Raw genomic sequence first — 57,671 nt, 5'->3', positions numbered from 1 at the left:
TCCAGGTGCCGCTGTGCGAGGGCCTCGGCGACGGCCTGCGAGGCGTGCGTGCAGAACGCCTCGCCGGTGTCGATGGGCGCCCACGTGACCAGGCGCCACAAGGCGGTCTCCTGGCGGACCTTGATGTAGTCCAGGCCTCTGAGGCGGATCGGGCCGCCCGTGTACGGACGGATGACGATCTTGAACACATCGTGCGAATGGCTCAGGTTGATGTGGACGGACACCTTGGCGGCCTCGACGGAGGCGATCTCGTACCAGGCGTAGCGCAGCGTGCGGCGCCCGGGACGGCACAGTTCGAAGCCGTGCTCGTACTCGCGGATCCGGATGCGGGTGTGCCGGACCGTGACGGCGAGGCACACCACGGCCGCCCCGGGGATCGCCCAGAAGGCAAGGCGGAACGAGGAATCCGTGTCGTAGTACTCACCGGCGATGGTGCACATCACGACGAACACGATGACGAGCAGGAAGAACATGGTGAGGGGCCGCCTCGGCATGGCCCCCTGGTAGGTCCACACCCGCTCCCCCAGCCGCCCGGCCCGCTCCCGCTCTGCCTCCGTGCCTGCCGACAACGCACACCTCACATGATCGTCCGATACCGCGTCGTCGAGTCTCGGGTGGCCGCGCGCGCGGGGAAACGGGAGAACTACTCAATTCCTTTACGGCCGCGGTGCGTTGCTGTGGTTGCGCGTCCGTAAGATGGCCGCTCATGGAAACGGGGGCAGCAGCGGGGGCGTTCGTCGGCCTCGGCGGCGAACTGACGTCGTTGATCGGACGGCGGGCGGAGACGGCGCGGATCGCACGGCTGCTCTCCGGCGCGCGCCTGGTCACGCTCACCGGGGTCGGCGGCGTGGGCAAGACCCGGCTGGCGCTGCGCGCGGCGGCGGACGCGGCGCGCTCCGCCTTCCCCGACGGCGTGTACGTCGCCGAACTCGCCGACCTGCGGGACCCCGAGCTGCTCGCACCGAGCGTCCTGGGCACCCTCGACGTGGCGAACCCGGGCCGCCCCGGCGCCGATGCGACGGCCGCCCTCGCCGCCCGACTGCGCGAGCGCCGCGTCCTGTTGGTCCTGGACAACTGTGAGCACCTGATCGACGCGTGCGCCCGCCTCACCGACGCGCTGCTGCGGGCCGCACCCGGACTGCGTGTCCTGGCGACCAGTCGGCAGCCGCTCGGTATCGCGGGCGAACACGTCTTCTCCGTCGAGCCGTTGCCGGTGCCGGACGCGGACGCGGGGCACGGCGCGCGTGCGCTGAGCCGCAATCCGGCCGTCGCTCTGTTCGCCGACCGGGCCGCCGCCGTGCTGCCCGGCTTCGCCGTGACCGACTCCGACGCCGCGGCCGTCGCCGAACTCGTACGCCGCCTGGACGGGCTGCCGTTCGCGATCGAGCTGGCCGCGGCCCGGATCCGTACTCTGACCCCGCAGGAGATCCTGGAGCGGCTCTCGGACCGGTTCGCGCTGCTGACCGGGGGCAGTCGCGTCGCCGCCGACCGGCAGCGCACCCTGCGCGCGCTGATCGACTGGAGCCATGAACTGTGCACGGAGCGCGAGCGGTTGCTGTGGGCGCGGGCCTCGGTGTTCCGCGGTGGCTTCGACCTGGAGAGTCTCGAACAGGTCTGCGCGGACGCCGAGTTGCCGCCCGCCGCCCTGCTCGACACCCTCGACGCGCTCGTGGCCAGGTCGATCGTCAACTGCCGTCAGGAACACGGGCGTTCGCGCTATCACCTGCTGGAGACGGTACGCGAGTACGGGCATGAGCGGCTGGCCGCGTCCGGCTCGCTCGACACGTTCCGCGGTCGGCACCGGAACCGGTACGCCGAACTGACCGCACGGGTCGGGCAGGAGTGGTTCGGGCACCGTCAGGTCGACTGGTTCACGCGGCTGCGCCTGGACCACCCGAACCTGCGCGCGGCCCTGGAGTTCTGCCTGGAGCGGCCCGGACAGGCGCGCGCCGGGCTGGCCTTGGCCGTGTCGCCCCGGCACTACTGGATCACCGCGGGCCTGCTGTCCGAGGGCCGCCACTGGCTGTCGCACCTGCTCGCCGCCGACCAGGCGCGGGATGGCGACGACGCGGCCGGCCCGGATGCCGCCGTCCGCGTACAGGCCCAGGTCACCGACACGTATCTGGGCATCCTTCAGGGCGACTCGGAAGCCGATGTGCGGCGCGCGCTGGCCGCGTGCGAGGCGGCGGCCCGGCGCGGCGGGCACCGGCGGGAGGAGGCGTGGGTGTGGCACCACCACGGGATCCTCGCCGTGTGGCGCGAGGACTTCGCGGGTGCCGCCGAACTGTTCGCGCGGGCGCGCGCCGAGTTCCGCGCGCAGGGCTGCCTCGACGCGGCCCTCGAATGCCGGGTCAAGTTCGCCCTCGTGCACGCCTACGCGGGTGAGGTCGCCGCGGCCGACGAGGCGTGCGGTGAGGTCGAGCGGGCCGCCCGCGCGCACGACGAGTCATGGCTGCACGGCATGGCCCTGCTCGCGCGCGCCCTGCTGGCCCGGCGCGCGGACGCGCCCGCCGACGCGATCGCGCACGCCAGGGCGGGCATCGCCCGGCTGCGCCCGTTCCAGGACTGGTGGGACGTGGCCATGTGTGTGGAGGTCATCGCGTGGAGCACCCAGGACGACCGGCGGCGCGCGGCCCGACTCCTGGGTGTGCTGCGCATGTTGTGGGAGTCGGTGGGCGGGCGGCTCGGCTCGGCGCCGTTCATGCGCGCGCAGCATCTGCGCTTCGAGACCGCCGTACGGGAGGCGCTGCCTGTCGCCGTCTTCGACCGGGAGTTCCGCCGCGGTGCGCGCGTCACCGTGGACGAGGCGATGGCCTACGTACTGGACGACGCGGCCGGGGCGGTGGGGCCGGGGCGGCGGCCGGGGCTGACGCGGCGCGAGAGCCAGGTCGCGGAGCTGGTCGCCGAGGGGCTCAGCAACAAGGACATCGCGGTGCGCCTGACGATCGCCCAGCGCACCGCGGAGAACCACGTCGAACGCATCCTGCGCAGACTGGGGTTCACCTCGCGCACGCAACTGGCGGTGTGGGCGTACGAGCAGCGCGAGACACCCGCCGGAAGCTGACGGCGGTCCCAGGGCCCCGCGCGGTCACCGTGGCGATGTCGGCCACCGGGCTGGCCATGGCCTGCCCGGTGCATGTCGCACCTGCCGCACGGCAGTCAGGATGTGTTCAGGTTCCGGCTGGCACCGTCGGGCCCCATGACATACGAGACGCCAGAGACCGCCGAGGTCTCACCCGCCCGCTCGTCCGCTGCCACCGCTGCTGTGTCCGGCCACCGGTCGCGCTGGAACAAGGTCCCCGAAGTCACCGTGTACTTCTGGGTGATCAAGGTGCTGTGCACCACGGTCGGGGAGACCGCGGCCGACCTGTTGAACGAGAACCTCGGCCTGGGCCTGACCGGCGTGTCCCTGCTGATGAGCGTGCTCCTGGCAGCCGCGCTCGTCCTCCAGTTCCGTACCACCGCCTACCGGCCCGGTGTGTACTGGCTGTCGGTGGCGCTGATCAGCGTCGTCGGCACCCTCATCAGCGACAACCTGACCGATGACATGGGTGTGCCGCTGACCACGAGCACGACGGTGTTCGCCCTGGTCCTCGCGGTCGTCTTCGCCGTCTGGTACCGGCGTGAGCGCACCCTGTCCATCCACCACATCGACACCACCGGCCGCGAGGCGTACTACTGGCTCGCGGTGCTGTTCACGTTCGCGCTCGGCACGGCCGCCGGTGACCTGCTCGCCGAGCGGATGGACCTGGGCTACTGGCTGTCCGCCGTCCTGTTCGCCCTGGCCATCGCCGCCGTCGCCCTGGCGCACTTCACGCTCGGCCTGAATGCCGTGTGGAGCTTCTGGATCGCCTACGTGCTGACCCGGCCGCTGGGCGCCTCGCTGGGCGACTATCTCTCCCAGCCGACCGGTGACGGCGGGCTCGGCTTCGGCACCGTGGTCACCAGCGTGCTGTTCCTCGCGGTGATCCTGGGCCTGGTGGTGTATCTGACGGTGACGCGCAGGGATGTGACCGCGGAGGAACGGCGGGCCGCACAGGCGAAGTGAGCGAGCGGAGGCGGCCGTTCCGCGGCTTCGCACGGCGGCACGGGACGCGCACGGGTGCGGTCAGCAGGGCGGCAGCGTGACGACGAACCGCGCTCCGGGCGCGTGATCGGCGTCGAACCGGACATCTCCGCCGGCGGAGCGGGCCAGGCGTCGCGCCAGTGGCAGGCCGAGGCCCGCTCCGCCGTGGCCGTCCTCGGGATCGGCGCGATGTCCGGGCTGGAACAGCTTGCCGACCGACTGCCTCGGTACGCCGGGGCCGTCGTCGGTGATGGCGATACGGACATGGTCCTGCTCCCGTCGGCTGCTGACGACGACACGGGTACGGGCGTAGCGCACCGCGTTGGAGAGCAGCGGGCTGACGACACGTTCCAGCAACGCCGGGGGGACGCCGACCCGCTGTCCGGGCTCGTCCGCCTCGACCGACACCGTCATCTTCCCCGGCAGGTCGATGCGTCGGAGCGCGTTCTCCAGGACGGTCACGGTGTCGGAGGTGCCCGTGGTGGGCGAGCGGGCGTCGTCGCGGGCCTCGTCGACGAGGGTGTCGCAGATGATGTGCATGGACCGCGCGGCATCATCGATCACCGCGTGCCCGGCGGCGACCTGGTCCGCCGAACGGGGGCGGGAGCCCAGCCAGTCCAGTTCGGCGACGATCCGGCTGAGCGGGGTGCGCAGCTCGTGCGAGAGCTCACCGGTCAGCCGCCGCTCGTGGCGCAGCAGTGCGCGGATGCGGTCCAGGAGGGCGTCCAACGAGCCGCCGAGCCGGGCGAGTTCGGCGGGCAGGGCGGCATCGCAGAAGCGTTCGTCGGAGGCTGCCGCACTCCACTGGGTGGCCTGCTCGGTCATGGTGTGCACCGGGCGCAGGGCGCGCTCGACGGCCAGCCGTGTGAGGACGTATGTGCACGCGAGCATGACCCCGTCGAGGGTGAGTGCCCCGTACAGCAGGGTGTCGGCGGAGTTGCGGTAGGGCGACAGGTCCAGGGCTGTGACGACGGTGGCCGAGCCGCCGGTGTGCGGCACGGGCCGCGCGCACAGCCGGACGGTGCCGGGCTGCCCGACGGTGACACAGCGCGGCGCGCCTGCCCCGGCGAGAGACGCGGCCGTCAGCGTCAACTCCTTCGTGGCGGACGGAGGTTGTTCCAGCGGGCGGGCGTCGTCGTAGATCCATACGTTCGCGTCGAGGACCTGGTCGTCCGGTGTCTCCAGGACACGTACGGGCCTGCGGCTCGTGTCGAGGGTCGCGGTGACGGCGGCGGCCCGGGTGCGTAGTTCGTCGTCGGCTTGGTGCTGAAGACGCTCGCGTGCCACGGCGTCGAAGGCGATGGTCAGCAGGGTCATCACCAGTGCGGCCGTGGTCAGCGCCACCAGGGAGAGCCGCCCGCGCAGCGTGCGCGGCACGGGCCAAGAGCGTGGGCTCATGACAGTCGGTGGCCGACCCCGCGGGCCGTGCCGATCGTCAACTCGCTGCCCGTGGCGCGCAGTTTGCGGCGCAGCCGGGTCAGATACTGGTCGAGCGTGTTGTCACTGACCTGCGCGCCCTCGGGCCACGCGGCCCGGATCAGCTCACGCCGGGGCACCAGGTCGCCGGATGCCGCCAGTAGCGTGGCCAGGAGCCGGAACTCCGTCGGGGTGAGGTCGACGGGGTGGTCGTCCACCGTGCACCGGTGCCGCGTCGGGTCCAGGACCAGAGCCCCGGCGCTCCACGTCGGGTCCGCCTCGGCGGCCGGTCCGGTACGACGGATCACGGCGCGCAGCCTGGCCGCGAGTTCGGCGAGGTGGATCGGCTTGGAGAGATAGTCGTCGCCGCCCGCGGAGAACCCCGCGAGCCGGTCCGGGAGTCGGTGATGGGCGGTCAGGAAGACGACGGGCGCGTGGAATCCGTTCGCGCGCATCGCCTGGCACACATCACGCCCGTCCGCGTCGGGCAGTCCGACGTCGAGCACGACCGCCGCGATGTCATCGGTGGACAGCCGCAGGGCGGTGGCCCCGTCGGACGCGGGCACGACGTCGTAGCCCTCCTCGCGCAGACCGCGCCTGAGGACGTCACGCAGCGCGTGATCGTCCTCCACGATCAGGATCCTGTGGCGCATGTTCCTCCGACGAGCGTGCGGGGCGCGGGGTGACGCCCGCGACGAGTGGGTCCGGCAGCCATCGGGCGGCCATGTACAGGCACAGGCCCAGCCAGCCCGCGCTCAGCAGCCAGCCGCCGACCACGTCGGTCAGCCAGTGCACGCCCAGGTAGACGCGGGTCAGACCGACCAGGGCGCCCCAGCAGCCGACCGCGACGACGAGCGGCGTCCGGGCGCGCGGGGCCCGCAGCAGGAGGGCGATGACGAGCACCCCTGCGGTCAGGGCCGCCGTCGTGGAGTGCCCGGACGGGAAGGACCAGCCCGAGGCGTGCGTCTGCCAGTCCACGCGCGGCGGTCGCTGCCGGTCGGCCCATGTCATCAGCCCGTACCGCACGGCCTGCCCCGCCGCCAGAACACCGACGGCGAGCGCGGCACACATCAGGCGATGGCGCAGGGTGCGTCCCGCGATCAGACCCGCGACCACGACGAGCGCGTACGGAACGACGCCCGTGCCGGTCGCGGTCAGCCCGCGGGCCAGCGCCACGGCGAACGGCGGCCGATGGCCGACGGACCAGGACAACAGCCGCTCGTCGATGGACAGCGGACCGTCGGCGCGGCCGACCACGGCCATCCACAGCACACCGAACCCCGCCCAGGTGCCGACGCCCGTGCTCCCGGCGAGATCGGCGATGTCGCCGCGCCGCTTCGGGGACCCCGGCATCGCGTCACGCTCCCAACAGGGGCCGTAGTCGGGTGGTGGACAGCTTCCGGGCCAGCGGCTGCGGCCACCGGCGCACCACGAGCATCAGCAGCGCGCCGATGACGGCGCCGACCAGCAGCCCGGCCACGACGTCGTGCGGATAGTGCGCGCCGACCCACACGCGTGAGGCGGCCATCGCGCACGCCGCCACCGCCGCTGTGGTCCCGAGCCGCCGGGAGACGAACCACAGCGCCATCGCCGCAGCCCCCGCGATCGCCGCGTGATTGCTGGGGAAGGACCAGTCACCGGGCGCCGGGCAGGCCTCCAGTGTGGCCCGGTGCAGGCTCTGGCACGGCCGGTCCTCGCGCACCAGCAGCTTCAGCGCGTCGTTCAGCGCGTAGGCGACGACCACGACGAGCGGCACCGCGAGCGCCGCCACCGCGGCCGTGGCGCTGGTCCGGCGCGCATGCCACCAGGCCGCCACCATCAGGACGGCGAACACCGCGAGCCCGTACGTCGACCAGGCGGACACGGCACTGTCGACCCAGCCGGGCGCGCGCCCGGCCCAGTCCGTCACCTCGCGGTAGGCGGGGCCGTCGATCGACGAGCCGTCGAAGGCGAGCGTCATGGACAGGCTCATCCGCGGGCCTCCTCGGTCCCGGCGGCGACGCGGGCCTTCTCGGTCCTGGCGGCGCGGCGCGTGCGCAGCAGTTCGGCGGCGAGCGGGATCAGGGAGACGGCCACGATCACGGCGACGAGCGGCAGCAGATAGCGGTCCACGTTCGGGACGGAGGAGCCGAGCGCGTACCCGGCGAGCGTGAGGCCGAGGCTCCAGACGAGCCCGCCCGCCACCTGCCACACCGTGAACGTCCGGGCGGGCACACCGAGGGCACCCGCCAGCGGATTCAGCACCGTACGCACCACCGGGACGAAGCGTGCGAGCACGATCGCCTTGGCGTGCCCGTACCGGTCGAGGAGCTCCTCGGCGCGCTGTGCGCCCTCGCTCAGCCGCGCCGACCTGCTGCGCGCGAGCAGCGCACCGCCTGCCCTGCGCCCCAGCAGATATCCGCACTGCGCGCCCGCGAGCGCGCCGACCGCCGCGGCGACGAGCAGCGGCCCGAGGGAGAGATGAACTCCGCTCGCCGAGCCGCCGGTGCACAGCAGTCCCGCGGTGAACAGCAGCGAGTCGCCGGGCAGGAAGAAGCCGATCAGCAGCCCCGTCTCGGCGAACATCACCACCCCGACGCCCAGCACGCCGAACGCGGTCAGCAGTGACTGGGCGTCCAACACGTTCACGGCGAGCTGTGACGACAGGGAATGAGCAAGTGATGCGGTCATCGGCGAGCCCTTCGCCTCGGCGGAGCGGGCACCCTGGCGCAGGGCGCGCCGCTCACGACAGCGGTGACTATAATCCTGTAGACGGTCTACGCGACTGTAGACCGTCTACAGAACTGTAGACGATAGTGGGGTGAGGATCGACCCATGAGCGACGCGATGGACGAACGCAGGCCGGCCGGAGAGCTGGAAGCCGCCGTGATGGCCGCCCTGTGGGCAGCGCAGGAGCCGCTCACCCCGGCCCAGGTGCAGAGCGAACTGGCCTCCGGGCTCGCCCGCACCACCGTGACCACGATCCTGTCCCGGCTCCACGACAAGGGCATCGTCGACCGCGCGCGCCAAGGCCGCGGCTACGCCTACTTCACGGTGCAGGACGCCGCCGGACTGACGGCCCGCCGGATGCACACCGAACTCGACCGGGACGCCGACCGCGAGACCGTCCTGGCCCGCTTCGTCGCCCAGCTCGACCCCGGCGACGAAGCGGTGCTGCGCCGACTCCTGGAAGCCGACGGCCGATGACCGCGCTGTCGCTCGCCCTCGTTCTTGTGTCGCTGCTGCTGCCCTTCGCGGTAGCGCCGCTCGCCCGTCGTGTCCTGGACCGCCTCGCGCCTGCCCACGCGCTGTGGGTCCTGACGGCATCCGCGCTGGTGCTCGCGGCCTCCTGCGTGGCAGGGCTCGGCACCCTGGTCCTGACCGGGCTGCTCAAACTCCCGCTCTTCGCGGCGCTCGGCGAGCTAGTCCGCCCCCTGCGCACCGCCTCGAATCTGCTGGTCCTGCCCGTCGCCGCGGTCGCCGCCGGTGCGCTCACCCTCAGCGTCTGCGCCATCGGCCGCTCCGCACTGCACCAGCTCGGCGCGTTCCGTACCGCCCGCGCACAGGCCGCGAGCCGCCCCGCCGCGGGCGACCTGTGCGTCGTCGAATCCCCGTACCCCGACGCGTACGCGCTGCCCGGCCGACCGCATCGCATCGTCGTCACCACCGCGATGCTGCGCAGCCTCGGTGCCGCCGAACGCGAGGTCCTCTTCGCCCACGAACGCGCCCACATCCGCGCGGGCCACCACTACTTCCTGGCCGTCGCCGAACTCGCCGCCCACTGCCACCCCGCCCTGCGCGCGGTACGGACCGACGTCCGGTTCGCCGCCGAGCGCGCCGCCGACGAGGCCGCCGCCGTCGTCGTCGGAGACCGGCGCCTGACCGCTCGGGCCATCGCCCTGGCCGCCCTCGCAGGACATGACACCGCGTCGGTCCGCCCCGCCTTCGCCCCCGCGGCGACGACCGGCCCCGTACCGCGCCGCGTCAGCGCGCTCCTCACCCCGAGGACGGTCCGCCCCCGGGCGTCCCGCGCCATCGCCCTGGCCCTCGCGCTCGGCTCGCTCCTGTCCGCCGGTACCGCGGCGACCGCCGTGCTCGGCGTGCATCACCAGGTCGAGGTCGCCCAGGGCGAGGAACGCCGCTGACCGGGGCGGGTGAGAGCGGCGCGCCGGTCAGTCGGCCGTCGTACGGGCCAGCGCGTTGTTCCCTATCGAGTTGTGCACGCTGAAGCTGACGGCGTCCGAGCGGTAGCGGTCGTCCGACCACTCCACCGGGCGCCCCTCACGGGTGGTCGTGACCCGGCGGACCCGCAACAAGGGGCTGGTGCGGCGCACACGGAGCAGTTCGGCGTCCCGGGCTCCGGCCGCGACCGCGTCGATGACGTGCTCGCCGTACGCGAAGACCAGGCCCGTGTCCTCGAGGAGCCGCTGGGTGACGGACGGGCAGTCGGGCTCGATGGACTCGACCGCCGGGGAGATCCAGTCGGCGTACACCGTCCGCTCCAGCAGGACCGGTTCTCCGTCCAGCCCGCGCAGCCGCAGCACGTGCAGGACGGGGGTGTGCTCGCGCAGATGGAGCCGCACCGCGTCCTCCTCGGTCGCCGGGCGGACCTCCTGCGCCACCACGCGCCCGGTCGCCTCGCGGCCCATGGCCCTCGCCCATCCGGCGAAGCTGCGCAACTCCGCGAAGCTCTGGCTGCGCCGCCCGGCCAGGACGACCCGGCGGGCACCCTGGCGCGATCCGATGAGCCCCTCGGCGGTCAGGGCCGCGACGGCCTGGCGGACCGTGCCGCGCGCGACGCCGTAGCGGGCCGCGAGATCCGTCTCCGTGGGCAGCAGACCGCCCACGGTGTACTCCTCGCGATAGATGGCCCGCCGCAGTTCGTCGGCGATCTCCTCGTGTCGCGCCGCCATACGTCCCCTCCGAGTCGGCCACTGTGCACAGCGCGACCAGACTAATCGAGACCTGGGCCCGGTCCGCTGCGATCGGGACTGTGCAGGCAATGAGGGTGTGGAGTTGAGACGCCGTTCACCGACAGGACACCGGAGACGGGCGTACTGGGGTCAACTTGTTCAGACAAGTTCCCCACTTCATCTCAGTTGTCATGCGTACTCCTGGAGAGACCGTGCCCGTGTTCCAGCCGAGGACCGCCGTCCTCACCGGTGGCCTCACCCTCGCCGCCGCGCTCGCCCTCAGTGCCTGTGGTGCCGCCCCCGACAACGCGGCGGCCACCGCGGACGGCAAGAGCGCGGCCACCGCGACGTCGGCCGCGGACTTCGGCGGCCTCGACGCCCTCGTGAAGGCGGCCAAGAAGGAGGGCACGCTGCACGCGATCGCCCTGCCCCGCGACTGGGCCAACTACGGCGCCCTGATCGACGGGTTCCAGAAGAAGTACGGCATCAAGGTCCAGGTCGAGAATCCGGACGGCGCCAGCCAGGACGAGATCAACGCCGTCACCTCCCGCAAGGGGCAGGACCGCGCCCCCGACGTCCTCGACCTCGGCGGCTCCTTCGGGCTGAGCGCCGCCCAGCAGGGGCTGCTCGCGCCGTACAAGGTGGCCGCCTTCGCCGACATCCCCGAGGGCCAGAAGGACCCGCAGGCCCGCTGGTACAACGACTACGGCGGCTATGTCTCCATCGGGTGCGACGCCAAGCGGGTCAAGGAGTGCCCGACGACCTTCAAGGACCTCCTCAAGCCGCAGTACAAGGGCCAGGTCGCGCTCAACGGCAATCCCACCAAGTCGGGTTCGGCCTTCGGCGGCGTGTACGCGGCGGCCCTCGCGAACGGCGGCTCGTTCGACGACATCCAGCCCGGCCTGGACTTCTTCGCCAAGCTGAAGGCGAACGGCAACTTCACGCCCGTCGAGTCGACCCCGGCCACCGTCGAGCAGGGTGAGACCCCGATCAGTATCGACTGGGACTACCTGAACGCGGGCTACGCCGACGAGTTCAGGTCCAAGGGCCTGGACTGGAAGGTGGCCGTCCCCGCCGACGGCAAGTTCGCCCAGTACTACTCGCAGGCCATCAACAAGGACGCCCCGCACCCGGCGGCGGCCCGCCTGTGGCAGGAGTACCTCTACAGCGCCGAGGGCCAGAACCTGTGGCTCAAGGGATACTCCCGCCCGGTGCTGATGCCCGCCATGGACAAGGCCGGCACGCTCGACAAGTCCGCCGCGGCCAAGCTGCCCGCGGTCTCCGGTACGCCCGAGTTCCCGACCGAGGCCCAGCAGAACAAGGCCAAGGAAGTGCTCGGGCAGGGCTGGGGGAAGGCCGTCTCCGGATGACGACCGTCCTCACCGAGGCCGAGCCCGAGGCTTCGTCGGCGCCCGCCGCCGCACCGCGACAGCGGCGGCGCCGTGCCTCCGGCGCGCTCGCCGTCCTCCCCCTGCTCGCCTTCACCGCGCTCGCCTTCGGGATCCCCGCCCTGGCCATGCTGAACGGCGCGTTCACCGTCAAGGACCCGGTGACGGGCGCCACTTCGTACAGCACGGCGAACCTGACGTTCTCGCTGCACGGCGCCTACCTCACCGCCCTGATCGGCAGTGTGAAGCTGTCCGCCGTCTGTGCCGCCCTCGCCACCGTGCTCGGGCTGCCGCTCGCCCAGGCCGTGGTGACCTCCCGCTTCCGCGTCCTGCGCGAGGCCGTGCTCACCGCGTCCGGGGTCCTCGCCAACTTCGGCGGCATCCCGCTGGCGTTCGCCTTCGTCGCCACCCTCGGCAACTCCGGAGTGCTGACCCGCAAGCTGGGCCTGACGGACAGCGGCTGGAACCTCTACAGCTTCTGGGGCCTGGTCCTCGTCTACCTGTACTTCCTGATCCCGCTGATGGTCCTCACCATCACCCCGGCCCTGGAGGGCCTCAGGTCCCAGTGGCGCGAGGCGGCCCAGAACAACGGCGCCACCACGCTCCGGTACTGGCTGCACGTCGCCCTGCCGGTGCTGCTGCCCTCGCTGCTCGGCGGACTCGTCCTGCTCTTCGGCAGCGCCTTCGCCGCGTACGCCACCGCCGCGGCCATGGTGGGCAGCGCGGTCCCGCTCGTCACCCTCCAGATCGCCGAAGCCATCTCCGGCAACGTCCTGATCGGCCAGGAGAACGTGGCACTGGCCCTCAGCCTCGACATGGTCCTCGTCGCGGGTCTCGTCATGGCCGTGTACCTGCCCCTGCAACGACGGAGTGCGCGATGGCTCGCCTGAACCCGTGGCGGTGGGCCGTCCTGGCCTGCGCCGGGCTGTACTTCCTGATCCCGCTCACCGCATCGGTGATCTTCACGGTGGACGTGCCCGGCCACGGCGTCACCTTCGACGCCTACCGCCGGATCGTCTCCACCGCAGGCTTCGGCTCCAGCCTGCTGCTCTCGCTGGAACTGGCGGTGGCCACCATCGTCGTGGTCCTGCTGCTGATGGTGCCCGCCATGATCGCGCTGCGGCTCGGCGCGCCCCGGCTGCGGCCCGTCGTCGAGGTCGTCTGCTCACTGCCGCTGGTCGTGCCGCCGATCGCGTTCGTCGCGGGCCTCTCCACGGTCCTCAAGTGGGGCCCCGAGCATCTCTCCCGCACACCGCTGTTCCAGACGTTCGTGGCGATCCAGGACCCGGACTTCCCGGTGGTACTCGTCCTCGCGTACGTCGTGATGGCGCTGCCGTTCGTGTACCGGGCGCTGGACGCGGGGCTGCGCGCCGTCGATGTGCGCACCCTCGTGGAAGCCGCGCGCAACTGCAGGGCCTCCTGGCCGCAGGCCCTGGTCCAGGCGGTGCTGCCCAATCTGCGCGGCGCGCTGCTGAACGCCTCCTTCCTCACACTGGCGCTGGTCCTCGGCGAGTTCACCGTCGCCCAACTCCTGGGCTTCACCCCCTTCGCCGTGTGGATCTACAGCGTCGGCGGGTCGCAGGCCCAACTGTCCGTCGCCGTCTCCGTGCTCAGCCTGCTCGTCACCTGGGCCCTGCTCCTCTCACTCACCGTCTTCGGCGGACGCTCCCGCACCTCCGCCACCAAGGGATGAACCTCATGACGCTCGACAAGGCGCTCCCGCGCGACCATGCGGCGACCGTCGAATTCCAAGGACTGCGCCGCGAGTTCGGTTCGACCGTCGCCCTGGACGGACTCGATCTGACCGTACGGCCCGGTGAACTCCTGGCCCTGCTCGGCCCGTCCGGCTGCGGCAAGACCACCGCGCTGCGCATGCTCGCCGGGTTCGAGCACCCCGACTCCGGTGAGGTGCTCGTCGACGGCGAGGATGTCACCCGCGTCCCGGCGCACCGTCGCGACGCCGGGATGGTCTTCCAGTCCTACAGCCTCTTCCCGCATCTCAGTGCCCTCGACAACGTGGCGTTCGGGCTGCGGATGAGGAAGGTGCGTACGGCCGAACGGCGCGCGCGGGCAGCCGAGTTGCTCGACCTGGTCGGCCTCGGCGACAAGACCGGGCGCTTCCCGCACCAGCTCTCCGGTGGCCAGCAGCAGCGCGTGGCACTGGCCCGCGCCCTCGCGCTGCGCCCTCGTGTCCTGCTGCTCGACGAACCGCTGTCCGCGCTCGACGCCAAGGTACGGCTCACCCTGCGCGAGGAGATCCGCCGTCTCCAGCAGGAGCTCGGCATCACCACCCTGTTCGTCACGCACGACCAGGAGGAGGCGCTGTCCATGGCGGACCGGGTCGCGGTGATGCGCGCCGGAAGGCTCGAACAGTGCGCGGCCCCGGCCGAGTTGTACGGCCGCCCGGCCACCCCCTTCGTCGCGGAGTTCGTCGGCACGATGAACCGGCTCCCGGGGCGCCACACTTCAGGTGCCGTCGAGGTGCTCGGGCAGCGGCTGCCCGTGGACGGGGACGCGCCCGCCACGGCCGAGGTGGACGTACTGGTGCGGCCCGAGGCGGTCCAGGTCGCCGCGGACGGCGAGGAAGACGCGCGAGTGGTCGCGACCGCGTTCCTCGGCGCCACGGTCCGGCTGACCGTACGTCTCGCCGACGGCACCGAGGTGCGGGCGGACCTGCGGGCGCACGAGGCCGCCGGGCTGACCGCCGGAGCCGGTGTGCGCGTGTCGCTGCCACAGCGTCCGGTGCTTGTCGCCGAGCGCATGTGCTGACGCCCCCTTCCGGCGCATGAACCTGTCCGTGCCCGCAGTCGCCGGGCACCTCTGTATGAACCCCCGCACAAGGAATGAGAGAACCGTGACTCGACTCCCGCTCCAGGCTGTCCTGTTCGACATGGACGGCACGCTCGTCGACACCGAGCGGCTGTGGTGGGACGCGGTGGAACGGATCGCGGCGGCGCTCGGCCGGACGCTGGGCGAGAGCGACCAGCCGGAGGTGCTCGGCCGCCCCGTCGAACACACGGCCGACTGGCTGGCCGGGCTCACCGGTGCCCAGGCCGCGGACGTCGCCGCCGAGCTGCACCGGGAGTTCACGGACGGTGTCCGCGACAGCGTCGTGCCCCGCCCCGGGGCCATGGACCTGCTCGATGCCCTCGCCCGCGACGGCGTCCCGGTCGCGCTGGTGACCGCCTCCCCCCGGGCCGTCGCCGACACCGTCATCGAGGCGCTGGGCGCCGGTCGCTTCGCGGCCTCCGTCACCGCCGACGACACCGCGCGCACCAAGCCCGCGGCCGACCCGTACCTCGCCGCGTGCCACGCGCTCGGCGTGGACCCCGCCCGCTGTGTGGCCGTCGAGGACACGCCGACCGGCGTCGCCTCCGCCGAGTCGGCAGGCTGTGTGGTGCTCGCCGTACCGTCGCTCGCGCCGATCGAGGCGGCACCCGGGCGCACGGTCCTGGACAGTCTGGAGCGGGTCACACCCGAGCGGCTGCGGTCCATGGTGAACGGCGAGCTGCGGGTGATGAGTTGGAACCTGTGGCTCGGCGGCAGCAAGGTCGACGACCACCGGGCCAAGCAGATCGAGGTCATCACGGAGACCGGCGCCGACGTGGTGGGCGTGCAGGAGACGGGCAGTACCGCGGCTCAGGAGCTGGCCGAGGCGCTCGGCTGGTACCACCACCGGGCGGGCGAGAACCTCGGTGTCATCAGCCGGTACCCGATCACGGCCCGCTTCGGGGATCCCCGGGTCGGCTTCTACGGCGCCGCGGGCGTACGGGTCCGCATCGGCCGGGGGCGCGAGGTCGACGTCTGGACGGCCCATCTGCACTACACGCCGTACGGGCCCTACGAATCCCTCTTCGACGGGCTCCCGGCGCACGAGCTGATCGCCCATGAGGAGGTGCGGCTCGCGCAGATGCGGGATGCCCTGCGGCGCATGGACGAGGCGTGTGAGGACAGTGTTCCGGTCGTGCTCGTGGGCGACTTCAACTGCCCCTCGCACCTCGACCGGGAGGATGTCGCCTGGCCGGTGACGATGGCCGCCGAGGAGGCGGGGCTGCGCGATTCCTACCGCGAGGCCCACCCGGACCCGGTGCGGCACCCCGGCCACACCTGGTCGCCGATCCACCCCGTGCACGAGGACGGCAGCGGGCGCGACGAGCCACAGGACCGGATCGACTACATCCTGCACCGAGGCCTCACGGTGCTCGACTCCCGCACCGTCGTCACCGGCACCCCGAGCCCCTGGCCCGATGTCGCCGACAACGACTGGCCGTCGGACCACGCGGCGGTGCTCACCACGTTCGCCGTGCCCGAGAAGGACTGATCAGACCGGCTTCTCCCAGGTCAGCGAGTACCGGCACAGCACATGCCGTCGGTAGCGCACGCCAGGCAGCAACCGACGGGCAGCGGCGCGCACTTGCCCGTAGCTCATCTGCGGGTCGACGACCGGCATGCCCTGCGGGCTCCGCGCGTGACGCAGTGCCTTCGTGATCCGCACGATCGGGGCAGCCGCGAGCCACGCCGCCCACTCCGCCGGGCTCGCCTCGCGAGCAAGACCGACCACCACCAACGTGCCGCCGGGCCGCAGCAGTTCGCGCATGCGGACGAGCGCCGCCTGGAAGTCCATGTGATGGATCGTGGTCACCGAGCAGACGAAGTCGTACTCCGCGCGGGGAAGTTCGACGGTGAGGAAGTCGCCCTCGACGAAGGTGAGTTGTGGTCTATCGGCAGCGGACTCGCGGGCGCGGGCGATCATCTCGGGCGACTTGTCGATCCCGGTGACGTGCTTCGCCCGCCCGGCGAGCTTCCGGGCCAGCAGCCCGTCCCCGCACCCGACGTCCAGGGCATCGCCGCACCCCTCGGGAACAGCCCGGAGGATGCCCGGGTGCCGGGCGACGTTGGTGTTCCAGTACGGCTCTTCCGCGGGCTCGCGCATCGGGGCATCGTAGAGGCCGGTCGCGGCTTGCCGCGTGCGCACCGACGGATTCGTCCCCCTCTATATCCTCGCGGACGTGATACGCGAGGGAACGACGGGCATGGATGAGGGCGCTCCGACCACAGCGCGCGTGCGCGAGGTACTGAACCGGGCCGGGCGCGTCGTGATCGCCGAGGGGTCTCCTGACGAGGTGGACTCCGCCGACGTGGCGCGGATCGTGGTGACCGGTGCGGAGATCGCGGAGTTGGCCCGGCTGCTGGCTCTTGTGGACGGTGGTACCGGCGACCGATGCCGCTGCAAGGGCTGGCCGACGATCGTGGTGCACGATGTCAACGGCGGGCTGCTCGCCTGCTGGACGTTGCACCATCAGTCCGGTCTTCGAGGGGTCGGTGACTGCGATGCCGACCTGCGCGACGGTCCGGCACTCACCGAGTGGCTGGCGGAGCGGGGGCTGACCCGCTCTCGGGAGGTTCAGGCGATGCTGGCCGCACAGGAGGCCGAGGCGGACCGGCGTCGGCTGCGCTGGCTCCAGGCCGCGCCCGCCGGGCTGCGCGACGCGGCCATGGCTGTCTCCGACCCGTCGCGGCATGACCCGAAGGCCTCGTCGGATCGGCTTCGCGACGCCGAGGCCCGGCTCGCCGCGCTCGTCCAAGAGCGCTGTCCCGACGGGATCGATCGGATCCGCGTGCTGCTGGCCTGGGCCGGGGTTCCCGCCAGGGAGTCCACCGGCGGCCTGAAGTGGTACGACCTGGCAATTCAGCAGCAGTTGCTCACCGAACAACACGACCTCGTCCTCACCGCACTCGCCACCCGCCCGCCGAGCCCGGCCCAACTCGACGGCGCGGCCGAGCTGTTCAGCTCCCACGAGTGGATCACGGCGCACGGCAAGGAGTTGCCCGAGCCGGTGAGGTCGATGGTGATCGAGCACGTCCAAGCCGTCGGCACCGATCCCATGAGGTTCCGGATGCGCCACGGCTACTTCGGTGCCGAGCGATTCGGCCGGACTCCCGCCGACGGCTGAGCGCACATCAACACACCGGCCGGCACCCCAACAGGGTGCCGGCCGGTATGCGTTGTCGGCGGCTCTCGCCTCGGTCAGAGGGCCGCCTTGGCGAGGTCCGGGGCGGTCAGGCGCAGGGTGGTGGGCAACTCCCTGGCCGTGGGCTCCAGATGGAGGCGTTGCAGGCCCTCCGTGTCCGCCGCCGGGACGGTCGCCCGGCAGTCGCACGACTGGTCGTCGAAGCCCGCGAAGCGGTAGGCGACCTCCATCATGCGGTTGCGGTCGGTGGGCCGGAAGTCGGCGACCAAGTGGACTCCTGCCCGATGGGCCTCGTCCACCAGCCAGTTGAGGAGGGTCGCACCGGCCCCGTAGGACACCACCCGGCAGGAGGTGGCCAGCAGCTTGAGGTGCCACAGGTCGGGGTGGCGCTCCAGCAGCAGGACGCCCACGGCACCGTGCGGGCCGAACCGGTCGGCCATGGTGACGACCAGGACCTCATGCCGCGGGTCGTCGAGCAGGTCGCGCAGTTCGGCGTCGGAGTAGGGCACCCCGGTGGCGTTCATCTGGCTGGTGCGCAGGGTCAGTTCCTCGACCCGGGCGAGTTCCTCCTCGGTGGCGCGGCCGATGCCCATCTCCAGTTCCAGCGTGCGCAGGAACTCCTCGTCCGGGCCGTCGGACCGGGCCCGTTCGGCTTCACGCCGGAAGCTCGCCTGGTACATCTCGCGGCGGCGGCGGGAGTCCACGGTCCGTACAGCCGGGGTGAATTCCGGCCGGGAGAGCAGGCCGGACACGTCCTCGGCCGGGTAGCAGCGGACCTCCGGCAGATGGTGGGCGACCTCGGCGCGCTCGGCGGGCCGGTCGTCGATGAAGGCGATGGCGGACCGGGCGAAGTTCAACCGCTCGGCGATGGCGCGCACCGCGTCCGATTTCGGGCCCCAGTTGATGTGCGGAAGGATGAAGTAGTCGGCGATGCCGAGTTCTTCCAGCCGGGCCCAGGCCAAGTCGTGGTCGTTCTTGCTGGAGACGGCCTGCAGGATGCCCCGCGCGTCCAGCTCGGTCACCACCTGGCGTACCTCGTCGCTGAGCCGGACCTCGGCGTCCTCCGACAGGGTGCCCTGCCACAGGGTGTTGTCCAGGTCCCAGACCAGGCACTTGACGGTCACTGTCATATCGATCCGTTCACCGCGTGCTCGGCCAGCATCAACTGGCACATCTCATGGCTGCCTTCGATGATCTTCATCAGCTTGGCGTCCCGGTAGGCGCGCGCCACCAGGTGCCCGTCCCGGGCCCCGGCCGAGGCGAGTACCTGGAGTGCCGTTTCGGCGCCGCGTGTCGCCTGGTCGGCGCTGACGTGCTTGGCCAGGACGGTCGCCATGACCTGCTCGGGCGAGCCGCTGTCCCAGCACCGGCTGGCGTGTTCGGACACCCGGGTGGCGAGCTGCTCGGCCACCAGCAGCTCGGCGAGGTGGCGGGCGACCAACTGGTGCTCCGCCAGCGGCTTGCCGAACTGCTCGCGGGTGGTGGCGTGTCGGGCTGCGGCGGTCCGGCAGCCGCGCAGGATGCCCACGCAGCCCCAGGCCACCGAGATCCGTCCGTAGGCCAGGGCCGTGGTCACCAGCAGCGGCAGCGACAGGCCGACACCGCCGAGGACGGCGTCGGCAGGCAGCCGTACGGAGTCCAGGGTGATGTTGGCGTGCCCCGCGGCCCGGCAGCCCAGCGGATCGGCGACCCGCTCGACGCGCACCCCGGGGGCGTCGCTGGGGACCACCACGGCGGCGGCCCCGTCCTCGTACCTGCCGAACACCACGAGCAGGTCGGCGTAGTGGGCGGCGGTCACCCAGACCTTCCGCCCGTCGATGACGACCGAGTCGCCGTCGCGGCGGATGCTGGTGGCGATCGCGGACAGGTCGCTGCCCGCGCCCGGCTCGCTGAAGCCCGCGGCCGCCAGTTCACCGCCGGTCAGCCGGGGCAGCCAGGCCGCGCGCTGCTCGGCGGTGCCCAGCCGTTCGATGGTCCAGGCGGCCATGCCCTGGGAGGTCATCACGCTCCGCACGGAGCTGCACAGGCTGCCGACCCCGGCGGTGAACTCGCCGTTCTCCAGACTGCTCAGTCCCCGGCCGCCGTACTCGGCGGGGACCTGGGCGCACAGCCTGCCGTCGGCGCCCAGCTTGCGCAGCAGGTCCACCGGCAGCAGGCCCGCCCGGTCCCAGTCGTCGGCCTGGCCGTCGATGAGCCCGGTGACGGATTCCAGCGCCTGCTCGGTCGCCTCACTCACCGCCGCTCCCGGTGGCCGCGTCCGTGAGGCGGAGCACCAGGGCCGTCATCGCCTGTACGGTACGGAAGTTGTCGAGCCTGAGGTCGGCGCCGCGGATGGCCACGCCGAAGGACTTCTCCAGGTGCACGACCAGCTCCATGGCGAACAGCGAGGACAGGCCGCCGGAGGCGAACAGGTCCTGCTCCGGCTCCCAGGAACGCTTGGTCTTCGTCTCCAGGAAGCGCAGCACCTCCTTCGCCACGGCGTCGGCGTCCGGGGCCGTGGTGCGGTGGGTGGCGTCCATCAGTTCTCCTCCTGGTAGTCGTAGAAGCCCCGGCCGGTCTTGCGGCCGAGTTCGCCGCGCCGGACCTTGTCCAGCAGCAGCTCGCAGGGGCGGCAGCCCTCGTCACCGGTGCGCTCGTAGAGCACCTGGAGCGAGTCGGCCAGGTTGTCGATGCCGATGAGGTCGGCGGTGCGCAGCGGTCCGGTGGGGTGTCCCAGGCAGCCCTCCATGAGGGCGTCGACCGCCTCCACACTGGCGGTGCCTTCCTGTACCACCCGGACCGCGTCGTTGATCATCGGGTGCAGTACGCGGCTGGTGACGAAGCCGGGGGCGTCTCGGACCACCACGGGCTGCCGGTCGAGCGCGGTGAGCAGCGAGCCGATCCGGCTCATGGTCTCCTCGCCGGTCCCGCTGCCCCGGATGACCTCGACCGTGCGGATCAGATACGGGGGGTTCATGAAGTGGGTGCCGACCAGGTCCGCCGGTCGGTCGACGAACTCGGCCAGCTCGTCGACGGGGATGGACGAGGTGTTGGTGATCAGCGGGGTGCCGGGGGCCACCCGTGCCGAGACGTCGGCCAGGGCCTTGGCCTTCAGCTCGGTGTTCTCCGTGATGGCCTCGATGACGACGGTGGCCTCGGCCACGCCCTCGGGCGAGGTCGCGGTCACCAGCTCGCCGAGGATCCGCTCGGCCGGGATCCTGCCCATCAGTTGGGCCATCCGCAGCTCGTTGTCGATCTTGCTGCGGGCCCGGTCGAGCTGGGCGCCGTAGACGTCGATCAGCAGAACGGGCAGGCCCTGCGCGAGGGCCAGGGCGGTGATCCCCACCCCCATCACTCCGGCTCCCAGCACGGCAAGCCGGTGCGCACCTGTGGTCATGCGGCGCTCCTCATGTGTAAGTCGCTCATTCATCACTGGTCTGTGGAAGGCGAGTTGGGGTCGGCGGCGGAACGGCGGCCGAGGACGGTCTCCAGCCAGCCGGAGACCGCTTGCCCGGTGGTGGCCACGTGCTGCTCCATGAGGGAGAAGTGGTCTCCGGGCACATCCACCACCTGCTGTGCCGTGGGCCAGGTGGCGCGCCAGTCGGGGGCGTCCGGGGCGGGTTCACCCAGGGGGGTGGAGGCGCGGACGAGCAGGACGGGGGCCTGGACGGCCGGTGGCTGCCAGTCGTCCAGGAGCCGGAAGTAGCGGCCCATCGCGGTCAGTCGGGTTCCGTCCATGGGCGCGCCCCTGTTCTCGCGGGCGAACATCCCGCCGACGAGGGTGTCGTTGAACTGGGTCATGCCCTTGTTGTCCGAGAGGTAGGTGTCGAGCAGCACCACGGCGGCCGGTCGTACGCCGCGCCGCTCCAGGGTGGCCGCCACCCCGTGGGCCACGGTTCCGCCCGAGGAGGAGCCCATGAGCACCAGCGGGCGGTCGCCCAGTTCGCGCAGCAGGGTCTCGGCCTGGAAGTCGAAGAGCGCGGACAGGTCGGCGGGCACCGGCTCCCCTTCGGCGAAGCCCGGGGCGGCCAGGGCGCTGACCCCGTAGCGGCCCCGGAACTGCGCGGCGAAGCGCGCGTACTGCACGGCCCCGCCCAGGGCGACGATGGAACCGAAGCACACCAACTCCGGCGCGTTGCCCCCCTGTTCGCACAGGCGCAGCAGCCGCGGTCCGGTGCCGGCGGCCAGGAGTCCGGTGCCGGTGTGGAACTCGGGGCGGAGTGCGGCGGCGTTCTTCAGCAGGGCCAGGCCCTCGTCGATCCTGCCCGCCTCGAAGGCCTGACGGAACAGGATGCTGACCGGGTCCTCGGCGGGCGGCTCGGGCTCGGGTGCGTGCCGCGCCGGGGACGCGTCGTCGGCCGGGGCCGACTCCAGTTGTCCGCCCAGGAGTTCGGCGAGACGGGCCGGGGTGCCGCTGTCCAGGACCACGGTGGGCCGCAGGCGCAGTCCGGTGCGGTCGGCGAGCCGGTTGCGCAGTTCGACGGCGGTCAGCGAGTCGAACCCGACCGAGAGGAAGGGGTCTTCGGCACCGATCGCGTCGGTCTCGGTGTGCCCGAGCACCTCGGCGGCCTGGGTGCGGACCAGGTCGAGCAGCAGCCGGGCCCGCTCGGCGGCGTCGCCTTGGGCCAGTCGGGCCCGCAGTGCGCCTTCGGTGGTCGTCGGCCGGGTACGGGCGGCGGGCCGCACCAGGGAGCGCAGCAGGTGGGGCACCGGCTGGTCGCGGTAGGCGGTGAGGTCGAGGTGGACAGGCACCAGCGCCGCCTCCCCGGTGGCCAGTGCCGCGTCGAACAGTGCGGTGCCCTCGTCGGCGGTCAGCCCGCGCACTCCGCTGCGGGCCATGCGCCGCAGGTCGGTGTCGGAGAGTTCCGCGGTCAGTTCGCTGCGCTGCTCCCACAGGCCCCAGGCCAGGGAGGTGGCGGGCAGCCCCGCCCGGCGGCGGGCGGCCATCAGCGCGTCGGTGCAGGCGTTGGCGGCCGCGTAGGCGGACTGGCCGGGGCTGCCGAACACACCGGCGGCGGAGGAGAAGGTGACGAAGGCGGACAGTTCGCTGTCCCGGGTCAGCTCGTGCAGATGCCAGGCGCCGTCCACCTTGGGGCGCAGTACGCCGCTCAGCCGCTGCGGTGTCAACGCCTCCAGCAGGCCGTCGTCGAGGACGCCCGCGGTGTGCACGACGGCGCGCAGCGGGTGCCGTTCGGGAACGGCGGCGAGCACCGTCGCGAGCGCCTGACGGTCAGCCACATCGCAGGCGTGCACGGTGACTTGGGCGCCCGCTGTGGTGAGTTCCGTGACCAGTTCGGGCATCCCCGGCCCGTCGGCTCCGCGCCGCCCGAGCAGTACCAGGTGCCGTACACCGTGCCGGGTGACGAGGTGGCGGGCGAGGATTCCGGCGAGGGTGCCTCCGCCGCCGGTCAGCAGGACCGTGCCGTCCGGGTCGAAGGGGCCTGTCTCCGGGGCGACCGCGTGGGCGCGGGCCAGCCGGGGTGCGTACAGCGCTCCGTCACGTATCGCCAACTGCGGTTCGCCGGAGGCCAGTACGGCGGGCAGGAGCCGGGCGGTGGCCTGTGCGTCGTCGGTGTCCAACAGCAGGAAGCGGCCAGGGTGTTCGAGTTGGGCCGAGCGCAGCAGACCCCATACGGCGGCACCGGCCGGGTCCACCGGTTCGCCGGACGCGTCGGCCGCTCCCCGGGTCAGGACCACCAACGGCGTGGTGTCCCGGCCGGGTTCGGCCAGCCATGTGTGCAGGGCGTCGAGCACCTCGGCGGCGGTGCGGTGCACGGTCTCCGGTCCGTCCGCTCCCCGCGGTGGGCAGGGAAGCAGGACCGCGTCGGCGGGAGCTTCCTCGGGTACGGTCCCGAAGTCCTCCGGCAGCAGTCGGGCGTCGGGTGTGCCGAGCAGCGCCCAACGGCCGCCGGGCAGTGAGGCGTTGGGTTGCGGCGCCGGTGTCCACTCCACCCGGTACAGCGAGCGGGCGGGGGTGCGCAGCGCCGCGAAGGAGGCGGTGCGCAGGGCCAGCGATCCGATGGCGGCGACCTGGCGGCCGTCGGGGTCGCTGATCCGCAGGGAGAGGGCGTCGGGTCCGTCGGGCCGCAGGGTGACCCGCAGGGCGCGTTCGGCTCCGCTGCCGATGGTCACCCGGTGCCAGGAGAACGGCAGCGGTACGCCGTCCGTGGGCCCGCTCTGTTCGAGGCCCGCCCGTTGCAGGCTGACGGTCTGCACGGCCGCGTCGAGCAGTGCGGGGTGCACCGCGAAGGCGTCCGGACGTCCGTCGGACACGCCGTCGGGCAGGGTCACTTCGGCGAACACCTCGGCGTCGCGGCTCCAGGCGCGGCGCAGCCCTCGGAAGGCGGGGCCGTAGAAGATGCCGCCGTCCTCCAGGGTGTCGTAGAGCCGGTCGAGGTCCAGCTCCCGCGCGTCGGCCGGTGGCCAGGGGGCCGGGTCGGGCGCGGGCTGTTCCGGGGCCGTCGCGAGCAGGCCGTCGGCGTTCCGGGTCCAGGGTTCGCCGGGTTCGGCGTCCTGGGGGCGGGAGTGGAACTCCACGGTGCGTCGGCCGTCGTCGTCGGCCGGTCCCACGGTGAGCCGGAGTTGCGTCGCGCCACGGGGCTCGGCGGGCAGGGTCAGGGGCGCGGCGAGGGTCAGCTCCTCGATCATGTCGCTGCCGAGTCGGCGTCCCACGTGGGCGGCCATCTCCAGGTAGGCGACGCCGGGGAGCAGGACGGTGCCGCCCACGGCGTGGTCGGCCAGCCAGGGGTGGTCGGCGACCGACAGCCGCCCGGTGAACACCACGCCACCCGAGTCGGGCAGGTCGACCGCGGCACCGAGCAGAGGGTGCCCGCCGTCGCGCTGTCCGGCCGAGGCGGGGTCGCCGCCGGGCGGGCGGGCGTCGAGCCAGTAGCGCTGCCGCTGGAAGGCATACGTCGGCAAGGGGACCCGGCGGCCCCCGGAGTGCTCGGTGACCCGTGCCCAGTCGACGGGCAGGCCCGCCACATGGGCCTCGCCCAGGGACAGCAGCAGTCGGCGCAGGTCTCCCTCGTCGCGGCGCAGTGTCCCGAGCACCTCGACGTCGTCGGCGTCGGCGTCCGCCGCGGTGTCCTGGATCCCGTAGGCCAGGGTGGGGTGCGGGCTGACCTCGACGAAGGCCCGGTGGCCCGCGTCCAGCAACTGCCGTACGGCGTCGGCGAACCGGACGCCCTGCCGTAGGTTGCGGTACCAGTACTCGGGGGTGAGGGTGTGGGGGCCGACCCAGTCGACGTCCACGGTCGACAGCCAGGGGACGTCGGGGGTACGCGGGGTGATCCCGGCGAGGCCCGCGATCAGGTCGTCGCGTACCGCGTCGACGCCGGCCGAGTGCGAGGCGTAGTCCACCGGCATCGGCCAGGCCATCACGCCCTCTTCGCGGAGGTCGTCGAGGAGGGCGCCGACCGCCTTGGCGTCGCCCGCGACCGCCACCACGCGCGGCCCGTTGACCGCGGCGATGGACAACTCGCCCTCACGTCCGGCCAGTCGGTCGGTGACCTCCTGCGGCGAGAGCATCAGGGTGGCCATCGCGCCCTCGCCGCCGACCGCGCCCAGCGCGCGACCGCGCACCGCCGCGACTTGGGCCGCGTCCTCCAGGGACAGCGCCCCCGACACACAGGCGGCGGCCACCTCGCCCTGGCTGTGCCCGACCACCGCGGCGGGCTCCACACCGTAGGAGCGCCATACGGCGGCCAGCGACACCAGGACGGCGAACAGGACCGGTTGGAGCACTTCGACGGAGTCCAGCGAGGGTGCGCCGGGCTCCCCGCGCAGGACGGCGGTCGGCGACCAGTCCAGATGCGCGGCCAGGGCGCGTTCGCAGTCGGCCATCCGCCGGGCGAACGGCTCGCAGTGGTCGAGGAGTTGGGCGGCCATGCCGGGCCACTGGGCGCCCAGGCCGGGGAAGACGAACACGGCCTTGCGCCCGCCGCGCGGGGCGGTGCCCACGGCGGTGTCGGCGGCCGTCTCACCTCGGGCGAGGGCGGCGAGGGCGGCGAGCAGCTCGGTGGGGTTCTCGCCGACCAGGACGGCGCGGTCGGCGAAGCGGGACCTGCCCAGGGCCAGCGAGCGGCTGATGTCCGCGGGGCGGATCGCCGGGTCGGTGGTCAACCGGGCGTGGAGTGCGGCTGCTTGGCCGCGCAGGGCGGCGGCGCCCTTGGCCGAGAGGGTCCAGGCGACGGGTCCGGCCGGGGCCTCGTCGGGGGTGTCCGCCTGCGGCTGTTCCGGGGCCGATTCCAGGACGAGGTGGGCGTTGGTGCCGCTGGCGCCGAAGGAGGACACCGCGGCCCGCCGCGGCTCGCCGGTGTGCGGCCAGGGGGTCGCCGCGGTGAGGAGGCGGACCGCGCCCTCGGACCAGTCGACCTGGGTGCTGGGCCGGTCGAGGTGGAGCGATCGGGGCAACAGCCCGTGCCGCATGGCCAGTACGGTCTTGATGACGCCGCCCACTCCGGCGGCTGCCTGGGTGTGGGTGAGGTTGGACTTGAGCGAGCCCATCAACAGCGGCCGGTCCGCGGGCCGGTGGCGGCCGTAGACCTCCAGTACCGCCTGGGCCTCGATGGGGTCGCCCAGCACGGTGCCGGTGCCATGGGCCTCCAGCGCGTCGATCTCGGCTGCGGTCAGGTCGGCGTTGTCCAACGCCTGGGCGATCAGGCGTTGTTGGGCCGGTCCGTTGGGTGCGGTCATGCCGTTGCTGGCGCCGTCCTGGTTGACGGCGGAGCCGCGGATCACGGCCAGCACCGGGTGGCCGTTGCGGCGGGCGTCGGAGAGCCGCTCCAGCACGACCACTCCGACGCCCTCACCGAACCCGGTGCCGTCGGCGTCGGCGGAGAAGGACTTGCACCGCCCGTCACGAGCCAGTCCGCGCTGGCGGCTGAAGCCCACGAACAGGCCCGGGGTGGACATGACGGTGACCCCGCCGGCCAGCGCCAGGTCGGCGTCCTCGGCGCGCAGCGCCTGGCACGCCAGGTGGATGGCGACCAGCGAGGACGAACAGGCGGTGTCCAGGGTGACGGCGGGTCCTTCCAGGCCCAGGAGGTAGGCGACCCGGCCGGAGACCACGCTGGGGATGCTGCCCGTGCCCAGGAACCCTTCGAGTTCTTGGGGCACTTGGCCGAGCCGGGAGCCGTAGTCGGTGTTGAGGACGCCGGTGTAGACCCCGGTGCGGCTGCCGCGCAGCGACAGCGGGTCGATGCCCGCGCGCTCGACGGCCTCCCACGAGGTCTCCAGGATCAGCCGCTGCTGGGGGTCCATCGCCAGGGCCTCGCGCGGGGAGATCCCGAAGAAGGCGGCGTCGAACTCGCAGGCGCCGTCGAGGAATCCGCCCTCGGTGGTGTAGGTGGAGCCGGGTGCGTCGGGGTCCTCGTGGTAGAGGCCCTCGCCGTCCCAGCCGCGGTCGGTGGGGAAGGCGCCGACCGCGTCCCGCTCCTTGACCAGCAGCTCCCACAGCTCTTCGGGGGAGCGCACTCCGCCGGGGTAGCGGCAGGCCATGGACACGATGGCCACGGGCTCCCGCATCCGTCCGGTGAGCCGGCGGTTCTCGGCGCGCAGTCGCTGATTGTCGAGCAAGGAGGTGCGCAGCGCCTCGACCACTTGGTCCGCGGGCATGCTCGTCCCTTCTTCCGGTGCGGTGTTGTCAGTCACGCTCGCCGCCCAGCGCCATCCGCACGAGGTCGGTCACGTCCATCTCCCTGATCGCGTCGATCTGTTCCTGTTCCTCCCGCGCCGCCGGGGCCGTCCGCGCGCCTGCCGGTGCGGCGGCCGGTGCCGAGGGCAGCAGCCGCCCGTCGAGGTACGCGGCGACCGCGAGCGGGGTGGGGTGGTCGAAGACCAGCGTCGCGGGCAGCCGGAGTCCGGCCGTCGCGGCGAGCCGGTTGCGCAGTTCCACCGAGGTCAGCGAGTCGAACCCGAGGTCCTTGAAGGGCCGTTCGGGGTCGACGGCGTCGGCGCCGGTGTGGCCGAGGACATCGGCGACCCTGGCGCGCACCAACTCGGCGAGCGTGTCGAGGCGTTCGTCGCCGCCCAGCGCGGCCAGCCTGCGCCGCAGTGAATCGGCCTCGGCGACGTCGGCTCCGGAGGCGGTACGGCGGACGGTGCGCACCAGGCCTCGGAGCAGGGGCGGTACGGTGCCCGGGTCGGCCGCCCGCAGCCGGGCGAGGTCCAGCCGTACGGGGACCAGCAGCGCCTCGGGCGAGCGCAGCGCGGCGTCGAACAGGGCCAGTCCCTCCTGGTCGGAGAGGGCCGCGACACCGCCGCGGGTCATCCGCCGCCGGTCGGTCTCGTCCAGGGAGCCGGTCATCTCGCTGCGCTGTTCCCACAGCCCCCAGGCCAACGACTGAGCCGGGAGCCCGTCGGCCCTGCGGCGGCGGGCCAAGGCGTCCAAGTAGGCGTTGGCAGCGGTGTAGTTGCCCTGGCCCGCGTTCCCGATGGTGGCGGACGCCGAGGAGAAGAGAACGAAGGCGGACAGCGGCAGATCGCGGGTCAGCTCATGCAGGTGCCACGCCGCGTCGGCCTTGGGGCGCAGTACCCGCTCCAGTTGCTCGGGGGTCAGCGATTCGACGGTGGCGTCGTCCAGCACTCCCGCGGCGTGCACCACGGCGGTGAGCGGATGTTCCTCGGGTACCCGCGCCAACAGAGCGGACAGCGCGTCCCGGTCGCTGGTGTCACAAGCGGCGATCTCCGCATCAGCCCCCAGCTCTGCCAACTCATCGACGAGTTGCTTGGCCTGCGGGGCCTGGTCTCCCCGGCGGCTCACCAACAGCAGTCGCCGTACCCCGTGTTCGGCCGCCAGGTGCCGGGCGACCAGTCGGCCCAGCACGCCCGTGGCCCCGGTGATCAGTACGGTGCCGGACGGGTCCAGCGGCGTGGAAGGCACGGCGTCTGCGGCGACCGCGCGGGTCAGCCTGGCGGCCAGCAAGGTGCCCTTGCGTACGGCGAGTTGGGGCTCGTCGGAGGCCAGTACGGCGGGCAGCAGGGCGCGGAGCGCGGCCGGGTCCTCGGCGGGTTCCGCGTCCAACAGGACGATTCGGCCGGGGTGTTCGGACTGGGCGGCACGCATCAGCCCCCGGACGGCCGCGCCCGCCAGGTCGGTGACCGTCTCGTCCTCCGTCGTACTGACGGCGCCCTGGGTGACGAACACCAGCCGGGCGTCGGCGTAACGGTCGTCGGCCAGCCAGTCCTGCAACAGCCGCAGCGCCTCGGCCACCGCCCGGTGCACCGCCGGTGCGTCGTCTCCGCCCGGGTGGCCGGTCACCACGACCGCTTCGGGTACGGCCATGCCGTCGGCCACGGCTGCCGACAGCTCGGCGAGGCCGGGGTAGGACCGGGGCAGCAGGCCGACGGGGCCGAGTTCGGCCCACCGCTCGGTGTCGGGCGCCCGGGAGGCGGCGGGGACAGCCGTCCATTCCACCCGGAACAGGGAGTCGGCGGCCGGATCAGCCGGGGCGCGCAGCGCGTCCAGGGTGACCGGCCGGACCACCAGGGAGTCGACCTTGACCACCGGCCGACCGGCCGGGTCGTCCGCGGTGAGCGACACCGAGCCGTCGGCGTGGAAGGCGAGCCGCACGCGCAGAGCGGTGGCGCCCGACGCGTAGAGGGTGACCCCGGACCAGGAGAACGGCAGCCTGGCGGTGCCCGGCGGCAGGTCCGTTCCGGCGCTGTCCGAGCCGCCCAGCCACAGCCCCTGCAACGCGGCGTCCAGCAGCGCGGGGTGGAGTCCGAACGCACCCGCGTCCGTGGACCGTTGCTGCGGCAGCCGTACCTCGGTGAAGACCTCGCCGTCGCGCCGCCAGGCCGAGCACAGGCCCTGGAACAGCGGGCCATAGCCGTAACCGGCGGCGGCGAAGCGGTCGTAGAGGTCCGCTACGCCGATCGGTTCCGCACCGGCAGGCGGCCAGGCGCCGTCGTGCGCGGGCGGCTCCGGCTCGGTGTCGTCCGTGACCAGCACACCCGTGGCGTGAGCGGTCCAGCTCGGGTCGGTGGCGTCCTGGAGCCGGGAGAACACGTCGAGAGCGCGGCGGCCCGCGTCGTCCGGAGCCCCGACGCGCAACTGGACCTGCACAGCACCGGACTTGGGTAGGACGAGGGGTGCCTGGAGGGTGAGTTCCTCGACGGCGGCGCACCCGGCCTCGTCCGCCGCCCGCAACGCCAGCTCCACGAAGCCCGTGCCGGGCAGCAGGATCACGTCTCCGACGGCGTGTTCGGCCAGCCAGGGGTGGGTACGCACCGACAGGCGGCCGGTGAGCAGCAGTTCGCCCGTGTCGGCGACCTCCACCGCCGCCCCGAGCAACGGATGCCCGGTCGTGCCAAGACCCGCGGACGACACATCCCCGCTGGTGGTGGGCGCGTCCATCCAGTAGCGCTGGTGCTGGAAGGGGTAGGTGGGCAGCTCGACGCGACGGGCGTCGGTGCCTTCGAAGGCGGGGGCCCAGTCGACGTTCACGCCGTGGGTCCATGCCTCGCCCAGGGACAGCAGGAAGCGCTCCATACCCCCGTCACCGCGGCGCAACGTGCCCACCGCCACCGCGTCCGCCTCGGTCTCCCCTACCGCCATCGTGAGTACGGGGTGCGGGCTGGACTCGATGAACACCCGGTAGCCGTCGGCCAGTAGAGCGCGGGTGGCCTGCTCGAACTCCACCGTCTGCCGGAGGTTGCGGTACCAGTAGTCACCGTGCAGACCGGCGGTGTCCAGTAGCCCGCCGGTCACCGTCGAGTAGAACGGCACCTCGGCCGTGCGCGGCGCCACGTCCGCCAACGCCTGCGCCAACTCCACCTGGATCCGCTCTACTTGGGGGCCGTGGGAGGCGTAGTCGACCGGGATCCGGCGCGCACGCACACCCTCCGACGCGCACCACGCCATCAACTCATCGAGCGACTCGGTGTCACCGGAGACCACCACGGAGGACGGGCCGTTGATAGCGGCGACCGAGAGGCCAGCCGTCAGGTGCACTTCGTTGACAGGCAAGGCCACCGACACCATGCCCCCATGGCCCGCAAGAGCACCCAGCACCTGGGACCGCAGAGCCACCACACGCGCGCCGTCCTCCAGCGACAGACCACCCGCCACCACAGCAGCCGCGATCTCACCCTGGCTATGCCCCACCACCGCATCCGGCACCACACCGAACGACCGCCACACCTGCGCCAGCGACACCATCACCGCGAACAGAACCGGCTGCACCACATCTACCCGGTCCAGATCCAGATCTCCGGGATCACCGCGCACCACATCCAGCAACGACCAGTCCACGTGAGGCGCGAGCGCATCGGCGCACTCCCCCATCCGCTCCCGGAACACCTCCGAGGACTCCAGCAACTCCCGCGCCATACCTACCCACTGCGACCCCTGTCCAGGGAACACGAACACCGTCCGCGCATCCCCCACAGCGATGCCCGTGATCGAGTGGGAGGTCGGGACTCCGGCCGTGGCCTGGTCCAGTTCGGCGGGGAGGCGGGTCGGGTCGGTGACGATGACCGTGCGGTGCTCGAAGGCGGTGCGGCCGGTCAGGGACAGGGCGATGTCCGCCGGGTCCGCGCCGTGGTCCGTGGTCAGGTGTGTCCGGAGGCGCCCGGCCTGGTCGCGCAGTGCCGGTGCGGTCCTGGCGGACAGCGGCCAGGGCAGCGCGGGCCGCGGCCCGGACGTCACCGGACGCCTCGCGGGCTCCGGCTCGGGGGCTTGTTCCAGGATCACATGGACGTTGGTGCCGCTCAGTCCGAAGGAGGACACCCCGGCGCGGGGCGGGTGTCCGCCCTCCGGCCAGGGCACCAGGTCGGTGTTGACCGCCACCGCGCCCTGGGTCCAGTCGACATGGGTGGTGGGCCGGTCGACGTGCAGGGTCGGCGGTACCTGCCGGTGGCGCAGGGCCAGCACCATCTTCATCATTCCGGCTACGCCCGAAGTGGCTTGCGTGTGGCCGATGTTGGACTTCAGGGAGCCGATCAGCAGCGGTCGCTCCGCGGGCCGGTCCTGACCGTAGGTGGCCAGCAGCGCCTGGGCCTCGATGGGGTCGCCGAGGGTGGTGCCGGTGCCATGGGCCTCGACCACGTCCACGTCAGCGGCCGACAGCCCGGAGTTGGCCAACGCGGCGCGGATGACCCGCTGTTGGGCGGGGCCGTTGGGGGCGGACAGGCCGTTGCTGGCGCCGTCCTGGTTGATGGCCGAGCCTCGGATCACGGCCAGCACCGGGTGGCCGTGGCGCTGGGCGTCCGCGAGCCGTTCGACGAGGAGCACGCCGACGCCCTCGCCCATGCCCATGCCGTCGGCGGCCTCGGCGAACGTCTTGCAGCGCCCGTCGGCGGCCAGCCCGCGCTGTCGGGAGAAGCTGACGAGGGAGCCGGGGGTGGACATCACCGCGACGCCGCCGGCCAGCGCGAGCGAGCAGTCCCCGGCCCGGAGCGCCTGGGCGGCCAGGTGCAGGGCGACCAGTGAGGAGGAGCAGGCGGTGTCCACGGTGACGGCGGGGCCTTCGAGGCCCAGGGTGTAGGCGACCCGGCCGGAGACCACGCTGGGGGCGCTGCCGGTGAGCAGATGGCCCTCGGCCTCCGCCGATCCGGCCACCGCCGAGGCGTAGTCCCCGTAGTTGACTCCGGTGAACACCCCGGTCCGGCTGCCGCGCAGCGCCTCCGGGTCGAGTCCGGCCCGTTCCAGGGCCTCCCAGGTGGTTTCGAGGAGCAGCCGCTGCTGCGGGTCCATCGCCATCGCTTCGCGCGGTGAGATGCCGAAGAAGTCGGCGTCGAACTCGCCCGCGTTGTGCAGGAAGCCGCCGCCTCGGGTGGTCACGGTACCGGGCCGGTCGGGGTCCGGGTCGTAGAGCGTCTCCAGGTCCCAGCCCCGGTCCGTGGGGAAGTCCGAGACCACGTCGCCGCGTTCGACGAGCAGCCGCCACAGGTGTTCGGGCGTGCTGATGCTGCCGGGGAAGCGGCAGGCCATGGCCACGACGGCGATGGGTTCGCCGGTGTCGGCAACCTGGGCGGGGGGTGGTGTGGTGGCGACTTCCTCGGTGTGGCCGAGGAGTTGGGTGCGGATGTGCTCGGCGAGTACGTGGGCGGAGGGGTAGTCGAAGATCAGGGTGGAGGGCAGCCGGAGTCCGGTGGCGGTGTTGAGCCGGTTGCGCAGTTCCACCGCGGTCAGTGACGCGAAGCCGAGTTCCTGGAAGGCCTTGCCGGGGCGGATGGCCTCGGGCGAGTCATGGCCCAGTACCGCCGCGGCGTGCCGGGTGACCAGGTCAAGTATCAGGCGGGTCTGCTGGGCCGACGGCAACCCGGCGAGGCTGTCGCGCAGTTGGGAGGCCGCGTGGGTCGAATCCGGCGGTGCGGTGTCGGTCTGTTCCAGCGCCTGACGCGCTTGCGGTACGGAGGAGATCAGTGGGCTGGGCCGGGCGGAGGTGAAGACGGGGGCGAACCGCTCCCAGTCGACGTCGGCCACACACACCGCGGTCTCGTCGTCGTCGAGGACCTGTTGCAGGGCGGCCACCGTGAGTTCGGGGTCCATCCTCGGCAGGCCCTGTTCGGCGAGCTTGAAGGGGTCCTCCAGGGTGAGGACGCCGGTGTCGTCCGTGGTGTCCGGGCGCAGCCAGGGGTTGTCGGCCTGCCAGACGCCCCAGTCGATGGTGGTGGCCCGTAGCCCTCGGCCGCGTCGGTGGTGAGCCACCGCGTCCAACAGGGCGTTCGCCGCGGAGTAGGCGCCGTGTGCGCCGCTGCCCCAGAGACCGGCGATGGAGGAGAACAGGACGAACGCGTCCAGTTCGCGGTCGAGCAGGGCGTCCAGGTGCAGGGCGCCGGCCGCCTTGGCCGCGACGATCTGTTCGAACGCCGCCAGGGGCATGGTGTCCAGTGGGGCGAGGGCGATGAAGGCCGCGGCGTGCACCACGGCGGTCACCGGGGTGCCCTGCGTCTCCAACTCGTCCAGCAGCCGCTCCAGTTGGTCGCGGTCGGTGACATCGCAGGACACCAGGGTGAGCCGGGCGCCAAGTGCTTCGATCTCGTCGGTCAGTTCGGCCGCACCGGGGGTGTCCGCGCCACGGCGGCCGGGCAGGACGAGGTGCTCGGCGCCGCCGCAGGCCAGCCAGCGGGCCAGGTGCGGGCCGACCGCGCCGGTGCCGCCGGTGACCAGGACGGTGCCACGGGGCTTCCAGGGCCGGTCGGGGGTGCCGGTGCGCGGGGCGGGTACCAGGCGGCGCGCGTACAGGCCGGACGGGCGGACCGCGAGCTGGTCCTCGTCGGAGGAGCCCGCCGTACGGGACAGTGCCGCGCCCAGCCGCAGCCGGGCGGGGGCGTCGAGCTCCACGGGCAGATCGATCAACCCGCCCCAGCGGTGCGGCTGTTCCAGGGCGGCCACCAGGCCCGTGCCCCAGACGAGTGCCTGCCGGGGGGCGGTGAGCGGGTCGGTGTCCCCGGTGGTCACCGCGCCCGTGGTGGCGCACCAGAGCGGGACGCGGCTGCCGAGGTCGCCCAGGGCCTGGACGAGGGCGAGGGTGAGCGCGCTGCCTGTGGGCAGGGACGGGTGCGCGGGGTGCGGTCGCTCGGCCAGGGCCAGCAGGGACAGCACGCCGGACAGGTCGCCGGACAGGTGGGAGGCGAGGGTGGCGGCCAACCGGGTCCGGTCGGTGTCGGCTTCGGTCAGCGCGATCGGGGTGACGTCCGCGCCCAGTTCGGTCAACGCCTCGATGACGCTGGTGACTTGGGGACTGCTGTGCTGCTCCTCGGGCAGGGCGACCAGCCAGCGGCCGGACAGGGTCACCGTCGGTGGTTCGGCGACCGCCTGCCACTGGACGCGGTAGCGCCAGGCGTCAAGGACCGAGGCCTGTCGGCGCTGTCGGCGCCAGGAGTCGAGGGCGGGCAGTACTTGGGCGAGCGGTTCCGGGTCGACGGCCAGGACACCGGCCGCCTCGGCCGCGTCGCCCCGCTCCACCAGGTCCCAGAACTCGCCGTCCTCGGCGGCCACGGCGTCCGTGTCCCCGGTCGCGTCGAACCAGAAGCGCCGACGCTGGAACGGGTAGGTCGGCAGGTCGATCCGGCGGGCGCCGGAGCCGTCGAACACCGCGCGCCAGTCGACCCGTACGCCCCGGACCCACAGGTGGGCCGCGGCGGTCAGCACCCGGTCCAGGCCGCCCTCGTCGCGGCGCAGGGTGCCGATGACCACGGCGTCCTCGGCGCCCGCGGCCTCGGCGCTGTCCTGGACCGCCATGGTGAGCACCGGATGCGGCGATGCCTCGACGAACACGTCGTGGCCCTGCTCGGCCAGGGCGCCTACGGCGGTGTCGAAGCGCACCGTGTGCCGCAGGTTGCGGTACCAGTACGCGGCGTCCATCGTGGCGGTGTCCAGCCAGTCGCCGGTGACCGTGGAGAACACCGGGACACTGCCGGTCCTGGGCGTGAGGCCGTCCAGGGCGGTCAGCAGTTCCGTCTCGATCCGCTCGACCTGTGCCGAGTGGGAGGCGTAGTCGACGGGCACGGTCCTGGCCCGGATGCCGCGCTCGGCACAGCGGTCCACCAGCTCCTTGAGCGCCTGCGGCTCACCGGAGACCACCACGGCGGCGGGGCCGTTGAGCGCGGCGACGGACAGCCGCTCGCCCCAGGGGGCGATCTCCGTCTCCACCGCCTCGCGGGGCAGCGCCAGTGACACCATGCCGCCCTGACCGGCCAGTGCGCCGAGGGCCCGGCTGCGCAGGGCCACCACCTTGGCCCCGTCGGAGAGCGAGAGTCCCTCCGCGACCACCGCGGCGGCGATCTCCCCCTGGCTGTGTCCGACCACGGCGTCGGGCTCCACGCCCCAGGAGCGCCAGAGCGCGGCCAGCGACACCATCACCGCGAACAGCGCGGGCTGCACCACGTCCACGCGTTCCAGCGAGGGTGCGCCCGGCTCCCCACGCACCACGGACAGCAGCGACCAGTCCACCCAGTCGGCCAGCGCCCGGTCGCAGTCGGCCATGGACCGGGCGAACTCCGGTGCCTGCTCCAGCAGTTCGCGGGCCATTCCCTGCCATTGGGCGCCCTGGCCGGGGAAGACCAGCACGGTCTTGCCCACGGTGGGCTCCGTGCCGCCGGTCACCGTACCGGGGTCGGGTTCGTCGCGCCCCAACGCAGCGAGGGACGCGACCAGTTCGGAGTGGTCACGGGCCATCAGCACGGCACGGTGGTCCAGCGCCGTACGGGTGGTGGCCAGCGCGTGGGCGAGGTCCAGAGGGCGTACGGAGGGGTCCGCCGCCAGGTGGGCGCTCAGCCGCGCGGCCTGTTCCCGCAGGGCGGCGGCGGTGTGCCCGGACACCACGCACGGGACAACGGCCGGTTCCGGGTCGGTGCCCGCGCCCGGCCGCTCGGACGGCTCGGGCTGTCGGGGCGGCGCTTCGAGGGTGTCCTGCTCGATGATGACGTGGGCGTTGGTCCCGCTCATGCCGAACGAGGAGATGCCCGCCCGGCGCGGTCGGTCCGCGTCCGGCCACTCCCTGGCCTCGGTGAGCAGTTCCACCGAGCCCGCCGCCCAGTCGGCGTGCGGCGTCGGCCGGGTCACATGCAAGGTGCGCGGCAGGACGCCCGCACGCAGCGCCAGCACCATCTTGATCACACCGGCCACACCGGCCGCGGCCTGGGTGTGTCCGATGTTGGACTTCAACGACCCCAGCCACAGCGGCCGTTCGGCGTCCCGTTCCCGGCCGTAGGTGGCCAGCAGCGCGTCGGCCTCGATCGGGTCGCCGAGCGTGGTGCCGGTGCCATGGGCCTCCACGACGTCGACGTCCGCCGTGGACAGACCCGCGTCGGCCAGGGCCGCCTGGATGACCCGCTGCTGCGAGGGGCCGTTGGGCGCGGTCAGGCCGTTACTGGCGCCGTCCTGGTTGACGGCAGAGCCACGCAGCACGGCCAGCACCGGGTGGCCGTTGCGGCGGGCGTCGGACAGCCGCTCCAACAGAAGCATGCCGACGCCCTCGCCCCAGCCGGTACCGTCGGCGGAGGCCGAGAAGGGCTTGCACCGGCCGTCGGGGCTCATCGCGCCCTGCCGGCTGAACTCGGTGAACACGGAGGGCTGGGACATCACGGTGACCCCGCCGCTCAGGGCCAGGGAGCACTCCCGGTTGCGCAGCGCCTGGACCGCTTGGTGCAGGGCGACGAGCGAGGAGGAGCAGGCGGTGTCCACGGTGACGGCCGGGCCCTCCAGACCCAGGCTGTAGGACACCCGGCCGGACATCACACTCATCGAGTTGCCGGTCATCAGGAAGCCCCGCACGATCTCCGGTGCGCCGCCCGCGAGTTGGGCGTAGCCCTGGTCGATCGCGGCCGTGAACACCCCGGTCGGCGTGGCGCGCAGCGCGGCCGGGTCGATCCCGGCCCGTTCGATGGCCTCCCAGGCGGTCTCCAGGAGCAGCCGCTGCTGCGGGTCCATGGCCAGCGCCTCGTGCGGGGAGATGGCGAAGAACTCCGGGTCGAAGTCGCCGACCCGGTCGATGAACGCGCCCTGGCAGGGGACGTTGCCCGCGCTCAGCCGGGCCAGGTCCCAGCCCCGGTCGGCGGGGAGGGCGCCCACCGTGTCCCGGCCCGCGGACACCAGCTCCCACAGATCCTCCGGGGTGCGCACCCCGCCGGGGAAGCGACAGCTCATCCCGACGACGGCGATGGGCTCACGGTTCCTGGCCTCGGCCTCCCGCAACTGCCGACGGGTGTTCTGCAGGTCGATGGTGACGCGATTGAGGTAGTCGCGCAGCTTCTGCTCGCTCACCGTGCTCCTCCGCAGGTGTGTGGCGCCGGAACGGTCCTGGAGATCCGCACGGGATTCACGAGATGCCCAGCTTGTCGATGAGGTCGAAGATCTCGTCGTTGGTCGCGGACTCGATGTGGTCGGCCGCGACGGTCTCTTGTCCCGCGTCGTCGGCATCCCCGGTCGCCTCCAGACGGGACAGCGCGCCGCGCAGCCGACGGGACAGCTCCAGCCGCAGCGAGTCGTCCGCGCCACGGTCCGTGGACACGGCCTCCAACAGCGCCTCCAGCTTGCCCATCTCGGTCAGCACGGCCGGTTCGGCCGACCCGCCCTCCGCGACGGTCCGCTCGGCGAGATGGCGGGCCAGCGCCTCGGGAGTGGGGTGGTCGAAGACCAGCGCGGCGGGCAGCCGTACGCCGAGCAGCGCGGCGAGCCGGTTGCGCAGCTCCACCCCGGTGAGCGAGTCGAAGCCCAGCTCCTTGAACGGCCGGTCCGGACGCACCAGTTCGGGCGAGGAGTGACCGAGTACGGCGGCGGCGTTGCCGCAGACCAGGTCGAGCAGGGCCCGCCGCGCCTCGGCCGGGTCCAGCGCGGCCAGTTGCTCGACGTACGAAGGCCCGGCAGCGGACGGCGCGGCAACGGCGGTCGTACGGCGAGGAGTTCGCACCAGTCGGCTCAGCAGCGCCGGGACCTCCGCCGGGCCGGTGCGCAGGGCCGCCGGGTCGAGCTTGGCGGCCAGCGCGTAGGGGTGCTCCAGGCGCAGCGCGGCGTCGAACAGGGCGAGCCCTTCGGCCGACGTGAGCGCCCCCAGCCCGCTCTTGCCGCGGCGGCGCGCGTCGCCCTCGGTGACCTGCGCGGTCATGGCGCTGCGCTGCTCCCACAGACCCCAGCCGATGGACACCGCGGGCAGTCCCTCCGCCCTGCGCCGGGCGGCCAGGGCGTCGAGGACGGCGTTGGCGGCGGCGTAGTTGGCCTGGCCCGCCGCACCGAGCAGACCGGCACCGGAGGAGAACAGGACGAACGCCGCCAGGTCCAAGTCGCGGGTGAGTTCGTGCAGATGGAGCGCGGCCTCGGCCTTGGGGCGCAGCACCCGCTCCAGTCGCTCGGGGGTGAGGGCGTCCACCAGACCGTCGTCCAGGACCCCGGCGGCGTGCACGACCCCGGTGAGCGGGTGCTCCTTCACGACGCTCGCCAGCAGGCCCGACAGGGCGGCGCGGTCTCCCGCGTCGCAGGCCACGACCTGGGCGTCGGCGCCCAACGCCTGGAGTTCGTCGAGGAGTTCGACGGCCTCGGGTGCGTCCGGTCCGCGACGTCCGGTCAACAGCAGGTGGCGTACGCCGTGTTCGGTGACCAGGTGGCGGGCGACCAGCCGCCCCAGGGTGCCGGTGCCGCCGGTGATCAGTACGGTGCCTTCAGGATGCAGCGGGGCGGGCACGGTGAGGACGTTCTTGCCGATGTGCCGCGCCTGGCCGAGATGGCGGAACGCCTCCGGCGCCCGGCGTATGTCCCAGCAGGTGACCGGCAGCGGGGTGAGCACCCCGCGCTCGAACAGGGTGAGCACTTCGGCGAGCATCTCGCCCACCCGCTCCGAGCCCGCTTCCATCAGGTCGAAGGCGCGGTAGTGGACGCCCGGATGGTCGCGGGCCACCTCGTCGGCGTCCCGGATGTCGGTCTTGCCCATCTCCACGAAGCGCCCGCCGCGCGGCAGCAGGGTCAGCGAGGCGTCGACGAACTCCCGGGCCAGACAGTCGAGTACGACATCGACGCCGCGCCCCTGGGTGCGCTCCCGGAACCGGTCGGCGAAGTCCAGTGTCCGTGTGGAGGCGATGTGTTCCTCGTCCAGACCGGCGCTCCGCAGCACGTCCCACTTCCCCGTGCTGGCCGTGCCGTAGACCTCGGCCCCGGCGTGCCGGGCGAGTTGTACCGCGGCCATGCCGACACCGCCTGCGGCGGAGTGCACCAGCACGGACTGGCCGCCGCGCAGTCCGCCCAGGTCGAACAGCCCGTAGTAGGCGGTGAGGAAGACGATGGGCACCGACGCGGCCTGGGCGAAGCTCCAGCCGTCCGGGATCCGCGCGAGGGTGCGCCGGTCAGCGACGGTCATCGGGCCGAACGCTCCGCCGAAGACGCCCATCACCCGGTCGCCGGGGGCCAGGTCATCGACTCCGGGGCCGGTCTCCAGGACGATGCCCGCTCCCTCGCTGCCCAGCACCGGCTGGCTCGGGTCCAGGCCCAGGCAGACGACCACATCGTGGAAGTTCAGCCCGGCGGCCCGTATCGCGACCCGTACCTCTCCCTCGCCCAGCGGGGCCAGGGCGGCGGGCGCGGGCGCCAGGGCCAGCCCGTCCAGGCTGCCCGGTTCCACCAGATCGATCTGCCAGGCGGCCTCGCCGGGCGGTGGCACCAGGGTGCCCTCGCGCCGCGCGCGGGACAGGCGGGGCACCCTCATCTCGCCCTGTCGAACGGCGAGTTGGTGGTCACCATCGGCCAGCACTCCGGGGAGCCCGGCGATCAGCGCGTCCCAGGATTCGGGCCGGTCGTCGAGGTCGGCCAGCACCAGGCGGCCGGGGTGCTCGGCCTGAGCACCACGCACCAGGCCCCAGACACCGGCCGCCACCGGGTCGGTGTTCCAGTCCCCCGGCCCGGTGCATACCGCGCCGCGGGTGAACAGCACCAGCGTCGACTCGGCCAGCCGCTCGTCGGCCAGCCACTCCCGCACCAGGGTCAGACAGGCGGCCGTGGTGGCGGTCAACCGGCTGTCGGGGGCTCCCTCTTCAGCCTGCGGGCAGGGCGCCAGCACCAACTCCGGTAGCCGGACGTCAGGTTGGTCCAGTGCGGTACGCAGTGCATCGAGGTCCGGCCAGGAAGGCCCGGACGCCTCACGGGTGTTGCCGAGCTGACCCCACTCCGCGGGCGCCGTGTCCCTCGCGGAAGCGGGCACCCACTCCAGGTGGAGCAGGCCTTGCCCGTCCCGCGGCGCCGGGGACAGCCCGTCCGCCGACAGGGGGCGCAGCGCCAGGTCGCCCACCGACAGCACTTCCTGCCCGGCCAGGTCGTACACCACGCAAGTCACCGCGTCGGGGCCGGCGGTAGCGAGCCGGGCTCGCAAGGTGGTGGCACCGTGACCGTACGCGCGGACACCGGTCCAACTGAACGGCAGCCGGGCCCCACCGTCCTGTCCGGGCAGCAGCGCCGCGGTCTGTAGAGCCGCGTCCAGCAACGCCGGGTGCACGGTGTACGCGGCGGCGTCCGCGTGCTGGCTCTGCGGCAGCACCAGCTCGGCGAACACCTCGCCCTCGCGCTGCCAGGCGGCACGGATGCCCTGGAAGGCCGGGCCGTAGTGGTACCCCGCCGCGTCGAACCGCTCGTAGAGGTCCGTGACGTCCACCGGGCTCGCCCCGGCGGGCGGCCAACTCAGCAGCGCCGCGCCTCGGGCGCCGCCGTCCGAGGCCGGTGGGACGGTACCGGTGGCGTGCTCGGTCCAGGGCTGCTCGGCGTCGGCGTCTCCCTCGGCTCGGGAGTACACACCCAGGGCACGGCGGCCGGAGTCGTCGGCGACGGCCAGCCGTACCTGGATCCGGACCGCGCCCTCAGCGGGCAGGACGAGGGGTGTCTGGAGGGTGAGTTCCTCGACGACGGCGCACCCGGCCTCGTCCGCCGCGCGCAACGCCAGCTCCACGAAGGCCGTGCCGGGCAGCAGGATGACGTCTCCGACGGCGTGTTCGGCCAGCCAGGGGTGGGTACGCACCGACAGGCGGCCGGTGAGCAGCAGTTCGCCCGTGTCGGCGACCTCCACTGCCGCCCCGAGCAGCGGATGCCCGGTCGTTCCAAGACCTGCCGAGGCCACATCCCAACTGGTGGTCGGCACATCCAGCCAGTAACGCCTGCGCTGGAAGGGGTAGGTGGGCAGCTCGACCCGGCGGGCGTCACTGCCGTCGAAGGCAGGGGCCCAGTCCACGTTCACGCCGTGGGTCCAGGCCTCGCCCAGGGAGCGCAAGTACCGCTCCATGCCGCCCTCGTCGCGGCGCAGTGTGCCCAGGGCGGTCGCGTTCGACTCGGTGGCCTCGATGGACTCCGCCACTGCCATGGTGAGTACGGGGTGCGGGCTCGACTCGATGAACACCCGGAAGCCGTCGGCCAGTAGAGCGCGGGTGGCCTGCTCGAACTCCACCGTCTGACGGAGGTTGCGGTACCAGTAGTCGCCGTCCAGAGCAGCGGTGTCCAGCAGTCCGCCGGTCACCGTCGAGTAGAACGGCAAATCAGCAGCCTGCGGCGTCAGACCGGCCAACGTCTGTGCCAACTCCGACTGAATTCGGTCCACTTGGGGGCCGTGGGAGGCGTAGTCGACCGGGATGCGGCGCGCACGCACACCCTCTCCGGCACACCACGCCATCAACTCGTCCAACGACTCGGTGTCACCGGAGACCACCACCGAGGACGGGCCGTTGATTGCTGCGACCGAGAGGCCAGCCGTCAGGTGTACTTCGTTGACAGGCATGGCCACCGACACCATGCCCCCACGGCCCGCCAGAGCACCCAACACCTGAGACCGCAGAGCCACTACACGAGCGCCGTCCTCCAACGACAGACCACCCGCCACCACAGCAGCCGCGATCTCACCCTGGCTATGCCCCACCACCGCATCCGGCACCACACCGAACGACCGCCACAGCTCCGCCAAAGACACCATCACCGCGAACAGAACCGGCTGCACCACATCCACCCGGTCCACATCCACGTCCGTCGACTCGCCGCGCACCACATCCAGCAACGACCAGTCCACATGAGGCGCGAGCGCATCTGCACAGGCGCGCATCCGGTTCCGGAACACCGCCGAGGACTCCAGCAACTCCCGCGCCATACCCCGCCACTGCGACCCCTGCCCAGGGAACACGAACACCGTCCGCGCATCCCCCACAGCAGCACCCGTCACCCCCGTACCGGACGCCAACGCCTCCAACCCACCCAACAGCTCGGACCCCGTGCCCACCACCACCGCACGGTGGGCATGCCGGGCCCGAGTCACGGCAAGCGAGTACCCCACATCAACTGCACGTGCCCGCTCGACACCCGCATCCAGCAGACGCCGCGCCTGCTCCCGCAACGCATCCGCACTCTTCGCCGACAACAACCACGGCACGGGCGCACCCGGATCACCGGCACGCTCCCCCGCCGACTCCGACCCAGGAGCCTCCTCCAACACCACATGCGCGTTCGTGCCACTCACACCGAACGCCGACACACCCACCCGACGCGGGCTGTCGGTGTTGTCCCAGGGGCGTGGTTCGGTCAGCAGTCGTATGTGGCCCTCGTTCCAGTCCACTTGATGGGTGGGCTGGTCGACGTGGAGGGTCTGCGGCAGCAGGCCGTGGTTCATCGCCAGGACCATCTTGATGACCCCGGCCACGCCCGCCGCGGCCGAGGTGTGGCCGATGTTGGACTTCAACGAGCCCAGCCACAGCGGGCGTTCGACGGGCCTGTCCTGACCGTACGTGGCCAGCAGCGCCTGCGCCTCGATCGGGTCACCGAGCGTGGTGCCCGTGCCGTGCGCCTCTACCGCGTCCACCTCGCCGGAGGTCAGCCCCGCGTTCGCCAACGCCTGCCGGATCACCCGCTGCTGCGAAGGACCATTCGGCGCCGTCAGACCGTTCGACGCACCGTCCTGGTTCACCGCGCTGCCCCGCACCACGGCCAACACCGGATGCCCGAGCCGCCGGGCATCCGACAACCGCTCCAGCAGCACGATTCCGGCGCCTTCGCCGAAGCCGGTGCCATCGGCCGCGTCCGCGAAGGACTTACAGCGTCCGTCGGGGGCCAGTCCGCCCTGCCTGCTGAACTCCACGAACAGTTCGGGGCTGGACATCACGGTGACACCACCGGCCAGCGCCAGCGAGCATTCGCCGTTGCGCAGCGCCTGGGCGGCCATGTGGAGGGCGACCAGGGAGGACGAGCAGGCGGTGTCCACCGTGACCGCGGGGCCTTCCAGCCCGAAGGCGTACGCGAGGCGGCCGGAGACCACGCTGCCGGAGTTCCCGGTGCCGAGGAAGCCCTCGACGTCTTCGGGGATGTGGGGCAGCAACCGGACCGCGTAGTCCTGCTGCATCAGCCCTACGAACACGCCCGCCGCCGCGCCCCGCAGCGACGCGGGGTCGATGCCGGCCCGCTCGAACGTCTCCCAGGTGACCTCAAGGAGCAGTCGCTGCTGCGGGTCCATCGCCAGGGCCTCGCGCGGGGAGATGCCGAAGAACTCGGCGTCGAAGTCCGCGGCCCCGGTGAGGAATCCGCCCTCGCGTACATAGGAGGTGCCGATGTGGCCGGGGTCCGGGTTGTAGAGGGCGTCCTCGTCCCAGCCCCGATCGGTCGGGAAGCGCGAGATGCCGTCGGCGCCGGAGGCGACCAGGTTCCAGAGGTCCTCGGGGGACTGGACGCCGCCCGGGAAGCGACAGCCCATCGCCACCACGGCCACCGCGTCCTCGCCGCTCTTCGCGATGGCGGCCGGAGTGATGGGCCGCGCTGTCCGTTCCCCGTCCACCGGCAGGCGCTCGCCGACGTATGCGGCGAGCGCGGTCGGCGTCGGGTAGTCGAAGACCAGGGTGGCGGGCAGGCGCAGGCCGGTGGCTTCGGCCAGGCGGTTACGCAGCTCCACCGCGGCCAGCGAGTCGAAGCCGAGGTCACGGAAGGCGCGTTCGGCACCCACGGCATCGGCGGAGGTGTGGCCGAGCACGACCGCCGCTTGGGTACACACCAACTCGACCAGGACACGGGCGCGTTCGCTCGGGGAGCGTCCGGCCAGGCGGCGAGCGAGGTCTCCCTCGTCGGCGGGGGTGTCCCCGGTCGCGGCGGAGCGCCGGAGGGGAAGGCGTACCAGTCCGCGCAGCAGCGGGGAGACCGGTTCGGTGGCGGCCCGAGCCGCTACCGCGCGGGTGTCCAGCCGCAGGGGCAGCAGGACGGGCAGTGCGGCTTCGAGCGCGGCGTCGAAGAGGGAGAGCCCCTGCTCGGTGGAGAGCGGGGGCATGCCCGAGCGGGCGAGGCGGCGTACGTCGGCGTCGTCCAGGTGCTCGGTGAGGGCGGAGCGCTGGTCCCACAGGGTCCAGGCCAGCGACTGGGCGGGCAGACCTTGGGCCCGGCGCTGGTGGGCGAGCGCGTCCAGGAAGGCGTTGGCCGCCGCGTAGTTCCCCTGGCCGGGGCCGCCGAAGGTGCCCGCGGCGGAGGAGAACAGGATGAACGCCGACAGGCCCTGGTCGCGGGTGAGTTCGTGCAGGTGAAGCGCCGCGTCGACCTTGGGGCGCAGCACGGTGTCCACCCGCTCGGGGGTGAGCGTGGTGATGACTCCGTCGTCCAGCGCGCCGGCGGCGTGGACCACCGCGGTCAGCGGGTGCTCGGGGTCCACCGTGGCCAGCAGTCGGGCCAGGGCGTCCCGGTCGGCGACGTCGCAGGCGGCGACGGTCACGTGGGCGCCCGACTCCCCGAGTTCGTGGGCGAGTTCCCGCGCCCCAGGGGCGTCGGAGCCGGTGCGGCTGGTCAACAGCAGGTGACGTACGCCGTGTTCGGCGACGAGGTGGCGGGCGACCCTGGACCCGAGCAGTCCGGTGCCGCCGGTGATCAGGACGGTCCCGGAAGGGTCGAGTGTGCCCGCGTCCCGGTCGGAGCGGGCGACCCTGGCCAGCCTGGGGGCGCACAACGTTCCTTGTCGTATGGCGAGTTGGTGCTCTCCGGAGGCCAGCGCGGCGGTGATGTCGGCGGGGCGGGTCTGCTCGTCGAGGTCCAACAGGAGGAATCGGCCCGGATGTTCGGACTGGGCCGAGCGGACCAGTCCCCACACGGCGCTGCGCGCCAGGTCGGAGATGCCCTCGCCGGGCTGAGCGGACACCGCACCACGGGTGACGAAGGCCAGGCAGGTCCGGGACAGTCGCTCGTCGGCGAGCCAGCTCCGCAGGGCGTCCAGGGCTTGGTGGACGGCCATGTGCGGGTCCTGCGCGGTCGCGTCCGCGAGCATGGGCAGCACGGCGAGTTCGGGTACCTGGGCTCCGGCGTCCACCGCCTCGATGAGCCGCGCGACGTCCGGGTAGCGGGCGGCGGCTTCGAACGGTGTGTCATCGGAGGCCAGCACGACCCAGTGGCCCGGCGCGGGGGCCGGGGGGTGGGGTACGGCGGTCCACTCCACCTGGAAGAGCGAGTCGTGGTACGTGCCTGGGTCGGGGAGTGCGTCCGCGACCACCGGGCGCAGGATCAGCGACTCCACCGAGACCACCGGCCTGCCGCGGGGATCGACGGCTTCGAGGGCCATGGTGTCCCGTCCGACGGGCGTCAGCCGGACCCGCAGAGTGTCCGCGCCGGAGGCGTGCAGGGTCACCCCGGACCAGGAGAACGGCATCCGGCCCTCGTCGGCCTCCCGGGCTTCCTCGGTCAGCCCGGTGGCGTGCAGCGCCGCGTCGAGCAGTGCGGGGTGAAGGCCGAACTGGTCCGCCTGGGACCGCTGTTCCTGCGGCAGCGCGACCTCGGCGCAGATCTCGTCGCCCAGCCGCCAGGCACTCATGAGCCCCTGGAAGGCGGGGCCGTAGGCGAAGCCGCCGTCGGCGTAGCGCTGGTAGATGCCGTCCAGCGGGATGGGTTCGGCACCGGGTGGTGGCCAGGCGGCGGACAGGGTCGCGGACGGCTGGAGGGCCGCGGGGGCGAGTACACCGGAGGCGTGCCGGGTCCACTCCTCCTCCGCGTCGGGATGGTCGGGGCGTGCGTGGAGCGTCAGGGTGCGGCGGCCCTGGGCGTCGGGGGTGCCGACGGTCAACCGCAGGAGAACACCGTCCTGTTCGGGCAGGACCAGCGGTGCTTCCAGGTTGAGTTCCTCGAGATGCCCGCAGCCGGTCCGGTCTCCGGCGAGGACGGCCAGCTCCAGGAAGGCCGTGCCCGGCAGCAGGACGCCGCCTCGTACCGCGTGGTCGGCGAGCCAGGGATGCGTACGCAGGGACAGCCGGCCGCTGAAGAGCAGGCCGTCGGAGTCGGCGAGAGTGATGACGGCTCCGAGCAGCGGGTGCCCGGCCGGAACCAGGCCCATGGCAGCCGCGTCACCGTCCGAACTCCCGGTCTCCTCAAGCCAGTAGCGTTGGCGTTGGAAGGGGTAGGTGGGGAGATCGACCCGGCTTGGCTGGTGTCCGGCGAAGGCTGCCGCCCAGTCGACGTCGACGCCGCGCAGATGCAACTCGCCGAGGGACAGCAGGAAGCGCTGCATGCCGCCCTCGTCGCGGCGCAACGTGCCTACCGCCACCGCGTCCGTCTCGGTCTCCCCTACCGCCATCGTGAGTACCGGGTGCGGGCTGGACTCTACGAACACCCGGTAGCCGTCGGCCAGCAGAGCGCGGGTTGCTTGCTCGAACTCCACCGTCTGCCGGAGGTTGCGGTACCAGTACTCGCCGTGCAGACCGGCGGTGTCCAGTAGCCCGCCCGTCACCGTCGAGTAGAACGGCACATCGGCCGTACGCGGCGCCACGTCCGCCAACGCCTGCGCCAACTCTTCCCGTACACGCTCCACTTGAGAGCCGTGGGAGGCGTAGTCGACCGGGATCCGGCGCGCACGCACACCCTCCCCCGCACACCACGCCATCAACTCGTCCAACGACTCGGTGTCACCGGAGACCACCACGGAGGACGGGCCGTTGACCGCTGCGAGCGAGAGCCCGGACGTCAGACGCTCACGCATCTCCGCCGCAGGCAGGGCCACCGACACCATGCCCCCGCGCCCCGCAAGAGCACCCAGCACCTGGGAACGCAGAGCCACTACACGCGCGCCGTCCTCCAGCGACAGACCACCCGCCACCACAGCAGCCGCGATCTCACCCTGGCTGTGACCCACCACCGCATCCGGCACCACACCGAACGACCGCCACAACTCCGCCAAAGACACCATCACCGCGAACAGAACCGGCTGCACCACATCCACCCGGTCCAGATCCAGATCCCCGGAATCACCGCGCACCACATCCAGCAACGACCAGTCCACGTGAGGCGCGAGCGCATCGGCGCACTCCCCCATCCGCTCCCGGAACACCTCCGAGGACTCCAGCAACTCCCGCGCCATCCCCACCCACTGCGACCCCTGCCCAGGGAACACGAAGACCACTTCGCCGCCGGTACCGGCCGTACCGCTGATCACTCCGGGAGCAGCGGTGCCGGATGCCAGTGCCGCCAAACGCGCCTGGAAGTCCTGCGGTTCGGTGCCCACCAGCACCGCGCGGTGGTCCAGTCGGGCGCGGGTGGTGGCCAGGGAGTGGCCCACGTCGGCCGGGAGGGCGTCACCGATTCCGGCGTCCAGCAGGCGTTGTGCCTGAGCCCGCAGCGCGTCCGCCGTCCTGGCCGACAGTACCCAGGGCACCGTCCCACCGGTCTCGGCCGGGCTGCCCTCGGGGACGGACTCCTCGGCCGGTTCGGCCTGTTCGAGCACGACATGGCCGTTGGTGCCGCTGACTCCGAAGGAGGAGACGGCGGCCCGCCGGGGGCGTCCGGTGTCCGGCCACGGCTGTTCCTCGGTGACGAGGCGTACGCTGCCGGAGTCCCAGTCGACCTGCGGGGAGGGGTCCTCGGCGTGCAGGGTGGGCGGCACCACTCCGTGCCGCATCGCCATCACCATCTTGATCACACCGCCGACCCCGGCGGCGGCCTGGGTGTGGCCGATGTTGGACTTCAACGAGCCGAGCAGCAGCGGCTGTTCGGCCGGGCGTTCCCGGCCGTAGGTGGCCAGCAGGGACTGGGCCTCGATGGGGTCGCCGAGCGGGGTGCCGGTGCCATGGGCCTCCACCACGTCGACGTCGGAGGTCGTGAGCCGGGCGCCGGCCAGGGCCTGCCGGATCACGCGTTGCTGGGCCGGGCCGTTGGGGGCGGTCAGGCGGCTGCTGGCGCCGTCCTGGTTGATGGCGCTGCCCCGCACCACGGCCAGGACCGGATGCCCGTGACGTCGGGCGTCCGACAGCCGTTCGAGCAGGAGCAGGCCCACGCCTTCGCCCCAGCCGGTGCCGTCCGCCTGTGCCGAGAAGGACTTGCACCGGCCGTCCCGGGCGAGCCCGTTCTGGCGGCTCATCTCCACGAAGGGAATGGGGGTGGACATCACCATGGCGCCACCGGCCAGCGCCATGGTGCACTCGGCCTGCCGAAGTGCCTGGCAGGCGAGGTGGATGGCGACCAGCGAGGAGGAGCAGGCCGTGTCCACGGAGACGGCGGGGCCCTCGAGACCGAAGAGGTAGGAGATGCGGCCCGAGGCCACGCTGTCGGAGGCGCCGTTGCCGAGGTAGCCCTGGATGTCGTCGGGGACGTTGCGTAGGCGGACGGCGTAGTCCTGGTACATCACTCCGGCGAACACGCCGGTGCGGCTGCCGCGCAGCGCGGTGGGGTCGATCCCGGCCCGTTCGAAGGCCTCCCAGGTGGTTTCGAGGAGCAGCCGCTGCTGGGGATCCATGGCCAGAGCCTCGCGCGGTGAGATCCCGAAGAAGCCCGCGTCGAAGTGGCCGACGTCGGTCAGGAAGCCGCCCTGGGCCGCGTAGGTGGTACCGGGCCGTTGCTGGTCGGGGTCGTGGAGGGCGTCCAGGTCCCAGCCGCGGTCCGCGGGGAAGGGGGTGATGGCGTCGGTGCCCGAGGAGACCAGCCGCCACAGGTCTTCCGGTGAGCGCACGCCGCCGGGGTAACGGCAGCTCATCGAGACGATGGCGATCGGTTCCCGGTCCTTGGCCTCCGCCTCGCTGAGACGGCGCTTGGTCTGGTGCAGATCGGTGGTCACTCGCTTGAGGTAGTCGCGGAGCTTGTCGTCATTCACCGTTCGCTCACCGTTCTTGGTCACCTGGGGGCGCGGGGTCGGGTTGCTGCCGGGCGGCGTCACGCTGTTCCGAGTTCGTTGTCGATGAAGTCGAAGAGTTCGTCGTCGGTGGCGGAGTCCATCCGCTCGCCGATTCCGTCGTCCTCGGCTGACGCGGGGGCCGGACGCAGACGTTCCAGGAGTTCTTGCAGTCGGTCGGCGAGGGTGGCGCGGACGGTGTCGTCGAGTGCGTCGTCCTGTGCCGCCTCGGCCAGCCGGTCGAGTTCGGTCAGCGCGGGCAGGGCGTCGGCGCCGGGCTCGGGGGTGATCTCCTCGGCCAGGTGCCGGGCGAGCGCGGTGGACGTCGGGTAGTCGAAGAGCAGGGTGGCCGGGAGCCGCAGACCGGTGGCGGCGCGCAGGCGGTTGCGCAGTTCGACGGCGGTGAGCGAGTCGAAGCCCAGGTCCAGCAGCCCGCGTTCGGCGTCGACGGCGGTGGGGCCTGCGAAGCCCAGGACCAGGGCCGCGTGCGAGCGGACCAGGTCCAGCAGGGTCCGGTGGCGTTGCGGCTCGGACAGTGTGCCCAGTCGTCGGCGCAGTTCGGCCGCCGTGTCGGGGCCGGGTGCGTCGCCGTTGGCCTGGCGTCGGACGGGGGTCCGTACGAGGCCGCGCAGGAAGGCGGGCACGCCACCGGCGGCGGTCTGGGCGCGCAGGGCGGCGGTGTCCAGACGCAACGGGAGCAGGGCGGGGGTGTCGAGGCCGGTGGCCGTGTCGAAGAGGGTGAGGCCTTCGTCGGGGGTGAAGGCGATGATGCCGCCGCGGGCGATGCGGGCCAGGTCGGCCGCGTCCAGGTGGCCGGTCATGCCGGCGCCGGTGGCCCACAGGCCCCAGGCCAGTGAGGTGCCGGGCAGGCCCTGGGCGCGGCGGTGGTGGGCCAGGGCGTCCAGGAAGGCGTTGGCCGCCGCGTAGTTCGCCTGTCCCATGCCGCCGAAGACACCGGCGATGGAGGAGTACACGATGAACTCGGACAGGTTCAGTCCGGCGGTCAGCTCATGGAGGTTGACGGCGGCGTCGGCCTTGGCCCGTAGGACGCGGTCGAGTTGGTCGGGGGTCATGTCGGCGATGACGCCGTCGGCCAGTACGCCCGCCGAGTGCACCACGGCGGTCAGCGGGTGGGCGGGGTCGATCGAGGCGAGCAGGGCGGAGAGGGCTTCGCGGTCGGCGGCGTCGCAGGCGACGATGTCGGCCTGAGCACCCAACTCCGTCAGCCCTTCGAGGAGTTCGGCGGCTCCCTCGGCGGCCGGGCCGCTGCGGCTGGTCAACAGCAGGTGTCGTACGCCGTGTTCGACGACGAGGTGGCGGGCGGTGAGGGCGCCGATGGCTCCGGTGCCGCCGGTGATCAGTACGGTGCCGTCGGGGGTCCAGCCGCGGGTGCGTTCGGGCACCGCGCGGGGCACCCGGTTCAGGCGGGCGGCCTGGATGCGCCCCTCACGCAGGGCGAGTTGGGGTTCGCCGCAGCTCGCCGCGGCCCCTAGGGCTGCCTCGGAACGCTCGTCGGAGTCCAGGTCGACGAGGACGAACCGGTCCGGGTGTTCGGTCTGTGCCGAGCGCACCATGCCCCATACGGCGGCGTGTGCCGGGTCCGTGAGGTCGTCGTCGGTGGCCGGGACCGCCCCGGAGGTCACCAGGGTCAGGGTCGACCCGGTGAACCGCTCGTCGGCGAGCCACTCCTGCACCAGGCGCAGGGCCCGTCCAGTGGTGGTGTGCACCTGTTCGGGCAGGCTGCCGGGGGCCAGCGTGGCGGGGGTGAAGTCGGCGAGCACCGTGGCGGGTACGGAGGCGCCCGCGTCGAGGGCGGTGCGCAGTGCGGTCAGGTCGGCGAAGGCGGTGGCGGCCGGTGGCGCCCAGGCAGGTGTCTCTTCGCCGAGGACCGCCCAGTCCTGGGGGGTGACGGGGGCGGGCTGGGGCAGTTCGGGCCATTGCAGGTGGTAGAGCTCCTGGTGGGCGCCGGTACGGGAGGCGCTCACCTGGTCGGCCGAGACCGGGCGCAGCGTCAGGGACTCGACCGTGGCCACCGACTGCCCGGTGGCGTCGGCGAGTTGCAGGGTCACCGCGTCTCGTCCGGCGGGGCTCATCCGCAGCCGTACCGTGGACGCGCCCGCGGCGTGCAGCCGTACGCCGTTCCAGGCGAAGGGCAGCCAGCCCTGGTCGCTGCCCTCCAGGACGCCGAAGACCAGCGAGTGCAGGACGCTGTCCAGCAGGGCGGGGTGCAGTCCGAACCGGGCCGCTTCGGTCCGGTGTTCCTCGGGCAGGGCGGCCTCGGCGTAGACGTCCTCGCCCAACCGCCAGGCGGCGCGCAGACCTTGGAACGCCGGGCCGTAGGCGAAGCCTCCGGCGGCCAGCTTCTCGTAGAGTCCGGCCACCTCCAGTGGTTCGGCTCCGGCGGGCGGCCAGACGGTCAGGTCCGTGGTGTCCTGCGGGGAGGTGTCCTGTCCGGCCGGGAGCAGTCGGCCGGTGGCGTGGCGGGTCCAGGGGTCGTCGATGGCGTCCTCGGGACGGGAGTAGACGTCCAGGGTGCGGGCGCCCTGTTCGTCGGCGGCTCCGATGGCGAGTTGGAGGACGACCGCGCCGTCGGGCGGCAGCATCAGGGGGGCCTGCAACGTGAGTTCGTCGATCTGCCCGCAGCCGACCTGGTCGCCTGTGCGGACAGCCAGTTCCAGGAAGGCGGTGGCGGGGAGGATGGCGCCGCCGAAGACGGCGTGGTCGGCGAGCCAGGGGTGGGTGTGGACGGACAGCCTGCTGGTGAACAGGTGGCCGTCGGAGTCGGCGAGCGGGCAGCCGGCGCCCAGCAGCGGGTGGCCGGTCCGCACGAGTCCGGCGGCGGACATGTCTCCGGTGGCGGGGGTGGGGTCGAGCCAGTAGCGGTGGCGTTGGAAGGGGTAGGTCGGCAGGGTCGGCGGCAGCGCCGGGCGGGTGGTGAAGAGCGCCGACCAGTCCACCTCGGTTCCCTGCACGTGGAGTTGGGCGAGGGCACGGGTCAGTGACGCGGCTTCACCGGTGTTCTTGCGCAGCAACGGCACCAGGGTGACGTCCTGTTGGGGCAGGCACTCCTGTCCCAGGGCGGTCAGCGCGCCGTCGGGGCCGAGTTCCAGGCAGGTGGTGACGCCCGTTTCACGCAGGCCCCGCATTCCGTCGAGGAACCGCACGGTGCCCCGTACCTGCTCGACCCAGTAGTCCGGCGAGCACAGTGTCTCGGCGTCGGCCACGGCTCCGGTCAGGTTGGAGACGACGGAGATGCGCGGCTCGCGGTAGGTGAGTTCTCCGGCGATCTTGCCGAACTCGGCCAGCATGCCGTCCATGTGCGGGGAGTGGAAGGCGTGGCTGACCCGCAGTCGCGTGGCCTTGCGGCCCTGGGCCTTCCAGTGGGCGGCGAGTTCGTCGACCGCGTCCTGGTCGCCGGAGATCACCGTGGCGGCCGGGCCGTTGACCGCCGCGATGACCAACTCGCCCTCCCTGCCCTGAAGGTGGGGCAGCAGTTCGGCCTCGGAGACGGTCAGCGCGACCATGGCTCCGCCGGTCGGCATGGACTGCATCAGTCGGCCGCGGGCGGCCACCAGCGCGGCGGCGTCGGGCAGCGAGAGCACTCCGGCGACGTGGGCGGCGGCCAGTTCACCGATGGAGTGGCCCATCACCAGGTCCGGCCGGACTCCGTACGATTCCACGACCCGGAACAGGGCGACGCCGATGGCGAAGAGGGCGGGCTGGGTGAAGGCTGTCAGGTCGAGGTCGGCGGCGTCCGCGCTGTCCGCGGCGGTGTTGATCACCTCGCGCAGAGGGCGGTCCAGCAGCGGGTCCAACTCGGCGCAGACCGCGTCGAAGGCGTCCGCGAAGACGGGGAAGCGCTGGTACAACTCCTCGCCCATGCCGAGGCGTTGACTGCCCTGTCCGGGGAAGAGGAAGGCCGTCTTCCCCGCGGTGCGGGTCGTGCCCCGTACGAGTGCGGAGGCTTCCTCGTTCTCGGCGAGCGCGGTCAGCGCCGTCAGCAGCTCCTCGCGGTCCGCGCCGATGAGTGCGGCACGGTGTTCGAAGGCGCTGCGGGTGGTGGCCAGGGCGTGGCCGAGGGCGGCGGTGTCCGGCTCGGGGTGCTCCGTCAGGTGGGCCAGCAGCCGTTGGGCCTGGTCGCGCAGGGCGTCCGCGTCGCGGGCGGACAGCAGCCAGGGCAGTACGGCGCCGGGGGCGCTCGGGGCGGTGTCGGGTGTCCGGTCGGGCTCGGGGACGTGTTCCACGATCAGGTGGGCGTTGGTGCCGCTGACCCCGAAGGAGGAGATTCCGGCGCGCCGGGGCCGTCCGGTCTCGGGCCAGGGTGTGGCCTCGGTCAGCAGCCGTACGGCGCCCGTGGACCACTCGACGTACGGGGTCGGCTCGTCCACGTGGAGGGTCGCCGGGAGCGTGCCGTGCCGCATGGCGAGCACCATCTTGATGACTCCGGCCACACCGGCCGCGGCCTGGCTGTGCCCGATGTTGGACTTCAGCGAGCCGAGCAGCAACGGCCGCTCGTCAGGCCGCTGTTGACCGTACGTGGCCAGCAGCGCCTGGGCCTCGATGGGGTCGCCGAGCCGGGTGCCGGTGCCGTGCGCCTCCACCGCGTCCACGTCCGCGGGGCCGAGCCCGGCGTCGGCGAGGGCCTGGCGGATGACCCGTTGCTGGGAGGGGCCGTTGGGGGCGGTGAGGCCGTTGCTGGCGCCGTCCTGGTTGATGGCGGAGCCGCGCAGCACGGCCAGTACCGGGTGGCCGTTGCGGCGGGCGTCGGAGAGGCGTTCCAGGAGGACGACGCCCGCGCCCTCGGCCCAGGAGGTGCCGTCGGCGGCGGCCGCGAAGGGCTTGCAGCGGCCGTCCGGCGCCAGGCCGCGCTGGCGGCCGAACTCGATGAACGCGCCGGGCGTGGCCATGACGGTCACGCCCGCGGCCAGGGCCAGCGAGCACTCTCCGGAGCGCAGCGCCTGCGCGGCCATGTGCATGGCCACCAGGGAGGAGGAGCAGGCCGTGTCCACGGTGACCGCCGGGCCTTCGAGACCGAAGGTGTAGGAGATACGGCCGGAGGCCACGCTGCCCGCGCTGCCGATGCCCAGGTAGCCCTCGAACTCCTCGGAGGGTTCGGTGATCCGGGATCCGTAGTCACGGTAGCTGGAGCCCACGAAGACGCCGCCGTCGCCGCCCTTGAGGGAGAGCGGGTCGATGCCCGCGCGCTCGACGGCCTCCCAGCAGATCTCCAGCAGCAGCCGCTGCTGGGGGTCGATGGTGAGGGCCTCGCGGGGGGAGATCCCGAAGAAGGCGGGGTCGAAGTGGTGGGCGTCGTAGAGGAAGCCGCCCTCGCGCACATAGGTCTTCCCCACGTGCTCGGGGTCGGGGTCGTAGAGCCCGGCCAGGTCCCAGCCTCGGTCCTGGGGGAATTCACCGATGGCGTCGGTGCCCTCGGCCAGCAGTCGCCACAGTTCCTCGGGGGTGGTCGCCCCGCCCGGGTAGCGGCAGCTCATGGAGACGATGGCGATGGGATCGTCGTCCTGCGCCCGGGGTGTGGTGGTAGTGCTCGGGGTGGCGGTCTCCAGGTGCCCGAGGAGTTCCGCGCGCAGGTGGGCCACGAGTGCGGTGGTGGTGGGGTGGTCGAAGACCAGGGTGACCGAGAGCCGCAGCCCGGTGGCCTCGGCCAGCCGGTTGCGCAGTTCCACGGCGGTCAGCGAGTCGAAGCCGATGTCCTTGAAGACCCGGCCGGGCTCGATCGCCTCGGGGTCGGCGTGGCCGAGTACAGCGGCCACCTCGGTACGGACCAGGTCGATGAGTTCCCGCTCGCGCTCCTCCTCGGACAGCGGGGTCAGCCGTTCGGCGAGCGCGCCCCGGCCCGCGGTGGTGCCCGCCCGGTCGGCCACCGCCAACTCCCGCCGCGCCTCGGGCAGATCGCCGATGGCGGGGCTCGGCCGCAGTCCGGTGTAGGCCCGTACGAAGCGGTCCCAGGCGAAGTCGGCGACGATCAGCCGGGTTTCGTCCCCGTCCAGGGCCTGCTGGAGCGCCTCGACGGCCAACTCGGGGTCCATGGCGGGCAGTCCGTCGCGCACCAGGCGCTCGGCGACATCCGCGGCCCGGCTCCGGCCGCCCCACAGCCCCCAGGCCACCGAGGTGGCGGGCAGCCCGCGGTCGCGGCGGTGCTGGGCCAGGGCGTCGAGGTAGGCGTTGGCCGCCGCGTAGCTGCCCTGCCCGGTGCCGCCGAGAGTTCCGGCGAGGGAGGAGAACATCACGAAGGCGGTGAGGTCCGCGTCCTGGGTGAGGTCGTGGAGGTTACGGGCGGCATCCGCCTTGGGGCGCAGCACGGTGGCGAGGCGCTCGGGGGTGAGGGTGTCGATGACGCCGTCGTCCAGGACCCCGGCCGTGTGGATCACGGCGCGCAGGGGGCGGTCGGCCGGGATCCGGCCGAGCAGTCCGGCGAGGGCCTCGCGGTCGGCGACGTCGCAGGCGGCGATGGTGACGTCGGCGCCCGACTCCTCGAGCCTGGCGGTGAGTTCGGCGGCGCCGGGGGCGTCGGGTCCGCGTCGGCTGACGAGCAGCAGGTGGCGGGCGCCGCGGGCGGCGAGCCAGTGGGCGACATGGGCGGCGAGCGCGCCGGTGCCTCCGGTGATCAGCACGGTGCCGTCGGGCGTCCAGCCCTGACCGGTGCGCCGGGCGGCGGGGTCGGCGTGGGCCAGGCGGCGGCCGAAGACGCCCGAGGCGCGGACGGCCAACTGGTCCTCGCCCGCGGGGTCGGCGAGGACGCCGGCCAGCCGGGCGGGCACCCGCTCGTCCAGCCGTTCGGGCAGATCGATGATTCCTGCCCAGCGCTGCGGGTACTCCACCGCCGCGACGGTGCCGAATCCCCACACCTGGGACTGGGCCGGGTCGGTCAGCCGGTCCGAGCGGCCCACCGAGACGGCGCCGCGGGTCAGGCACCACAGCGGCGCGTCCACCCCGGCGTCCCCCAGCGCTTGCACCAGGGCCAGGGTCGCGGCGAGGCCGTCCGGCGCGCCCGCGAGCAGCGAGAGCACGCCGTCCGGGGCATCGGCGGGCAGGCGTGCGGCGAGGTGGACGCGGTCCGCTGCCTGGTCGCCGTCACCGGCCTCGATGAGCACCGCGTGCGCGCCGTGGTCGCGCAGTGCCCGCAGGCAGGCGTCGGTGGCCGGGTCCTGTGCGGTGCCCGCGGGCGCCAGCAGCCACCAGGTGCCGGAGAGCCGGGGGGCCGCTTGCGCGGGCAGGGCCCGCCAGGTGACCCGGTACCGCCAACTGTCCACGGTGGAGCGGTTACGGTGCTCGCTCCGCCAGTCGGCGAGCGCGGGCATCACGGTGGCCAGTGAGGTGCGCAGGGGTTGGTCGTCGAGGTCCAGGGCGTCGGCGAGCGCCTCGGCGTCCCGTTCCTCGACGGCCGCCCAGAACCGTTCGTCGGCGGCGGCCGGGCCGTCGGCGGCCCCCTCGGTCCGCTGCCGCGGCTCCAGCCAGTACCACTGGCGCTGGAAGGCGTAGGTGGGCAGTTCCCCGCGCTGTGCGCCCGTGCCGTCGAAGACGGCTTCCCAGTCCACCGGTTGGCCCAGAACGTGGAGTTCGGCCAGCGCGGTGAGCCAGCGTTCCCGGCCGCCCTCGTCCCGGCGCAGGGTGGCCACCACGCCGCCCTCGCCCCCGGCGGCCTCGACGCTCTCCTGGAGCCAGACGGTGAGCGCCGGGTGGGTGCTGGACTCGACGAACACCCGGTGCCCGTCGGCGATCGCGGCGGTGACGGCCCGGTGGAACTCCACCGGTCGGCGCAGGTTGCGGTACCAGTACTCGGCGTCCAACGCGGTGGTGTCCAGCATTCCGCCGGTCACCGTCGAGTAGAAGGGGATCCCGGCCGCCGTCGGCCGGACCTCGGCCAGCAGGCTCAGCAACTCCTCGCGGATCAGCGCCACTTGGGGTGAGTGCCCGGCGAAGTCCACGCCGGGGATGGGCCAGCAGAGCACTCCGTCCTCGGCGAGGCGCTCGTGCAGTTCGGCCAGGGCCGCCGGGTCGCCGGAGACCGTGACGGTGGACGGGCCGTTGACCGCGGCGATGTCGAGCCGGTCCGGCCAGTCGGCCAGCCGTTCGGCGACCTCCTCGGCCGGGCGCGGCACGTAGAGCATGCCGCCCTGTCCGCTGAGCGCGGCCAGCGCCTTGCTGCGCAGGGCCACCACCTTGGCGGCGTCCTCGAGAGTGAGCGCGCCGGCCACGCAGGCGGCGGCGATCTCGCCCTGGCTGTGGCCGATGACGGCGGCGGGCTCGACACCGGCCGAGCGCCACAGCGCGGCCAGCGAGACCATCACCGCGAACAGCACCGGCTGGACCACGTCGACCCGGTCGAGCGGGGGCGCGCCGGGCACCTCGTGCAGTACGTCCAGCAGGGACCAGTCGGTGTACGGGGCGAGTGCCTCGGCGCAGGCGGTGATCTGCTCGGCGAAGAC

Annotated in this window: 26 protein-coding genes (2 of these 26 running past the window's edge); 10 read left to right on the top strand and 16 right to left on the bottom strand. The window is 72.8% G+C overall.

The window, feature by feature from the left end:
• Window positions 1-569, bottom strand: the 5' portion of a protein-coding gene (locus ACZ60T_RS24935) for a hypothetical protein (RefSeq protein ID WP_469667912.1). Its footprint begins 340 nt before the window's first position; the window shows 569 of its 909 coding nt (coding positions 1-569); it begins with the start codon at window positions 567-569; the stop codon falls past the left edge of the window.
• Between the two features lie 137 nt (window positions 570-706).
• Here ACZ60T_RS24935 and ACZ60T_RS24930 point away from each other — a divergent pair, with 137 nt between their 5' ends.
• Together ACZ60T_RS24930 and ACZ60T_RS24925 are read left to right on the top strand one after the other, a co-directional pair.
• Entirely contained in the window at window positions 707-3,064 is a 2,358-nt protein-coding gene (locus ACZ60T_RS24930) for an ATP-binding protein (RefSeq protein WP_469667911.1), read from the top strand.
• A 135-nt stretch (window positions 3,065-3,199) separates the two neighbouring features.
• Window positions 3,200-4,048 (top strand): COG4705 family protein, encoded by an 849-nt coding sequence (locus ACZ60T_RS24925; protein WP_469667910.1) that lies wholly within the window; start codon window positions 3,200-3,202, stop codon window positions 4,046-4,048.
• 60 nt (window positions 4,049-4,108) lie between these two features.
• Here the strand turns inward: ACZ60T_RS24925 and ACZ60T_RS24920 are convergent, their stop codons facing one another.
• From ACZ60T_RS24920 to ACZ60T_RS24900, 5 genes are read right to left on the bottom strand one after another with little or no spacing between them, the layout of a single operon-like run.
• On the bottom strand, window positions 4,109-5,464 hold the full coding sequence (locus ACZ60T_RS24920) for a sensor histidine kinase (protein WP_469667909.1): 1,356 nt from the start codon (window positions 5,462-5,464) through the stop codon (window positions 4,109-4,111).
• Window positions 5,461-6,135 (bottom strand): response regulator transcription factor, encoded by a 675-nt coding sequence (locus ACZ60T_RS24915; protein ID WP_469667908.1) that lies wholly within the window; start codon window positions 6,133-6,135, stop codon window positions 5,461-5,463. Before ACZ60T_RS24915 ends, ACZ60T_RS24920 begins: the two co-directional genes overlap by 4 nt.
• The gene (locus ACZ60T_RS24910; RefSeq protein WP_469667907.1) at window positions 6,089-6,835 is read right to left on the bottom strand and encodes a phosphatase PAP2 family protein; all 747 of its coding nucleotides are present in this window, start codon (window positions 6,833-6,835) and stop codon (window positions 6,089-6,091) included. Before ACZ60T_RS24910 ends, ACZ60T_RS24915 begins: the two co-directional genes overlap by 47 nt.
• Window positions 6,836-6,839: 4 nt before the next feature.
• Window positions 6,840-7,442 (bottom strand): phosphatase PAP2 family protein, encoded by a 603-nt coding sequence (locus ACZ60T_RS24905; RefSeq protein ID WP_469667960.1) that lies wholly within the window; start codon window positions 7,440-7,442, stop codon window positions 6,840-6,842.
• A gap of 8 nt (window positions 7,443-7,450) precedes the next feature.
• Complete coding sequence (locus ACZ60T_RS24900; RefSeq protein WP_469667906.1) at window positions 7,451-8,152, bottom strand: DedA family protein; 702 nt, start codon at window positions 8,150-8,152, stop codon at window positions 7,451-7,453.
• 144 nt (window positions 8,153-8,296) lie between these two features.
• On the opposite strand from ACZ60T_RS24900, the gene ACZ60T_RS24895 reads away from it, so the two are divergent.
• Window positions 8,297-8,668, top strand: a complete 372-nt coding sequence (locus ACZ60T_RS24895; RefSeq protein WP_365625744.1) for a BlaI/MecI/CopY family transcriptional regulator — start codon at window positions 8,297-8,299, stop codon at window positions 8,666-8,668.
• Entirely contained in the window at window positions 8,665-9,606 is a 942-nt protein-coding gene (locus tag ACZ60T_RS24890) for a M48 family metalloprotease (protein WP_365625741.1), read from the top strand. The genes ACZ60T_RS24895 and ACZ60T_RS24890 overlap by 4 nt, the downstream gene beginning before the upstream one ends.
• A 27-nt stretch (window positions 9,607-9,633) precedes the next feature.
• Here the strand turns inward: ACZ60T_RS24890 and ACZ60T_RS24885 are convergent, their stop codons facing one another.
• On the bottom strand, window positions 9,634-10,374 hold the full coding sequence (locus ACZ60T_RS24885) for a GntR family transcriptional regulator (protein WP_469667904.1): 741 nt from the start codon (window positions 10,372-10,374) through the stop codon (window positions 9,634-9,636).
• Between the two features lie 191 nt (window positions 10,375-10,565).
• Between ACZ60T_RS24885 and ACZ60T_RS24880 the strand changes: the two genes are divergently transcribed.
• The 5 genes from ACZ60T_RS24880 (at window position 10,566) to ACZ60T_RS24860 (ending at window position 16,083) form a co-directional block, all read left to right on the top strand.
• The gene (locus ACZ60T_RS24880) at window positions 10,566-11,744 is read left to right on the top strand and encodes an ABC transporter substrate-binding protein (protein WP_469667903.1); all 1,179 of its coding nucleotides are present in this window, start codon (window positions 10,566-10,568) and stop codon (window positions 11,742-11,744) included.
• Window positions 11,741-12,652, top strand: a complete 912-nt coding sequence (locus tag ACZ60T_RS24875) for an ABC transporter permease (protein WP_365625735.1) — start codon at window positions 11,741-11,743, stop codon at window positions 12,650-12,652. Before ACZ60T_RS24880 ends, ACZ60T_RS24875 begins: the two co-directional genes overlap by 4 nt.
• On the top strand, window positions 12,640-13,455 hold the full coding sequence (locus tag ACZ60T_RS24870) for an ABC transporter permease (RefSeq protein ID WP_469667902.1): 816 nt from the start codon (window positions 12,640-12,642) through the stop codon (window positions 13,453-13,455). The genes ACZ60T_RS24875 and ACZ60T_RS24870 overlap by 13 nt, the downstream gene beginning before the upstream one ends.
• Window positions 13,452-14,531, top strand: coding sequence for an ABC transporter ATP-binding protein (locus ACZ60T_RS24865; protein WP_469667901.1), 1,080 nt, complete (start codon window positions 13,452-13,454; stop codon window positions 14,529-14,531). The genes ACZ60T_RS24870 and ACZ60T_RS24865 overlap by 4 nt, the downstream gene beginning before the upstream one ends.
• An 85-nt stretch (window positions 14,532-14,616) precedes the next feature.
• Complete coding sequence (locus ACZ60T_RS24860; RefSeq protein WP_469667900.1) at window positions 14,617-16,083, top strand: HAD-IA family hydrolase; 1,467 nt, start codon at window positions 14,617-14,619, stop codon at window positions 16,081-16,083.
• On the opposite strand, the gene ACZ60T_RS24855 is transcribed toward ACZ60T_RS24860, so the two are convergent.
• On the bottom strand, window positions 16,084-16,695 hold the full coding sequence (locus ACZ60T_RS24855) for a class I SAM-dependent methyltransferase (RefSeq protein ID WP_469667899.1): 612 nt from the start codon (window positions 16,693-16,695) through the stop codon (window positions 16,084-16,086). It lies immediately after the preceding gene.
• A 76-nt stretch (window positions 16,696-16,771) separates the two neighbouring features.
• On the opposite strand from ACZ60T_RS24855, the gene ACZ60T_RS24850 reads away from it, so the two are divergent.
• Window positions 16,772-17,716 carry a hypothetical protein gene (locus tag ACZ60T_RS24850; RefSeq protein ID WP_469667898.1) on the top strand — a complete coding sequence of 315 codons (945 nt, stop codon included), beginning with the start codon at window positions 16,772-16,774 and terminating at the stop codon, window positions 17,714-17,716.
• 74 nt (window positions 17,717-17,790) lie between these two features.
• Here ACZ60T_RS24850 and ACZ60T_RS24845 read toward each other — a convergent pair whose 3' ends face one another.
• The 8 genes in view from ACZ60T_RS24845 to ACZ60T_RS24810 are tightly spaced (at most 40 nt apart) and all read right to left on the bottom strand, a layout consistent with a single transcriptional unit that may run on beyond the window.
• The gene (locus tag ACZ60T_RS24845; protein WP_469667897.1) at window positions 17,791-18,864 is read right to left on the bottom strand and encodes an HAD-IIIC family phosphatase; all 1,074 of its coding nucleotides are present in this window, start codon (window positions 18,862-18,864) and stop codon (window positions 17,791-17,793) included.
• Entirely contained in the window at window positions 18,861-19,970 is a 1,110-nt protein-coding gene (locus ACZ60T_RS24840; protein WP_469667896.1) for an acyl-CoA dehydrogenase family protein, read from the bottom strand. Before ACZ60T_RS24840 ends, ACZ60T_RS24845 begins: the two co-directional genes overlap by 4 nt.
• Entirely contained in the window at window positions 19,963-20,253 is a 291-nt protein-coding gene (locus tag ACZ60T_RS24835) for an acyl carrier protein (RefSeq protein WP_469667895.1), read from the bottom strand. Before ACZ60T_RS24835 ends, ACZ60T_RS24840 begins: the two co-directional genes overlap by 8 nt.
• Complete coding sequence (locus ACZ60T_RS24830; RefSeq protein WP_469667894.1) at window positions 20,253-21,110, bottom strand: 3-hydroxyacyl-CoA dehydrogenase family protein; 858 nt, start codon at window positions 21,108-21,110, stop codon at window positions 20,253-20,255. The genes ACZ60T_RS24835 and ACZ60T_RS24830 overlap by 1 nt, the downstream gene beginning before the upstream one ends.
• Before the next feature lie 32 nt (window positions 21,111-21,142).
• Complete coding sequence (locus ACZ60T_RS24825; protein WP_469667893.1) at window positions 21,143-27,331, bottom strand: type I polyketide synthase; 6,189 nt, start codon at window positions 27,329-27,331, stop codon at window positions 21,143-21,145.
• 28 nt (window positions 27,332-27,359) lie between these two features.
• Window positions 27,360-37,445, bottom strand: a complete 10,086-nt coding sequence (locus ACZ60T_RS24820; RefSeq protein WP_469667959.1) for a type I polyketide synthase — start codon at window positions 37,443-37,445, stop codon at window positions 27,360-27,362.
• A 40-nt stretch (window positions 37,446-37,485) separates the two neighbouring features.
• A complete protein-coding gene (locus tag ACZ60T_RS24815) occupies window positions 37,486-49,269 on the bottom strand; it encodes an SDR family NAD(P)-dependent oxidoreductase (RefSeq protein ID WP_469667892.1) in 11,784 nt (3,927 codons plus the stop codon).
• Window positions 49,266-57,671, bottom strand: partial view of a type I polyketide synthase gene (locus tag ACZ60T_RS24810; protein ID WP_469667891.1) — the 3' portion only. Its footprint extends 6,405 nt past the window's final position; only the last 8,406 of its 14,811 coding nucleotides appear in the window; its start codon lies beyond the right edge, outside the window; the stop codon is at window positions 49,266-49,268. Before ACZ60T_RS24810 ends, ACZ60T_RS24815 begins: the two co-directional genes overlap by 4 nt.

The organism is Streptomyces sp. NPDC104371, from assembly GCF_055583785.1.
This window is presented reverse-complemented; position numbering and strand designations above follow the sequence as displayed.

Excerpts from the sequence above, each read along its gene's own strand:
- ACZ60T_RS24900 (WP_469667906.1), bottom strand. The coding sequence starts at position 8,152 with ATGACCGCATCACTTGCTCATTCCCTGTCGTCACAGCTCGCCGTGAAC.
- ACZ60T_RS24885 (WP_469667904.1), bottom strand. The coding sequence starts at position 10,374 with ATGGCGGCGCGACACGAGGAGATCGCCGACGAACTGCGGCGGGCCATC.
- ACZ60T_RS24870 (WP_469667902.1), top strand. The coding sequence starts at position 12,640 with ATGGCTCGCCTGAACCCGTGGCGGTGGGCCGTCCTGGCCTGCGCCGGG.
- ACZ60T_RS24875 (WP_365625735.1), top strand. The coding sequence starts at position 11,741 with ATGACGACCGTCCTCACCGAGGCCGAGCCCGAGGCTTCGTCGGCGCCC.
- ACZ60T_RS24855 (WP_469667899.1), bottom strand. The coding sequence starts at position 16,695 with ATGCGCGAGCCCGCGGAAGAGCCGTACTGGAACACCAACGTCGCCCGG.
- ACZ60T_RS24880 (WP_469667903.1), top strand. The coding sequence starts at position 10,566 with ATGCGTACTCCTGGAGAGACCGTGCCCGTGTTCCAGCCGAGGACCGCC.
- ACZ60T_RS24925 (WP_469667910.1), top strand. The coding sequence starts at position 3,200 with ATGACATACGAGACGCCAGAGACCGCCGAGGTCTCACCCGCCCGCTCG.
- ACZ60T_RS24830 (WP_469667894.1), bottom strand. The coding sequence starts at position 21,110 with ATGACCACAGGTGCGCACCGGCTTGCCGTGCTGGGAGCCGGAGTGATG.
- ACZ60T_RS24905 (WP_469667960.1), bottom strand. The coding sequence starts at position 7,442 with ATGACGCTCGCCTTCGACGGCTCGTCGATCGACGGCCCCGCCTACCGC.
- ACZ60T_RS24890 (WP_365625741.1), top strand. The coding sequence starts at position 8,665 with ATGACCGCGCTGTCGCTCGCCCTCGTTCTTGTGTCGCTGCTGCTGCCC.
- ACZ60T_RS24930 (WP_469667911.1), top strand. The coding sequence starts at position 707 with ATGGAAACGGGGGCAGCAGCGGGGGCGTTCGTCGGCCTCGGCGGCGAA.
- ACZ60T_RS24865 (WP_469667901.1), top strand. The coding sequence starts at position 13,452 with ATGAACCTCATGACGCTCGACAAGGCGCTCCCGCGCGACCATGCGGCG.
- ACZ60T_RS24910 (WP_469667907.1), bottom strand. The coding sequence starts at position 6,835 with ATGCCGGGGTCCCCGAAGCGGCGCGGCGACATCGCCGATCTCGCCGGG.
- ACZ60T_RS24825 (WP_469667893.1), bottom strand. The coding sequence starts at position 27,331 with ATGCCCGCGGACCAAGTGGTCGAGGCGCTGCGCACCTCCTTGCTCGAC.
- ACZ60T_RS24835 (WP_469667895.1), bottom strand. The coding sequence starts at position 20,253 with ATGGACGCCACCCACCGCACCACGGCCCCGGACGCCGACGCCGTGGCG.
- ACZ60T_RS24895 (WP_365625744.1), top strand. The coding sequence starts at position 8,297 with ATGAGCGACGCGATGGACGAACGCAGGCCGGCCGGAGAGCTGGAAGCC.
- ACZ60T_RS24915 (WP_469667908.1), bottom strand. The coding sequence starts at position 6,135 with ATGCGCCACAGGATCCTGATCGTGGAGGACGATCACGCGCTGCGTGAC.
- ACZ60T_RS24920 (WP_469667909.1), bottom strand. The coding sequence starts at position 5,464 with ATGAGCCCACGCTCTTGGCCCGTGCCGCGCACGCTGCGCGGGCGGCTC.
- ACZ60T_RS24845 (WP_469667897.1), bottom strand. The coding sequence starts at position 18,864 with ATGACAGTGACCGTCAAGTGCCTGGTCTGGGACCTGGACAACACCCTG.